The sequence below is a fragment of the Streptomyces vietnamensis genome, assembly GCF_000830005.1.
GTDB classification, from domain to species: domain Bacteria; phylum Actinomycetota; class Actinomycetes; order Streptomycetales; family Streptomycetaceae; genus Streptomyces; species Streptomyces vietnamensis.
This window is the reverse complement of the sequence record NZ_CP010407.1, coordinates 2362568-2419889: the sequence shown is the minus strand read 5'-3', so window position 1 is coordinate 2419889 and position 57322 is coordinate 2362568. Positions and strand designations below refer to the sequence as shown.

At 71.8% G+C, this 57322-nt stretch carries 48 protein-coding genes and 1 riboswitch (1 of these 49 only partly in view); of the genes, 26 read left to right on the top strand and 22 right to left on the bottom strand.

Annotated elements, in window-relative coordinates; translation table 11 throughout:
* Positions 1 to 51: 51 nt before the first annotated feature.
* Both SVTN_RS10635 and SVTN_RS10630 read right to left on the bottom strand, forming a co-directional pair.
* Positions 52 to 1014, bottom strand: coding sequence for a helix-turn-helix transcriptional regulator (locus SVTN_RS10635; protein ID WP_041128870.1), 963 nt, complete (start codon positions 1012 to 1014; stop codon positions 52 to 54).
* An 18-nt stretch (positions 1015 to 1032) separates the two neighbouring features.
* Positions 1033 to 2001, bottom strand: coding sequence for an Lrp/AsnC family transcriptional regulator (locus SVTN_RS10630; protein ID WP_041133761.1), 969 nt, complete (start codon positions 1999 to 2001; stop codon positions 1033 to 1035).
* 92 nt (positions 2002 to 2093) lie between these two features.
* Between SVTN_RS10630 and SVTN_RS10625 the strand changes: the two genes are divergently transcribed.
* The gene (locus SVTN_RS10625) at positions 2094 to 3503 is read left to right on the top strand and encodes an MFS transporter (protein ID WP_052499646.1); all 1410 of its coding nucleotides are present in this window, start codon (positions 2094 to 2096) and stop codon (positions 3501 to 3503) included.
* A 64-nt stretch (positions 3504 to 3567) separates the two neighbouring features.
* Here the strand turns inward: SVTN_RS10625 and aceE are convergent, their stop codons facing one another.
* The 5 genes from aceE to SVTN_RS10600 form a co-directional block, all read right to left on the bottom strand.
* Positions 3568 to 6273, bottom strand: a complete 2706-nt coding sequence (gene aceE, locus SVTN_RS10620) for a pyruvate dehydrogenase (acetyl-transferring), homodimeric type (protein WP_041128869.1) — start codon at positions 6271 to 6273, stop codon at positions 3568 to 3570.
* Between the two features lie 302 nt (positions 6274 to 6575).
* Complete coding sequence (locus SVTN_RS10615) at positions 6576 to 7199, bottom strand: GntR family transcriptional regulator (protein ID WP_041128868.1); 624 nt, start codon at positions 7197 to 7199, stop codon at positions 6576 to 6578.
* A 131-nt stretch (positions 7200 to 7330) separates the two neighbouring features.
* On the bottom strand, positions 7331 to 9136 hold the full coding sequence (sucB, locus tag SVTN_RS10610; protein ID WP_041128867.1) for a 2-oxoglutarate dehydrogenase, E2 component, dihydrolipoamide succinyltransferase: 1806 nt from the start codon (positions 9134 to 9136) through the stop codon (positions 7331 to 7333).
* Between the two features lie 62 nt (positions 9137 to 9198).
* Entirely contained in the window at positions 9199 to 10587 is a 1389-nt protein-coding gene (gene lpdA / locus SVTN_RS10605) for a dihydrolipoyl dehydrogenase (protein ID WP_041128866.1), read from the bottom strand.
* A gap of 279 nt (positions 10588 to 10866) precedes the next feature.
* Positions 10867 to 12372 carry a leucyl aminopeptidase gene (locus tag SVTN_RS10600; protein ID WP_041128865.1) on the bottom strand — a complete coding sequence of 502 codons (1506 nt, stop codon included), beginning with the start codon at positions 12370 to 12372 and terminating at the stop codon, positions 10867 to 10869.
* 304 nt (positions 12373 to 12676) lie between these two features.
* On the opposite strand from SVTN_RS10600, the gene SVTN_RS10595 reads away from it, so the two are divergent.
* Genes SVTN_RS10595 through SVTN_RS10575 form a run of 5 tightly spaced genes read left to right on the top strand, consistent with a single transcriptional unit; the run spans position 12677 to position 19519 of the window.
* Positions 12677 to 14803 carry a hypothetical protein gene (locus SVTN_RS10595; RefSeq protein ID WP_078908283.1) on the top strand — a complete coding sequence of 709 codons (2127 nt, stop codon included), beginning with the start codon at positions 12677 to 12679 and terminating at the stop codon, positions 14801 to 14803.
* Positions 14804 to 14844: 41 nt separating this feature from the next.
* Positions 14845 to 16377: a GT4 family glycosyltransferase PelF gene (gene pelF, locus SVTN_RS10590; protein ID WP_041128864.1), complete on the top strand. Its 1533-nt coding sequence runs from the start codon at positions 14845 to 14847 to the stop codon at positions 16375 to 16377.
* On the top strand, positions 16374 to 18104 hold the full coding sequence (locus SVTN_RS10585; RefSeq protein ID WP_245727489.1) for a hypothetical protein: 1731 nt from the start codon (positions 16374 to 16376) through the stop codon (positions 18102 to 18104). Before pelF ends, SVTN_RS10585 begins: the two co-directional genes overlap by 4 nt.
* Positions 18105 to 18110: 6 nt before the next feature.
* Positions 18111 to 18731 carry a spherulation-specific family 4 protein gene (locus SVTN_RS10580; protein WP_041128863.1) on the top strand — a complete coding sequence of 207 codons (621 nt, stop codon included), beginning with the start codon at positions 18111 to 18113 and terminating at the stop codon, positions 18729 to 18731.
* Entirely contained in the window at positions 18728 to 19519 is a 792-nt protein-coding gene (locus SVTN_RS10575) for an endo alpha-1,4 polygalactosaminidase (RefSeq protein WP_041128862.1), read from the top strand. Before SVTN_RS10580 ends, SVTN_RS10575 begins: the two co-directional genes overlap by 4 nt.
* Before the next feature lie 6 nt (positions 19520 to 19525).
* Here the strand turns inward: SVTN_RS10575 and cobS are convergent, their stop codons facing one another.
* On the bottom strand, positions 19526 to 20290 hold the full coding sequence (gene cobS / locus SVTN_RS10570; protein WP_245727488.1) for an adenosylcobinamide-GDP ribazoletransferase: 765 nt from the start codon (positions 20288 to 20290) through the stop codon (positions 19526 to 19528).
* Between the two features lie 67 nt (positions 20291 to 20357).
* On the opposite strand from cobS, the gene SVTN_RS10565 reads away from it, so the two are divergent.
* Positions 20358 to 21122: a hypothetical protein gene (locus tag SVTN_RS10565; RefSeq protein ID WP_041128860.1), complete on the top strand. Its 765-nt coding sequence runs from the start codon at positions 20358 to 20360 to the stop codon at positions 21120 to 21122.
* Here the strand turns inward: SVTN_RS10565 and SVTN_RS44970 are convergent.
* The 4 genes from SVTN_RS44970 to SVTN_RS10545 all read right to left on the bottom strand — a co-directional run bounded on the left by SVTN_RS44970 (position 21062) and on the right by SVTN_RS10545 (position 25972).
* On the bottom strand, positions 21062 to 21772 hold the full coding sequence (locus SVTN_RS44970) for a hypothetical protein (protein WP_041128859.1): 711 nt from the start codon (positions 21770 to 21772) through the stop codon (positions 21062 to 21064). The genes SVTN_RS10565 and SVTN_RS44970 overlap by 61 nt on opposite strands.
* Positions 21769 to 23547, bottom strand: coding sequence for a phosphatidylglycerol lysyltransferase domain-containing protein (locus tag SVTN_RS10555; RefSeq protein ID WP_041128858.1), 1779 nt, complete (start codon positions 23545 to 23547; stop codon positions 21769 to 21771). The genes SVTN_RS44970 and SVTN_RS10555 overlap by 4 nt, the downstream gene beginning before the upstream one ends.
* A 107-nt stretch (positions 23548 to 23654) precedes the next feature.
* Positions 23655 to 24731 carry a nicotinate-nucleotide--dimethylbenzimidazole phosphoribosyltransferase gene (gene cobT, locus SVTN_RS10550; protein ID WP_041128857.1) on the bottom strand — a complete coding sequence of 359 codons (1077 nt, stop codon included), beginning with the start codon at positions 24729 to 24731 and terminating at the stop codon, positions 23655 to 23657.
* Positions 24732 to 24769: 38 nt separating this feature from the next.
* Complete coding sequence (locus tag SVTN_RS10545) at positions 24770 to 25972, bottom strand: bifunctional adenosylcobinamide kinase/adenosylcobinamide-phosphate guanylyltransferase (protein ID WP_041128856.1); 1203 nt, start codon at positions 25970 to 25972, stop codon at positions 24770 to 24772.
* Positions 25973 to 26046: 74 nt separating this feature from the next.
* Here SVTN_RS10545 and SVTN_RS10540 point away from each other — a divergent pair, with 74 nt between their 5' ends.
* Positions 26047 to 26253 (top strand): hypothetical protein, encoded by a 207-nt coding sequence (locus SVTN_RS10540; RefSeq protein WP_041128855.1) that lies wholly within the window; start codon positions 26047 to 26049, stop codon positions 26251 to 26253.
* Between the two features lie 414 nt (positions 26254 to 26667).
* On the opposite strand, the gene SVTN_RS10535 is transcribed toward SVTN_RS10540, so the two are convergent.
* The 3 genes from SVTN_RS10535 to SVTN_RS10525 all read right to left on the bottom strand — a co-directional run bounded on the left by SVTN_RS10535 (position 26668) and on the right by SVTN_RS10525 (position 29232).
* Positions 26668 to 27717, bottom strand: a complete 1050-nt coding sequence (locus SVTN_RS10535) for a S1C family serine protease (protein ID WP_041128854.1) — start codon at positions 27715 to 27717, stop codon at positions 26668 to 26670.
* 67 nt (positions 27718 to 27784) lie between these two features.
* Entirely contained in the window at positions 27785 to 28561 is a 777-nt protein-coding gene (locus SVTN_RS10530; RefSeq protein WP_245727487.1) for a class I SAM-dependent methyltransferase, read from the bottom strand.
* Positions 28562 to 28626: 65 nt separating this feature from the next.
* Positions 28627 to 29232 (bottom strand): DUF3043 domain-containing protein, encoded by a 606-nt coding sequence (locus tag SVTN_RS10525; RefSeq protein WP_041128853.1) that lies wholly within the window; start codon positions 29230 to 29232, stop codon positions 28627 to 28629.
* A 272-nt stretch (positions 29233 to 29504) separates the two neighbouring features.
* On the opposite strand from SVTN_RS10525, the gene SVTN_RS10520 reads away from it, so the two are divergent.
* From SVTN_RS10520 to SVTN_RS10500, 5 genes are all read left to right on the top strand, one after another.
* Positions 29505 to 30299, top strand: a complete 795-nt coding sequence (locus SVTN_RS10520; RefSeq protein ID WP_041128852.1) for a PspA/IM30 family protein — start codon at positions 29505 to 29507, stop codon at positions 30297 to 30299.
* Between the two features lie 36 nt (positions 30300 to 30335).
* A complete protein-coding gene (pspAA, locus tag SVTN_RS10515) occupies positions 30336 to 30614 on the top strand; it encodes a PspA-associated protein PspAA (RefSeq protein ID WP_041128851.1) in 279 nt (92 codons plus the stop codon).
* 599 nt (positions 30615 to 31213) lie between these two features.
* Positions 31214 to 32470 (top strand): sensor histidine kinase, encoded by a 1257-nt coding sequence (locus SVTN_RS10510; RefSeq protein ID WP_041128850.1) that lies wholly within the window; start codon positions 31214 to 31216, stop codon positions 32468 to 32470.
* Complete coding sequence (locus SVTN_RS10505) at positions 32467 to 33159, top strand: response regulator (protein ID WP_041128849.1); 693 nt, start codon at positions 32467 to 32469, stop codon at positions 33157 to 33159. The genes SVTN_RS10510 and SVTN_RS10505 overlap by 4 nt, the downstream gene beginning before the upstream one ends.
* Positions 33160 to 33336: 177 nt before the next feature.
* Entirely contained in the window at positions 33337 to 36459 is a 3123-nt protein-coding gene (locus SVTN_RS10500; protein ID WP_041128848.1) for an efflux RND transporter permease subunit, read from the top strand.
* Between the two features lie 85 nt (positions 36460 to 36544).
* Here the strand turns inward: SVTN_RS10500 and nadA are convergent, their stop codons facing one another.
* The gene (nadA, locus tag SVTN_RS10495) at positions 36545 to 37723 is read right to left on the bottom strand and encodes a quinolinate synthase NadA (protein ID WP_041128847.1); all 1179 of its coding nucleotides are present in this window, start codon (positions 37721 to 37723) and stop codon (positions 36545 to 36547) included.
* Between the two features lie 247 nt (positions 37724 to 37970).
* Between nadA and SVTN_RS10490 the strand changes: the two genes are divergently transcribed.
* On the top strand, positions 37971 to 38327 hold the full coding sequence (locus SVTN_RS10490) for a HesB/IscA family protein (RefSeq protein ID WP_015033024.1): 357 nt from the start codon (positions 37971 to 37973) through the stop codon (positions 38325 to 38327).
* Between the two features lie 75 nt (positions 38328 to 38402).
* On the opposite strand, the gene SVTN_RS10485 is transcribed toward SVTN_RS10490, so the two are convergent.
* Together SVTN_RS10485 and SVTN_RS10480 are read right to left on the bottom strand one after the other, a co-directional pair.
* Entirely contained in the window at positions 38403 to 39917 is a 1515-nt protein-coding gene (locus tag SVTN_RS10485) for a hypothetical protein (RefSeq protein ID WP_041128846.1), read from the bottom strand.
* Between the two features lie 66 nt (positions 39918 to 39983).
* Positions 39984 to 40190 (bottom strand): hypothetical protein, encoded by a 207-nt coding sequence (locus SVTN_RS10480; protein ID WP_041128845.1) that lies wholly within the window; start codon positions 40188 to 40190, stop codon positions 39984 to 39986.
* A gap of 130 nt (positions 40191 to 40320) precedes the next feature.
* Between SVTN_RS10480 and SVTN_RS10475 the strand changes: the two genes are divergently transcribed.
* Positions 40321 to 41295 carry a carbohydrate kinase family protein gene (locus SVTN_RS10475; protein ID WP_041128844.1) on the top strand — a complete coding sequence of 325 codons (975 nt, stop codon included), beginning with the start codon at positions 40321 to 40323 and terminating at the stop codon, positions 41293 to 41295.
* Between the two features lie 490 nt (positions 41296 to 41785).
* Here the strand turns inward: SVTN_RS10475 and SVTN_RS10470 are convergent, their stop codons facing one another.
* Positions 41786 to 43171, bottom strand: a complete 1386-nt coding sequence (locus SVTN_RS10470) for a cysteine desulfurase/sulfurtransferase TusA family protein (protein ID WP_041128843.1) — start codon at positions 43169 to 43171, stop codon at positions 41786 to 41788.
* 482 nt (positions 43172 to 43653) lie between these two features.
* Here SVTN_RS10470 and ctaC point away from each other — a divergent pair, with 482 nt between their 5' ends.
* The 4 genes from ctaC to SVTN_RS10450 all read left to right on the top strand — a co-directional run bounded on the left by ctaC (position 43654) and on the right by SVTN_RS10450 (position 48123).
* Complete coding sequence (ctaC, locus tag SVTN_RS10465; protein ID WP_041128842.1) at positions 43654 to 44619, top strand: aa3-type cytochrome oxidase subunit II; 966 nt, start codon at positions 43654 to 43656, stop codon at positions 44617 to 44619.
* Positions 44616 to 46352 carry an aa3-type cytochrome oxidase subunit I gene (gene ctaD, locus SVTN_RS10460; RefSeq protein WP_041128841.1) on the top strand — a complete coding sequence of 579 codons (1737 nt, stop codon included), beginning with the start codon at positions 44616 to 44618 and terminating at the stop codon, positions 46350 to 46352. The genes ctaC and ctaD overlap by 4 nt, the downstream gene beginning before the upstream one ends.
* Positions 46349 to 46747 (top strand): cytochrome c oxidase subunit 4, encoded by a 399-nt coding sequence (locus SVTN_RS10455; protein ID WP_041128840.1) that lies wholly within the window; start codon positions 46349 to 46351, stop codon positions 46745 to 46747. The genes ctaD and SVTN_RS10455 overlap by 4 nt, the downstream gene beginning before the upstream one ends.
* A 122-nt stretch (positions 46748 to 46869) precedes the next feature.
* Positions 46870 to 48123 carry a L,D-transpeptidase gene (locus tag SVTN_RS10450; RefSeq protein ID WP_041128839.1) on the top strand — a complete coding sequence of 418 codons (1254 nt, stop codon included), beginning with the start codon at positions 46870 to 46872 and terminating at the stop codon, positions 48121 to 48123.
* A gap of 23 nt (positions 48124 to 48146) precedes the next feature.
* Here the strand turns inward: SVTN_RS10450 and SVTN_RS10445 are convergent, their stop codons facing one another.
* A complete protein-coding gene (locus SVTN_RS10445; protein ID WP_041128838.1) occupies positions 48147 to 48548 on the bottom strand; it encodes a DNA-binding transcriptional response regulator in 402 nt (133 codons plus the stop codon).
* Between the two features lie 202 nt (positions 48549 to 48750).
* Between SVTN_RS10445 and ctaE the strand changes: the two genes are divergently transcribed.
* The 6 genes from ctaE (at position 48751) to SVTN_RS10415 (ending at position 55930) form a co-directional block, all read left to right on the top strand.
* The gene (ctaE, locus tag SVTN_RS10440; protein ID WP_041128837.1) at positions 48751 to 49371 is read left to right on the top strand and encodes an aa3-type cytochrome oxidase subunit III; all 621 of its coding nucleotides are present in this window, start codon (positions 48751 to 48753) and stop codon (positions 49369 to 49371) included.
* 74 nt (positions 49372 to 49445) lie between these two features.
* Positions 49446 to 50255, top strand: coding sequence for a cytochrome bc1 complex diheme cytochrome c subunit (gene qcrC, locus SVTN_RS10435; RefSeq protein WP_041128836.1), 810 nt, complete (start codon positions 49446 to 49448; stop codon positions 50253 to 50255).
* The gene (gene qcrA / locus SVTN_RS10430; protein WP_041128835.1) at positions 50252 to 51304 is read left to right on the top strand and encodes a cytochrome bc1 complex Rieske iron-sulfur subunit; all 1053 of its coding nucleotides are present in this window, start codon (positions 50252 to 50254) and stop codon (positions 51302 to 51304) included. Before qcrC ends, qcrA begins: the two co-directional genes overlap by 4 nt.
* Positions 51301 to 52926 carry a cytochrome bc1 complex cytochrome b subunit gene (gene qcrB / locus SVTN_RS10425; protein ID WP_041128834.1) on the top strand — a complete coding sequence of 542 codons (1626 nt, stop codon included), beginning with the start codon at positions 51301 to 51303 and terminating at the stop codon, positions 52924 to 52926. Before qcrA ends, qcrB begins: the two co-directional genes overlap by 4 nt.
* A 135-nt stretch (positions 52927 to 53061) precedes the next feature.
* A complete protein-coding gene (gene trpD / locus SVTN_RS10420; RefSeq protein WP_041128833.1) occupies positions 53062 to 54126 on the top strand; it encodes an anthranilate phosphoribosyltransferase in 1065 nt (354 codons plus the stop codon).
* 87 nt (positions 54127 to 54213) lie between these two features.
* A riboswitch (SAM riboswitch) is annotated at positions 54214 to 54330 on the top strand.
* A 187-nt stretch (positions 54331 to 54517) separates the two neighbouring features.
* A complete protein-coding gene (locus SVTN_RS10415) occupies positions 54518 to 55930 on the top strand; it encodes an aminotransferase class V-fold PLP-dependent enzyme (protein WP_041128832.1) in 1413 nt (470 codons plus the stop codon).
* Positions 55931 to 56017: 87 nt separating this feature from the next.
* On the opposite strand, the gene SVTN_RS10410 is transcribed toward SVTN_RS10415, so the two are convergent.
* Entirely contained in the window at positions 56018 to 56299 is a 282-nt protein-coding gene (locus SVTN_RS10410; RefSeq protein ID WP_017238849.1) for an Lrp/AsnC family transcriptional regulator, read from the bottom strand.
* Entirely contained in the window at positions 56296 to 57030 is a 735-nt protein-coding gene (locus SVTN_RS10405; protein WP_041128831.1) for a rhomboid family intramembrane serine protease, read from the bottom strand. The genes SVTN_RS10410 and SVTN_RS10405 overlap by 4 nt, the downstream gene beginning before the upstream one ends.
* A gap of 158 nt (positions 57031 to 57188) precedes the next feature.
* Here SVTN_RS10405 and SVTN_RS10400 point away from each other — a divergent pair, with 158 nt between their 5' ends.
* Positions 57189 to 57322, top strand: partial view of a hypothetical protein gene (locus SVTN_RS10400; protein WP_041128830.1) — the 5' portion only. Its footprint extends 109 nt past the window's final position; 134 of the gene's 243 nt are visible here — the first part of the coding sequence; its start codon is at positions 57189 to 57191; its stop codon lies beyond the right edge, outside the window.

The window sequence follows — 57322 nt, the reverse complement described above, 5'->3', positions numbered from 1 at the left end:
CTTACCGGTAGGACCCCACCGCAGCCCTACCAACAGAACCCCACCGGAGCCCTACCGGTAGAGCTCCGCCATGCCCCGGGCCGCCTCCGCGAACCGCTCCCGGAGCGCGGCCGGGGCGAGGACCTCCACCTCCGGGCCGAGACCGAGCAGCTGGCCGAAGGCGACCTCCTCGCTCTCCACCCGGAGCGTCACGGTCACCCGCCCCCCTTCGGCGTCCCCCGCCGCGAGCGCCTCCTCGGCCGCGGCACGGTCCGTCACGTACGGCAGCCTGCGCGCCCCCGCCTCCGTCAGCCGTACGACGACCTCGGCGCGCAGGATCGACCGGGCGAACTCCGCCGCCCGCTCCTCCCAGAAGACGGGCAGGTCGAAGTCCGGGTCCCGCTCGAACCGTTCCTCGCCCACGGCCACCGCCGTGAACCGGTCCACCCGGTACGTACGGAAGGAGGAACCCGAGCGCGCGCACACGTACCAGACGCCCGCCTTCAGGACGAGGCCGTACGGTTCGAGCTCCCGCTCCACCTCCTCGCCGTCCCCGCGCCGGTAGCGCGCCGACACCCACCGGTCGTCCCACACCGCCTCCGCCACCGGCGCGAGCAACTCCGGGGTCTCCGGCTCCTGGTACCAGCCCGGGGCGTCCAGGTGGAAGCGCCGCGCCGCCGAGACGGGGGCGTCGCGCAGCGAGGGCAGCAGGGCCGCGCTGACCTTCAGCCGGGCCGAGGAGGCCGCGTCCGCGAGCCCCATGTCCCGCAGCGCGCCCGGCAGTCCCGACAGGAACAGCGCCTCCGCCTCGCCGCGCTCCAGGCCCGTGAGCCGCGTGCGGTACCCGCCGACGAGCCGGTAGCCGCCGGCCCTGCCCCGGTCCGCGTACACCGGGACCCCCGCCTCGGAGAGGGCGAGGGCGTCACGGGTGACGGTCCGCTCCGACACCTCCAGCTCGGCGGCGAGTTCGGCGGCGGTCATGGACGGCCGGTTCTGGAGGAGCAGGACCATCTTGATGAGGCGGGCGGCACGCATGGATCCATCATGGAGGCCTCAACCACGCAGGGTGGCGGCGGCCTTGTACGTCCGCAGGACGGGTGCGGTCTCGATGCGCGTGATGGCGTCCAGGGCGATCCGCCGGGTCAGGTAGTGGTGCAGGGCCTCGGCGTCGGTGCACAGGGCGTGCGCCACCAGGTTGGTGGGGCCGGTGGTGGCGGCCACGAGGGCGAGTTCGTCATGATCGGCGAGGGCGGTGGCGACCTCGTCGAGGCGGCTCGGCGCGACCTGCATCCAGAGGAGCGCGGAGACGGTGACGCCGAGCACGGCCGGTTCGATGTCGATGTCGAAGAACAGCGCGCCGCGCGCCCGCAGCGCGGTCAGCCGGCGGGCCACGGTGGCGGGCGTGGACCCGGTCGCGGCCGCCAGGTCCGCGTAGCCGGCCCGGGCGTCCGTGCGCAGTGCGGCGAGCAGGCGGCGGTCGGCGTCGGTGAGGGCGTACGGAGCGGTGTCTGGGGCAGGGGCGGCCTCGGCGCGCAGCCGGGCCTCCTGCTCGGGTGAGAGGGCGCCGAGCCGGCCGCGCCAGGGGGTGGGCCCGCCGAGGTAGGTGTGCAGCAGATAGTGCGCGGAGACGCCGGTGACACCGGCGGTGCGCGGGATGTCGCGCAGCAGCAGGGAGTGGGCGTCCGGGCCGCCGGGCGCGGCATGGACGATCGCGACGATCTCGGTGCCGCCGGAGGTCAGCCGCACCCACGAGGTGTCGGGCCGGCGCGCCAGCGCGGCCGCCAGGTCGTGGGCGGTACGGGTGGCGGCGGTCAGCCGCAGGAACCACTGGTCCGTGTGCGCACTGCGCGGGTTCGGCAGCGCGACCACCCTCAGCCCGGCCTCGGCGTGCAGGCGGCGGTAGCGGCGCGCGACGGTCTGGGTGGAGGACCCGAGCACATCGGCGACGAGGGTGAACGGGGCGCGGGCGTCGACGTGGAGGGCGTGGATGAGAGCGCGGTCGAGCTCGTCGAGGATGAGCATGTTCGGCACGCTAGCGGGTCCGGATGGAAGAGATCGGCGATCTGCGCGCTGAACATGGAACCGGATGAGTGTCGGCCGCCACGGTGGTCCCCATGACACACCAGCCCACGACCCTCGCCCCGGCCCCGGCCCCGTACCGCTCTCGGTGGATCGCCCTGGTCGCGCTCCTCGTCGCGGAGGCCATGAATCTGCTCGACGCCACGATCGTCCAGGTCGCCGGGCCCGTCATCCATGACGATCTCGGCGGGGCCGTCGCCGCGATTCCCTGGTTCAGCGCTGCCTACACCCTCGCCTTCGCCCTCGGGCTGCTCGTCGCCGCCCGGCTCGGGGACATCGCGGGGCGCCGCCGGGTCTTCCGGATCGGCGTCGCGGCCTTCGCGGTCACCTCGCTGGCCTGCGCGCTCGCTCCGGGCACCGGCGTTCTCATCGGGATGCGCGCGGCGCAGGGGCTGGCCGCCGCGCTGATCATCCCGCAGACCCTCGGGCTCATCCGGGCCATGTTCGACGGCGACGAACTGTCCAAGGCGCTGGGCGCCATCGGGCCGGTCATGGGCCTGTCCGCCGTCCTCGGGCCGGTCCTGGGCGGCGTCCTCACGCACGCCGACGTCCTCGGCAGCTCGTGGCGCGCGGTGTTCCTGGTGAACCTGCCGCTCGCCGCCGTTGTGCTGGCCCTCGTCCCGCGGCTGCGCGAGGACCGCGCCCCCGTACGACCGCGTCTCGACCTCCTCGGCACTGCTTTGGCCATGGCCGGCACCGCGCTGCTCGTGGTCCCGCTCGCGGCGGGCACGGGGGTGCCGGGGGCGGGGGCCTGGGCCGCTGCCGGGCTCGGCGCGCTCGTTCTGGCCGGGTTCGTCGCCCACCAGCGCCGGGCGGCCGCCGCCGGCCGCACTCCGCTCGTCGAGCCCTCGCTGCTGCGGGGCCGGGCGTTCCCCTCCGCGCTGGCCACCTCGACGCTGTTCTTCGCCGTCATGAACGGCGTCATGATCACCGTGGTGCTCCAGCTGGAACTCGGCCTCGGCAGGGGCCCGCTCACCGCCGGCCTCACCCTGCTGCCCTGGTCCGCGGGCCTGGCCGTCGGTTCCGGGGCAGCAGGCAGCCGGCTCGTTCCCCGGTACGGCGGGGCCCGTGTCCTGGTCGCAGGCCTCGTCGTCCTCGCGGCAGGACTGGCCGCCGCCGCGCTCGCCCACCGGGCCGTCCCGGCCGGCGATTACCCCCTCGGCCTGCCCTTCGCGCTCGCTCTCGCCGGCCTCGGCGTCGGCCTGTTCACCGCGCCCTTCTTCACCCTGGCCCTGCGCCCCGTCTCCGACCAGGAAGCCGGCTCGGCCGCCGGTCTGCTCAACGCCGTCCAGCAGCTCGGCGGCACCCTCGGCGTCGCCGTCGTCGGCGGCGTCTACCTGACCGCCGCCGACGCCCTTCCGGCCCTGGGCACGGCCGCCGCCCTGCTCGCGGCGACCGCACCCGCCGCCTGGGCGATGCTGGCCCGGCCCCGTACCCGGAACTGAAACGACCGAGGGGCCGCCTCCGTATGTGCGTACGGATGCGACCCCTCGGACGGATGGGAGGCCCTTACAGGCCGTAGCGCTCGCGCGCCTCCTTCACGGCCGAGGCCGGGACCTCGCCGCGGCGGGCCAGCTGGGCCAGGGCCGCGACGACGATCGACTGGGCGTCGACGCCGAAGTGGCGGCGGGCCGCCTCGCGGGTGTCCGAGAGGCCGAAGCCGTCGGCGCCCAGCGAGCTGTAGTCCTGCTCGACCCACTGCGCGATCTGGTCGGGGACCTGGCGCATGTAGTCGGAGACCGCGAGGACCGGGGAGTCGATGCCCTCGAGTGCCTTGCGGATGTACGGCACCTGCTCCTCGCCGCGCAGGAGGGCCGCGTCGGCCTCCAGCGCGTCGCGGCGCAGCTCGGTCCAGGAGGTCGCGGACCACACGTCGGCGGCCACGCCCCACTCGGCGGCGAGCAGCTTCTGCGCCTCCAGGGCCCAGTGGATGGCCGTGCCGGAGGAGAGGAGCTGGATGCGCGAGGCGTTCGCGGGCAGCTCCAGGCCGGCCGACTCGGCCGTGTTGAAGCGGTAGAGGCCCTTGATGATGCCCTCGTCGATGCCGGACGGCTTGGCCGGCTGCGGCATCGGCTCGTTGTAGACGGTGAGGTAGTAGAAGACGTTCTGGTCCTCGCCCTCGGCGGCCTCGCCGTACATCCGGCGCAGACCCTCCTTGACGATGGCCGCGACCTCGTAGGCGAACGCCGGGTCGTAGGTCAGCGCCGCCGGGTTCGTGGCCGCGATGACGGGGGAGTGGCCGTCGGCGTGCTGGAGGCCCTCACCGGTCAGGGTCGTACGACCGGCGGTCGCGCCGACGAGGAAGCCGCGGCCGAGCTGGTCGCCGAGCTGCCACATCTGGTCGGCGGTCCGCTGCCAGCCGAACATCGAGTAGAAGATGTAGAACGGGATCATCGCCTCGCCGTGCGTGGAGTACGCGGTGGAAGCGGCGATGAAGTCGGCCATCGAACCGGCCTCGGTGATCCCCTCGTTGAGGATCTGGCCGTTCTTGGCCTCCTTGTAGTACATCAGCTGGTCGCGGTCGACCGGCTCGTACGTCTGGCCCTTCGGCGAGTAGATGCCGAGGGAGGGGAAGAGGCTCTCCATGCCGAAGGTACGGGCCTCGTCCGGGACGATCGGGACCCAGCGCTTGCCGGTCTCCTTGTCGCGGATCAGGTCCTTGATCAGTCGCACGAACGCCATCGTCGTGGCCATCGACTGCGAGCCGGAGCCCTTGTCGAAGGCGGCGAACGCCTTGTCGGCCGGGGCCGGCAGCGGGGCGAGCGCGTGGGTGCGGCGGGCCGGGGCCGGGCCGCCGAGGGCCGCGCGGCGCTCCTGGAGGTAGCGCACCTCGGGGGAGTCGGCGCCCGGGTGGCCGTAGGGGACCACGCCGTCGACGAACTGGGCGTCCGAGATCGGCAGCTCAAGAAGGTCACGCATGTTCTTGAACTCGTCCGTCGTCAGCTTCTTCATCTGGTGGTTCGCGTTCTTCGACGCGAAGCCCTCACCCAGGGTGAAGCCCTTGACGGTCTGCGCGAGGATGACCGTCGGCGCGCCCTTGAACTCCAGGGCGGCCTTGTACGCGGCGTACACCTTGCGCGGCTCGTGGCCACCGCGGGAGAGGTGGAAGCACTCGAGGATCTTGTCGTCGGACAGCAGCTGCGCCATCGCGACGAGCGCCGGGTCCTTGCCGAAGAAGTCCTGGCGGATGTAGGCGGCGTCGCGGGTCTGGTACGTCTGGACCTGCGCGTCCGGGACCTCGCGGAGGCGGCGGACGAGCGCACCGGTGGTGTCGAGCGCGAACAGCTCGTCCCAGGCGTTGCCCCACAGCGACTTCACGACGTTCCAGCCGGCGCCGCGGAACTGGGCCTCCAGCTCCTGCACGATCTTGAAGTTGGCACGGACCGGGCCGTCGAGGCGCTGCAGGTTGCAGTTGATGACGAAGGTCAGGTTGTCCAGACCCTCGCGGGCCGCCAGGGCGAGGGCCGCGGTCGACTCGGGCTCGTCCATCTCGCCGTCACCGAGGAACGCCCACACGTGCGAGGCGGAGACGTCCTTGATGGAGCGGTTGGTCAGGTAGCGGTTGAAGCGCGCCTGGTAGATCGCGGAGAGCGGGCCCAGACCCATGGAGACGGTGGGGAACTCCCACAGCCAGGGGAGGCGGCGCGGGTGCGGGTAGGAGGGCAGGCCGTTGCCGCCGGACTCCTGCCGGAAGTTGTCGAGGTGGGCCTCGTTCAGGCGCCCGTCGAGGAAGGCGCGGGCGTAGATGCCGGGGGAGGCGTGGCCCTGGATGTAGAGCTGGTCGCCGGAACCGTCGGCTTCCTTGCCCTTGAAGAAGTGGTTGAAGCCGGTCTCGTAGAGCCAGGCCGCGGAGGCGAAGGTGGCGATGTGGCCGCCGACGCCGTGCTTGGAGCCGCGGGTGACCATCGCGGCCGCGTTCCAGCGGTTCCACGCGGTGATCTTCCGCTCCATCTCCTCGTCGCCGCCGAACTCGGTGATCGAGGGCTCGGCGGAGGTGGGGATGGTGTTGACGTAGTCCGTCTCCAGGAGCTTGGGCAGGGCCAGGCCCGCGCCCTCGGCGTGCTGGAGGGTACGACGCATCAGGTAGGCGGCCCGGTGGGGGCCGGCGGCCTTGGTGACGGCGTCCAGGGAGGCCGCCCACTCGGCGGTCTCCTCGGTGTCACGGTCCGGGAGCTGGTCGAGCTCGCTCGGAATCTTGCCTACGGGATCGGTCATGATCGCCGCCTTCCGGACAGATGAGGGTGGAGATAAGGGGGCCTTGTCTGGCAGGACAGGGCGATGGGCCGGGTGGCGGCCCGCCGAAGACTGTAAACCGGCGATCGATGATCGATCAAAGGGTTGAAGGCGAAAACCTCTTCGGATCGAGAAAGTCGGCACAGGGTGCCAAGGAAAAGGGCACCCGGTGCCTTGTTTTCTGTCCTGTTTTCGCAGGTGGGGCTGGTTGTATGAGGGTGCGCGCGCACGAATGAGCGGGCCCGTCGGAGGACGGACCCGCTCACTGTGCGTACATCCGTGGCTCAGGCTCGCGGGGCGCAGCCCAGGACGTGCGCCTTCACCAGGGCACCGATGTTCGGGTCGCCCCGCCGGAAGGCCTCCACGAGCTCCTGGTGCTCCTCCGCGTACGACTTCTGGACCGTGCCGAGCCAGCGGATCGACAGGGCCGTGAAGACCTCGATGCCGAGCGTCTCCCAGGTGTGCAGCAGGACGCCGTTCCCGGCCGCCTTCACCAGCTCCCGGTGGAAGGCCACCGTGTGCCGCACCTGCGCCGTCCCGTCCATGGCCGCGTCCGCCTCGTACAGGGCCGCCACGTGCGGCTCCAGGGCCGAGCAGTCCGCCGCGAGCCGCCCGGCCGCCAGCTCGGCCGCGATCTGCTCCAGACCGGCGCGTACGGGGTAGCTCTCCTCCAGGTCGGCCGCGGTCAGGTTGCGGACCCGGACGCCCTTGTTGGGCGCGGACTCGATCAGCCGCAGCGACTCCAGCTCGCGCAGCGCCTCGCGGACCGGGGTCTGGGAGACCTCCAGCTCGGTCGCGATCCGGCGCTCCACGATGCGCTCGCCCGGCTTCCAGCGCCCGCTGACGATCCCCTCCACGATGTGCTCGCGGATCTGCTCGCGCAGCGAGTGGACGACGGGGACGGTCATGAAGCGGCTCCTCGGGGAGTGTTGACCCTTAGACAATACGGCGGCGCCCCCGTCCGGAAACACTTCCGGGCGGGGGCGCCGCAGGTGAGGCTCGTTACGTTGCCTTATCGGCAGCGTGCCTCATCCGTGCCTTACAGACCGAGGTCGACCTCGAACTCGCCGGCCTCCAGGATCGCCTTGACGGCCGTCAGGTAGCGGGCGGCGTCGGCGCCGTCCACCAGACGGTGGTCGTAGGAGAGCGTCAGGTAGGTCATGTCGCGGACGCCGATGACGGTGCCCTCGGCGGTCTCGATGACGGCCGGACGCTTGACCGTGGCACCGATGCCCAGGATGGCGACCTGGTTCGGCGGCACGATGATCGTGTCGAACAGCGCACCGCGCGAGCCGGTGTTGCTGATGGTGAAGGTCGCACCGGACAGCTCGTCCGGCGTGATCTTGCTGGCGCGGACCTTGCCGGCCAGCTCGGCCGTGGCCTTGGAGATGCCGGCGATGTTCAGGTCGCCCGCACCCTTGATGACCGGCGTCATCAGACCCTTCTCGGAGTCGACGGCGATGCCGATGTTCTCCGAGTCGAAGTACGTGATGGTGCCCTCGTCCTCGTTGATCCGGGCGTTGATGACCGGGTGGGCCTTCAGCGCCTGGGCCGCCGCCTTCACGAAGAACGGCATCGGGGAGAGCTTGACGCCCTCACGGGCGGCGAACGCGTCCTTGGCGCGGGCGCGCAGCTTCATCAGCTTGGTGATGTCGACCTCGACGACCGAGGACAGCTGGGCCTGGCCGTGCAGCGCCTTCATCATGTTGTCGCCGATGACCTTGCGCATGCGGGTCATCTTGACCGTCTGGCCACGCAGCGGGGAGACCTCCAGGGCGGGGGCCTTCGCGGCGGCGGCCGGAGCGGCGGCGACGGGAGCGGCAGCGGCGGCCTTCTTGGCCTCGGCGGCCGCGAGGACGTCCTGCTTGCGGATGCGGCCGCCGACGCCGGAGCCCTTGACGGACGCCAGGTCGACGCCGTTCTCGGTGGCGAGCTTGCGGACCAGCGGGGTCACGTACGCGCCGTCCTCGGCCGGGGCGGCCGCGGGGGTCGCCGGGACCGGGGTCACGACGGCCGGAGCGATGGACGGGGCGGCGGCGACCGGAGCGGCCGGAGCCGGGGCCGGGGCGGCCGGGGCGACCGGCGCGGGGGCCGGAGCCGGAGCGGCCGGGGCGGCCGGAGCCGGAGCAGCGGCAGCCGGAGCGGCGGCGGGGGCCGGAGCAGCGGCGGGGGCCGGAGCGGCGGCCGGGGCCGGGGCGGCGGCGGCCGGAGCGGCACCCGCGGCACCGATGACGGCCAGCTTGGCGCCGACCTCGGCGGTCTCGTCCTCGCCGACGACGATCTCCAGGAGAACGCCGGAGGCGGGGGCGGGGATCTCGGTGTCGACCTTGTCCGTGGAGACCTCGAGCAGCGGCTCGTCGGCCTCGACGGTCTCGCCGACCGACTTCAGCCAGCGGGTGACGGTGCCCTCGGTGACGGACTCGCCGAGCGCCGGCAGGACGACGTCGGTGCCCTGGGCGGCACCGGCGGGGGCGGCGGCCGGAGCCTCGGCGGCGGGCGCCGGGGCGGCGGGGGCCTCGGCCACGGGGGCCGGAGCGGCCGGGGCCTCGGCGGCGGGCGCCGGGGCGGCCTCGGCGGCCGGGGCCGGAGCGGCGGCCGGAGCGCCGGAGCCGTCGTCGATGATGGCCAGCTCGGCGCCGACCTCGACCGTCTCGTCCTCGGCGACCTTGATGGAGGCCAGGATGCCCGAGGCGGGGGCGGGGATCTCGGTGTCGACCTTGTCGGTCGAGACCTCGAGCAGCGGCTCGTCGGCCTCGACGCGCTCGCCCTCGGCCTTGAGCCAGCGGGTGACGGTGCCCTCGGTGACGCTCTCGCCGAGCGCCGGCAGGGTTACGGAAACCGACATGGTTTCAGTTGCTCCTAACGAATTGCGGAAAGTGGTCGTCGCGCCCTGTGATGACGTGAGCGTCAGTCGTGGGAGTGCAGAGGCTTGCCGGCCAGGGCCAGGTGGGCCTCGCCGAGCGCCTCGTTCTGCGTCGGGTGGGCGTGGATGAGCTGCGCGACCTCGGCCGGCAGCGCCTCCCAGTTGTAGATCAGCTGCGCTTCGCCGACCTGCTCGCCCATGCGGTCACCGACCATGTGGACGCCGACCACGGCACCGTCCTTGACCTGGACGAGCTTGATCTCGCCCGCGGTCTTGAGGATCTTGCTCTTGCCGTTGCCCGCGAGGTTGTACTTCAGGGCGACGACCTTGTCCGCGCCGTAGATCTCCTTGGCCTTGGCCTCGGTGATGCCGACGGAGGCGACCTCGGGGTGGCAGTACGTCACCCGGGGCACACCGTCGTAGTCGATCGGGACGGTCTTCAGACCGGCCAGGCGCTCCGCGACGAGGATGCCCTCGGCGAAGCCGACGTGCGCGAGCTGGAGCGTCGGGACGAGGTCGCCCACGGCCGAGATCGTCGGCACGTTGGTGCGCATGTACTCGTCGACCAGGACGTAGCCGCGGTCCATCGCGACGCCCTGCTCCTCGTAACCGAGACCGGCGGAGACCGGGCCGCGGCCGATGGCGACCAGGAGGACCTCGGCCTCGAAGGTCTTGCCGTCGGCCAGGGTGACCTTGACGCCGCTGTCGGTGTACTCGGCGGACTGGAAGAAGGTGCCGAGGTTGAACTTGATGCCGCGCTTGCGGAACGCGCGCTCAAGAAGCTTCGAGCTGTTCTCGTCCTCGACCGGGACGAGGTGCTTCAGGCCCTCGATGACGGTGACGTCGGTGCCGAAGGACTTCCACGCGGAGGCGAACTCGACGCCGATGACGCCGCCGCCGAGGATGATCGCGGACTCCGGGACCCGGTCCAGGGTCAGCGCGTGGTCCGAGGAGATGATCCGGTTGCCGTCGATCTCCAGACCCGGCAGGGACTTCGGCACGGAACCCGTGGCCAGGAGAACGTGACGACCCTCGACGCGACGGCCGTCCACGTCGACGGAGGTCGGGGAGGACAGGTGGCCGGTGCCCTCGATGTAGGTCACCTTGCGGGAGGCGACGAGACCCTGCAGACCCTTGTACAGGCCCGAGATCACGTCGTCCTTGTACTTGTGCACGGCCTTGATGTCGATGCCCTCGAAGGAGGCCTTGACACCGAACTGCTCCGCCTCGCGCGCCTGGTCGGCGACCTCGCCGGCGTGGAGCAGGGCCTTCGTCGGGATGCAGCCGTTGTGCAGGCAGGTGCCGCCGAGCTTGTTCTTCTCGATCAGTGCGACGTCCAGGCCCAGCTGCGCTCCGCGCAGCGCCGCGGCGTAACCGCCGCTACCGCCGCCGAGGATCACTAGGTCGAAAACGGTGCTGGCGTCGTTCGCCACGTCACGTCCTCCATGCATGTGCGCTCGTCGCCGGTCGTCGACGACCGGGCGGCGGCTGGTGTCCGGCCGCTTTATTTCGGCCCTGTGGTGGGGGCCCTGTCCTGCCGAGAACCCATCTTCGCACTTGTTGACGGGCGACGGGACGCGGGGCCGGGCTCTGAGACGGCCGATCGTCCGTACGGCGGGCTCACGAGCACGGACGAACCTACGGATTTCGTCGTCGGCGAACAGGTACGGCCCCGGGCTCGGAGCCCGGGGCCGTACCTGTCACGGGTGCGATCAGAGCTCGCCGGCCGCCGTGCGCTCGGCCAGCTTCACCAGGGTGCGGACCGAGGAGCCGGTGCCGCCCTTCGGGGTGTAGCCGTACGGGGCGCCCTCGTGGAAGGCCGGGCCCGCGATGTCCAGGTGGGCCCAGGTGATGCCCTCGCCCACGAACTCCTGCAGGAAGAGACCGGCGACCAGGCCGCCGCCCATCCGGACGCCCATGTTCGCCATGTCGGCGGTGGGGGAGTCCATGGTCTTGCGCAGGTCCGCGGGGAGCGGCATCGGCCAGGACTGCTCGCCGACCTCCTCGGCGATCTCGTGGATCGCGGTCCGGTAGTCGTCGTCGTTGGCCATGATGCCGAAGGTGCGGTCGCCCAGGGCCAGGACCATGGCGCCGGTCAGGGTCGCCACGTCGACGATCGCGTCCGGGTGCTCCTCGGAGGCCTTGGTGATCGCGTCGGCGAGGACGAGCCGGCCCTCGGCGTCGGTGTTCAGGACCTCGACGGTCTTGCCGCTGTACATGCGAAGGACGTCACCCGGGCGGGTGGCGGAGCCGGACGGCATGTTCTCCGCGAGGGCGAGCCAGCCCGTGACGTTGACCTCGAGGCCGAGGCGGGACGCGGCGACGACGGCGGAGAACACGGCGGCGGCGCCGCTCATGTCGCACTTCATCGTCTCGTTGTGGCCGGCCGGCTTCAGGGAGATGCCGCCCGAGTCGTAGGTGATGCCCTTGCCGACCAGGGCGAGGGTCTTCTCCGCCTTCGGGTGGGTGTAGGCGATGCGGACCAGGCGCGGCGGGTTCACGGAGCCGTTGCCGACGCCGAGGATGCCGCCGAAGCCGCCCTTGGTGAGCGCCTTCTCGTCGAGGACCTGGACCTTGAGGCCGTGCTCCTTGCCGGCGGCCTGGGCGACGGCGGCGAAGGCGGCCGGGGTCAGGTCGTTCGGCGGCTGGTTGATCAGGTCGCGGGCGCGGTTGATCTCCTCGGCGATCGCCTGGGAGCGCTCGGCGGCGGCCTTGTGGGCCTTGTCGCGCGGCTTGGCACCGAGCAGGGCCACCTCGGCGAGGGGCTTCTTCGCGTCCTTGCCGTCCTGGTACGCGGTGTAGGCGTACGCGCCGAGCAGGGCGCCCTCCGCGATGGCGCCGGCGTCCTCGGCGGTGGCGATCGGCAGCGCGAACGCGGCCTTCTTCGAGCCGGTCAGGGTACGGGCGGCGGTGCCGGCGGCGCGGCGCAGGGTCTCCGCGCCGAAGGACTCGCCGTCCTCGGGGGCCGCGCCGAGGCCGACGGCCAGGACGACGGGGGCCTTGAGACCGGCGGGGGCGGGCAGCTTCGTCGCCTCACCTTCGGCACCCGAGGCGCCCAGGGTCTCCAGGACGGCGGCGAGCCGGCCGTCGAAGGCCTTGTCGACGGCCTCGGCGCCCGGGGCGACGACGAGCGTCTTCCCGGACTTCGCGACGCCGACGACGAGGGCGTCGGCGCGCAGCGTCGCCGCGCCGGCAGTGCTGAGAGTGAGAGCAGTCACGGTGGTGAAATCTCGCTTCCATTGAGTTCTGTGGCGGTCGAGGGATGGGCCGACCGTGCCCGCCGCATCGTATTTCGGCCCGAGGAGCGCCGAGAACGAGCCTACGCTCGCTCACCCGGTTCGCTCACGGCGGCGGGGATTCACTCATCCGTGGTGTCTCTTTCATGTTTACCCTTCCGGCCTCTGTCTCCCGGTCACACTCGCCTCATTCACGCAAGGACGACACACCGTCCTTCGCCTCATCTGCGACATCTCCACGCGTTCCGCCGGTTCGGGCGGGGCCCGTCGAGGGGGGACACCAGTCATGGACTCCGGCCGAATCCGTACGCCCAGAACCGCGCCCCGCACCGCCGCCGGCGCCCGTACCGGGGCCCGTACCCGCCCTCGTACCGGCCCCCGCACCGGTCCTCGTACGGGCAGGATCGCGGCCCTCGCCGCCGCCGCGCTGCTCGCCACCGTCGTCCCCTCCGCGCAGGCGGTCGCCGCGACGGCGCCCCGCGTGGACCTCACCGTCCTCGTCGTCGACGACGGCGGCAGCGCGGTCGGGGCGATCACCGCCGAGCTGCAGGGCTCCGGCGTCCCGTACCGCAGGATCGACCTCGACGACCCGAACCGGCCCGTCCTCGACACGGCTTTCCTCAGCGACAGCGTCGACGGGCGGCCCCGCGCCAAGTACCAGGGCATCGTCCTGCCCCACGAGAGCGCCTTCGGCCCCGACTCCGCCGAGGCCACCGCCCTCCAGGCGTACGAGCGGACCTTCGGGATCCCGCAGGTCGACGCCTACACCTGGGCGCACCCCGGCGTCGGCCTCGACTACACCGACCAGGGCGGCTGGTCCGGCGTCCTCGACGGCCACCGGGCCGACGTCACCACCGCCGGACAGGCGGGCCCCTTCCGTTACCTCGCCGGGGCGCTGACCTTCGAGGACAACGACCCCTCGATCTCCGAGAGCTACGGCTACGCGGGGCGTCCCCGCGCCGGCTACACCAGCTACCTCGACGTCCCCGTCGACGGCGGCGGCCGGGCCAGCCTCGTCGGCGAGTACGCCGCCGACGGGCGCCGCGAACTCGTCGTCACCTTCGCCTACAACCAGTACCAGCGGCAGTTCCGGGCCCTGGCCCGCGGCATCGTCGACTGGCTCACCCAGGGCGTCCACCTCGGCCAGAGCCGCAACTACCTCTCCGTCCACGTCGACGACGTCTTCGCCCCCGACGCCCGCTGGGACCCCGCCCTCAACTGCACCCCCGGCGACTTCGACTGCGTCGGTGGCGGCGACGACGCCGTCAACCCGATCCGCATGACGGCCGCCGACGCCGAGTACGCCGCCGCCTGGCAGAAGTCCTCCGGCTTCACCCTCGACATGGTCTACAACGGCGGCCAGGGCGAGCAGTGGAAGACCGAGCACGGCGGCGCCGACGCGCTCACCGACCGGCTCGTCGCCGACCGCGCCCAGTACCGGTGGATCAACCACACCTACACCCACCCCTTCCTCGGCTGCCTCCAGGACAACGCCGTCGTCCCCTGGCAGTGCGCCAAGGACACCGCGGGCAACACCCTGTGGGTCAGCCGCTCCGAGATCTCCGGCCAGATCCGCGACAACCACAACTGGGCCGTCGGCAAGGGCATCTCCGTCGACCGCTCCGAACTCGTCACCGGCGAGCACTCCGGCCTCAAGACCCTGCCCCAGCAGCCCGTCGACAATCCCAACCTCGCCGGCGCCCTCGCCGACAACGGCGTGAAATGGACCGGGAGCGACAACTCCCGCGAGCCCCAGCAGCGGTCCGTGGGCACCGGCACCGTGAAGACCGTGCCCCGCCACCCCATGAACGTGTACTACAACGTGGGCACCGCCGCCGAGATGACCGATGAGTACAACTGGATCTACACCTCCCGCGCCGACGGCGGCAGCGGCATCTGCGAGTCCAACCCGGCCTCCACCTGCCTGCCCGCCCCGCTCCCCACGGCCACCGGCTACGCCGACCACATCGTGCCGCAGGAGGCCCGCACCGCCCTCTCCCACGTCCTGGGCAACGACCCCAGGCCGCACTACGTCCACCAGTCCAACCTCGCCGAGGAACGGCTCCTCTACCCCGTCCTCGACCGCGTACTCGCCGACTACCGGGCCCTGTTCGCGGCGAACGCGCCCCTGGTCAACCCGGCCCAGAAGGACGTCGGCACCGAACTGAACCGCCGCGCCGCCTGGGAGCAGGCCGTCGCCGCCGGAAAGGTCACCGCCTACCGCATCGGCACCACGGTCACCGTCAAGGCGCCCTCCGGCGTCACCGTGCCCGTCACCGCCCCCGAGGGCACCCGCAAGAAGCTCCTCCTCGGCAGCACCGCCTTCGGGACGGCCTACGCGGGCACCCGCTCCGCCTGGACCACGCCCGAACTGCTCCAGACCGCCGTCACCCTCACGCTCCCGACCGCCTGACCGGCACGTCCCGAACAGCACGTCCTGGGGGGAAACCGCACATGCCGAGCAGTGGCCGTCACGTCACCATGCTCACCGAAGGCACCTACCCGCACGTCCACGGCGGCGTCAGCACCTGGTGCGACCAGCTCGTCCGCGGCATGCCCGAGGTCGACTTCGAGATCCTCGCCCTCACCGGCAGCGGCCGCGAACCCGTCACCTGGGAGCTGCCGCCCAACGTCACCCGGCACACCGCCCACCCCCTCTGGGGACCCCCGCAGGGTCCGGCCGTGCGCCGGCCCCTGCGGGGGCGCGAACGCCGCCGCTTCCTCTCCGCGTACGAGAGCCTCCTGCTCGCCCTCCTCGACCCCGAGGCGGGCTGCGACTTCGGCACCGGCCTGTACGAACTCGCCGAACTCGCCCGGCAGGGCCGGCTGACCGCCGCCCTCCGCTCCGAGCCCGCCCTGCGCTCCCTCATGTGGATCTGGACCATGCCGCACCTGCCCACGCTCGCGGCCCGGCCCACCGTCCACGACGCGCTCACCGCCACCGACCTGCTCGAACACGCCCTGCGCCCGCTCGCCGCCCGGATAGCCGACGGCAGCGTGGCCCACGCCGTCTCCAGCGGCCTCGCCACGCTGCCCGCGCTCGCCGCGCAGCACTTCGAAGGGGTGCCCTTCCTGCTCACCGAACACGGCATCTACCTCCGCGAGCGCTACCTCGGCTACCGCACCGAAGCGCAACGCTGGCCCGTCAAGGCCCTCATGCTCGGCTTCTACCGCGAGCTCAACACCCTCGGCTACCGCAAGGCCGACCTCATCACCCCCTGCAACCAGTACAACCGGCGCTGGGAGGAGCGCGGCGGAGCCCCCGCCGACCGCATCCGCACCGTCTACAACGGCGTCGACCCCGCCCTCTTCCCCGAGGCCGGACCCGAACCCGCGACCCCCACCCTCAGCTGGTGCGGCCGCGTCGACCCCATCAAGGACCTGGAGACCCTGATCCGGGCGTACGCGATCTGCCGCGCCGAACTCCCCGAGCTGCGGCTCCGCTTGTTCGGCCCGGTCCCCGCCGGGAACGAGGACTACCTGACCCGCCTGGAGAAACTCGCCGCCGAACTGGGCGTCGCCGACGGGGTGACCTTCGAGGGCCGGATCAGCGACGTCCCCTCGGCCTACGCGGCCGGCAGCGTCGTCATGCTCTCCTCCATCAGCGAAGGCTTCCCCTTCTCCCTCATCGAGGCCATGTCCTGCGGCCGCGCCACCGTGTCCACGGACGTCGGAGGCGTACGGGAGGCCGTCGGCGACACCGGGATCGTCGTCCCGCCCCGCGAACCGGCCGTCATGGCCGCCGCCGTCTCCGCACTCCTCGTGGACGGTGCCCGCCGCGCCGAACTCGGCCGCCGCGCCCGGCAACGGGTCATCGACGAGTTCACCCTGCACCGCTCCGTGGACGGCTTCCGCCGGATCTACCGCGAACTGGCGGGCGCCCGCCCGGCGCGCCCGGTCCCGCTGCCCCAGGAACCCCTGCGCCTCAGGATCCCCGCCCCCCGCCGCACCACCGCGGCCCTCGTGACAGGAGGCACCCGGGCATGAGCGGCTCCCTCTGGCTGAAGCGCCCGGCGACGGGGGCGACCCCTCTGCCGGCGATCCCCCGCCCCCGACGGGAGGCCCCCGCGGGACGCACGACCGCCCCGGGCGGGCCGCCGCCCCGGGCCGCCGCCGGCCACCCGGCCGGACAACCCGCCGCGCAGGCCGTCCCGACCTCCGGCACCCGCCCGACCGGCTCCCCCGGGCAACGGGCCCAGCCGGGCCCCGCCGGGCGACCGGCCCCGCACGACGCCGCCGGGCGACCGGCCCCGCACGACGCCGCCGGGCGACCGGCCCCGACCGGCTCCGCCGGGCAACGGGCCCAGCCGGGCCTCCCCGGGCAACCGGCTCCGCACGGCGCCGCCGGGCGACCCGCCGAGCCCACCCCGCCCCCCGCCGCAGGGGAGCTCGCGAGCGATCCGCTCGACGAACTCGCCGGACGGCTCGACGGGTTCGTCGCCGCCGCCGTGCACCCGGACGAGATCGCCGCGATCCTCGAGTCCGACGGCATGACCGACGAGCACATCCGGCTCACCTACGGCCGCGCCGACTCCTTCTCCCTCGCCGAGGACCTCTACGCGCGCGTGGAGCGGCGCCACCCCGAGCCCGAGGCGCCGCCCGGCGGCGCCTGGTACGGCGAGCTCGCGGGCTGTCTGCTGCGCGGGCTCGTCTTCGCCCTCCCCGGCCTCGCGTACGTCCTCGCCGCACCGCTGCTCGCCGGCGCACACGGCCGGTTCGGGCTCCCCGCCGGAACCGTCCCGCTGCTCGCCGGGGCCGTCACCGGCTGGGTGTGGAACCAGGCCCTCTCCCACCGCGCCTACACCTGGCTCGGGCTCGGCGACCGGCCCGCCGCCGCCCGCGCCCTGCTCACCGGCGCCCCGGCCGGCGCGCTCGCCGGGACGGCCGTCGCCCTCGCGACCGCCGCGCCCGGCGAGACCCCGGCCGCCGTCTTCGCCGCCGGGCAGTCGCTCTACCTCGCCGCCGCGACCGTGCTCCTGGTCCTCGGCCGCGAACGGGCCCTGCTCTGCGCCCTGCTGCCGCTCACCGGCGCCTTCCCCGCCTTCCGCTGGGACCTGCCGGACGCGCTGCGCACCGGACTGCTCCTCGCCTCGCTCACCGCCTCCGTCGCCTTCGCCTCGCTCGTGCTCCGCCCGGGCGTGCGCCGGGGCGCGGGCGGCCGCGGCGGGCCCCCGCGCGCCGCCTCCCTCCCGTACGGCTTCTTCGGCCTCGGCAGCGGCCTGCTCGTGCTCCACGCGGGCGTGGGCGACACGCTGGTGAGCGGGGCGGGGGCGGTCATCGCGCTCACCCTCTCCATGGGGCCCGCCGAATGGCTCCTCCACCGCTTCCGGGGCGAGAGCCTGGCCCGGCTGCGGACCCTCAGCACCGCCCGCGAGTTCCGTCGGGCGGTCACCGGCACCCTCGTGCTCTGCCTCGGCGGCTACCTGACCGTCCTCCTCGCCCTCACCCTCACCGCGACCCTGGCCTGGCCGGGGGCGCCCTGGCCGACGCTCCCGCGCCTGGTCACGCTGCTCCTGATCGGGACGGTGCTCTGGCTCGGGCTGCTGCTCCAGGCCTTCGGCGCGGTGCTCAGCGCCGCCACCGTCTGCCTGCTCGCGGCGGCGGCGCAGACCGTGGAACCGGTGGCGGGCCCGCTGGCCACCGGGGGAGCGGCCGCGGTGCTCGCCGCCCTGACCTGCGCCCTCCTGGTACGACCGACCGCCCACCGCGCCTAGGAAGCCATGACGAACCCCTCCCTCCTGGTGCCGTACTACGAGCACCCGGCCGAACGCCCCGAGGCCTGGTCGGCCCTCGTCGACGCGGCGCCGTCCCTGTACGGCGTCGTCCTCAACCCGGCGAGCGGGGCCGGCGAGGCGCCCGACCCGGCGTTCGCCGAGACCGCCGGGCGGCTGCGGGCCGCCGGCGTCCGGGTCCTCGGCTACGTGGACACCGCCTACGGGCGCCGCCCGCACGCCGAGGTCGTCGCCGAACTGCTCCGCCACCGTGACTGGTACGGCGCCGACGGCGCCTTCCTGGACCAGGTGGCGACCGCGCCCGCCGCCCTCGCCCACTACCGCCGGATCGCGGTCGCCGCCCGGGCCGCCGGGGCCGCGACCCTCGTCTTCAACCACGGCGCCCACCCCGACCCCGGCTACGAGGCCCAGGCCGACCTCCTCGTCACCTTCGAGGGCCCCTGGGACACCTACCGGACCCTGGACCTGCCGGTCGCCGCCCACTACTGCCACCTCGTCTACGCGGCCCCCGCCGGCTTCCGCCCGGCCACCCCGGTGCACTGCGCCGTCCCGGGCACCGGCGCGCACCCCTGGGGCACCCTTCCGCACCTCCTGGAGCCCGCCCGATGAGACGACCGCTGCCCCTGCTCGCGGGGCTGCTGCTGCTCGCCACGGCCTGCACCGGCGTCCCCGGCCCCGACCCGAAGACCACCGAGGAGGGACGGTGGCGGCCCGCCCCCGGCCTCGGCTGGCAGTGGCAGCTCAGCGGCAGGCTCGACCCGACGGTCGATGTCCCGGTGTACGACATCGACGGCTTCGACCACCCGGCGTCGACCGTCGCCGACCTCCACCGCCGCGGCCGCAAGGTGATCTGCTACCTGTCCACCGGCGCCTGGGAGGACTTCCGCCCCGACGCCGACGACTTCCCGAAGACCCTCCTCGGCAAGGGCAACGGCTGGGAGGGCGAGCGCTGGCTCGACATCCGCCGCACCGACCTCCTCGGACCGCTCATGGCGAAGCGCCTCGACATGTGCCGGGACAAGGGCTTCGACGCCGTCGAGCCCGACAACATGGACGGCTACCGGAACCGCACCGGCTTCCCGCTCACCGCCGCCGACCAGCTCCGCTACAACCGCCTCCTCGCGAGCATGGCCCACGACCGGGGCCTCGCGGTCGGCCTCAAGAACGACCTGGACCAGATCCCGAAGCTGCTCCCGGACTTCGACTTCGCGGTCAACGAGCAGTGCGCGGAGTACGACGAGTGCGGCCGCCTCGCCCCGTTCACGGCGGCGGGCAAGGCCGTCTTCCACGTCGAGTACGAACTGACGACGGACCAGTTCTGCCCGCAGGCGAGGAAGCTGGGCCTCGGCTCGATGCGGAAGCGGTACGAGCTCGACGCCTGGCGCGAGCCCTGCTAGCCGGGCTCAGCCCAGCGTCAGCGCGACCAGCGCCGCCGTCGCCGCCGTCTCCTCCACCGCGCCGAACACATCGCCCGTCACCCCGCCGAAGCGCCGCACGCACCGGCGGAGCAGCAGCGCCGCCGCGCAGAGGCCCGCGCCGGCCGCCAGGACGGAGCGGACGGCGTCGTACGGGGAGAGGAGGAGGCCCGCCGAGGCGCAGAGGACCAGGACCAGGGCGGTCGTGAGGGTCGCGGAGCGGGCCGGGACCGTCTCGGCGACGATCGCGCCGAGGCCCTCCGGGCGGGCCGCGGGGACGCCCTGCCGGGAGGCGTGGGTGAGGGCGAGGCGGGCGACGGTGGCGGCGAGGGCGGCGGCGATCGTGCCGTGCGCCCAGTCCTCCCCGTACAGCTCGTACAGCGCGGCGACCTGGGCGAGCAGGACGAGGACCAGGGCGATGACGCCGAACGGGCCGATGTCCGACTGCTTCATGATGCGCAGCGCGTCCTCGGCCGGCTTGGCGCTGCCGAGGCCGTCGGCGGTGTCCGCGAGGCCGTCGAGGTGCAGGCCCCGGGTGAGCAGGGCGGGGACGGCGGTGGCGGCGACGGCCGCGAGCAGCGGGCCCGAGCCGAGCAGCAGGAGGAGACCGCCGGCCGCGGCGGAGCAGAGCCCGACGACGAGACCCGCGAGCGGGGCCGAGAGCATGCCGGCGCGCGCCGCGTCCCGGTCCCAGCGGGTGATGCGGGCGGGGAACACGGTGAGGGTCCCGAAGGCGAAACGCAGGCCGTCCATCCGGGCAGGGTAATCGCCACTCCTGAACGGTAGATTGCGCATACCGCTCAAATCGGATCGGGGTGGCATGGGTCACTGGTTCTCCCGCAACATCGTCGAGCCGGGCAAGCTCCCGATGCTGCTCGCTCTGACCTCCTTCGTCCTGACATTCCTGGTCACCCGCACCGTCACCCGGCTCATCCGGGCGGGGAAGGGCCCCTTCCGGAACGTCTCCTCGGGGGGAGTCCACATCCATCACGTCGTGCCGGGGGTCGTCCTCACCGTCCTCGGCGGCTTCGGCGCGGTGGGCAGCGACCGGCACGGCATCGGCGGGGCCGTCTTCGCGGTCGTCTTCGGGATCGGCGTGGGGCTCGTCCTGGACGAGTTCGCGCTCATCCTCCACCTCGACGACGTGTACTGGTCGGAGGACGGCCGCAAGAGCGTCGAGGTGGTCGTGCTCACCACGGCCCTCGTGGGGCTCGCGCTCAGCGGCTTCTCACCGCTCGGCGTCAACGACATGACGGTGGAGGAGCGCCAGGACCGGGCCGCCTTCATCCTGAGCCTCGCGCTGAACTTCCTCCTCGTCCTGGTCACCCTGGTGAAGGGGAAGCTCCGGATGGCCGTGTTCGGGACCCTGGTCCCGTTCGTGGCGATCGTCGGCGCCGTCCGCCTGGCCCGCCCCGGCTCCTGGTGGTCCAAGCGCTTCTACCGGCGCCGCCATCGGGCCAGGGCCCGCTCCCGGATCCGTACGTACCGCCACGACAGGCGCTGGACCAAGGTGCGGCGGCGTTTTCAGGACTTGATCGGCGGCTTCCAGGAGCGCGTGCCCGGGCGGGGCTCGACACCGTCGTGACGCCGGCCGCGCCAGGCCTGGACCGCGATGAGGACGAGGACGGCGGCGATCGCCGCGATGTGCTCCTTGCCCGCCAGGTTCGCCTTGATCGCCACCTCGATCACCATGGACAGGACGACGAGCGCGCCCGTCCACCGCGCCCCGTACCGCCAGCAGACGTAGACCGCGAGGCCCACCACGGCCGCCGAGGGCCCGGTGTCGACGACCTGCGCGTCGGAGGCGGGCATTCCGATGGGGCTGTCGGGGCCGAGGGCGATGGCCAGGCGCGCGTATAACGTGCCGGCCAGCGTCGCCAGATAGGCGCCGGCGAGCGTCCGCCACCGCCCGAGGCAGATCTCGGCGATCCCGAACACCAGCAGGACCTGCGCGAGGGCGCCCCAGACGGGCAGGTCGAGCGCGGGCACGAACAGCGAGAGCGGGGTCCGCAGCAGCGCGAGCCACAAGGGGTCCTCGGCCCGTACGGAACCGATGTCCTGGACCGGCTGATAGCCCCAGTCCTGGTTCTGCACGATCTGGAACAGGCCGGTGAGACAGACGGCGGCCAGCGTCATCGGGACCGCTCTCCACCTCTTCGTGACGAGCGCCGTCCGTACGGTGGTGAACAGCGGCCCCCACTCGCGCCGGGCGAACTCCCGGACGGCGCGGCTCAACGGCCGCTCTCCAGATGCCTGCGGTGCAGCCACTTCGGCAGCCCGGGGGCCTCCAGGAAGCCCTCGGCGCGCCCTGCGGCGAGGCCGATGCGCAGCAGGTCCGCACTTTTCTCGAAGAGCATGAATCGGGGCTCCCAGATCGGTCGGTACTTGGCGTTGGCGCGGTACAGCGACTCGATCTGCCACCAGCGGGAGAAGAAGCTGAGCAGCGAACGCCACATGCGCAGCACGGGTCCCGCCCCGAGCTTCGAGCCACGTTCGAAGACGGAGCGGAACATCGCGAAGTTGAGCGAGACCTGAGTGATCCCGATCTCCTTGGCGCGCTGCAGGAGTTCGATGACCATGAACTCCATCAGGCCGTTCTCGGAGTCCCGGTCACGGCGCATCAGATCGAGCGAGAGCCCCTTCGGACCCCAGGGGACGAAGGACAGCAGCGCCCGCAACTCACCCGTCTCGTCGGTGCACTCCAGCATCACGCACTTGCCGTCCCGGGGGTCGCCGAGCCGGCCGAGCGCCATCGAGAACCCGCGCTCGGTGGCCCCGTCCCGCCAGTCGTCCGCCTTGCGGAGCAGCTCGGCCATCTCGTCCGCGGGGATGTCCTCGTGGCGCCGGATCCGGACCTCGTACCCGGCCCGCTTCACCCGGTTGAAGGCCTGCCGGACGGTCCGCATGGCCCGGCCGTCCAGGGTGAACTCGTCGGTCTCCACGATCGCCTCGTCGCCCAGCTCCAGGGCGTCGAGACCGTGCCGGCCGTAGATGACCCCGGCCTCCTCGCTCGCGCCCATCACCGCCGGGATCCAGCCGTGCTCGCGCGCCTCGGCGAGCCAGGGCTCGATGGCGCCGGGCCAGGCCTCGGGGTCGCCGATCGGGTCGCCGGAGGCGAGCGAGACCCCGCCGACCACCCGGTAGGCGATGGCGGCCTTCTCGCTCGGCGACCAGACGACGCTCTTCTCGCGGCGCAGCGCGAAGTAGCCGAGGGAGTCGCGGTCGCCCTGCTTGTCGAGCAGGGTCCGCAGCCGCTCCTCGTCCTCCTCGGTCAGCGGGTCGACGGCCCGCCGGGAGCGGAAGGCGGCGAAGAGCACCGCGAAGAGCAGCAGCGTGGACATGACGTTGATGGTGACGTCGACCCAGCCGGGGGGGTGGATCCCGGTGAAGCCGGCGTCGTCGGAGGCCAGCGTGACGAGCCGCAGCAGGCCGTACTTCCAGCGGTCCATGAAGGTGGAGTAGCCGGTGGACTGGTTGGTGACGGTCACCAGGACGGCGGCGAGCAGCGAGGTGACGAGCAGTCCGCCGACCGCCACCCCCGCCGCGAGCTTCGGGTTGGAGCGGTCGCCCTTCGCGTAGAACTCCTTGCGGCCGAGGAGCAGCGCGAGCACGAACGCGGCGGTGAGGACCAGCGAGATCCAGTTCTGGGCGTGCTGCCGGATCTCGGGGAAGAACATCACGAGGGCGAAGAGCAGCAGGAAGAGGCCGCTGAGCACGATGTTGAGGATCCACGCGGCCCGCTTGCGGCGCCGCATGGTGATCGCCAGGAAGAGGGTGAAGACCCCCGAGGCGAAGCCCGCGGTGAGCAGGTACGGGGTGAAGTAGTTGTCCTCGTTGTGGCGGCGCAGGTCCTGCCCGAAGGAGACCCAGACGGCGCCCAGGAAATTGATGAACGTGACGACGCGCAGGTACCAGACGGCGAACGCCGCGCTCCGACGCGAACGGGGGGTGCTGCCCCGGGGGCTGGTGCTCCGGGGTGCTGCTTCGGCAGACAAGCGGACTTCTCCCATGAAAAGCGATCATATGGGGCAGTGTGTGCCGTACGGAGACGCCGAAGGCGGCCACGCGCGCGTCGCACGTGCCCGCCCCGGAGTCGGCCGTTCCCTTCCGCCCGCGCTCAGGCCTCCGCAGCGTCCCCGGCGTCCGGAGTGGTCGGATCCGGACGCTCGGGCAGCTCCGCGGCGAACGCCGCCGCGGCCTGGACGAGGGGAAGTGCGAGCAATGCCCCGGTTCCCTCACCCACATGGACGCCGTGATCGAGCAGCGGGTTGAGCGCCATCCGGTCCAAAGCCTTCGCCTGCGCCGGCTCCCCGCTCACCTGACCCGCCAGCCACCAGTCCGGCGCCCGGAACGCCGCCCGCTGCGCCACCAGCGCACAGGCCGCGCCCACCACACCGTCCAGGATCACCGGCATCCGCCGCACCGAGGCCTGCAGCAGGAACCCGGTCATCGCCGCCAGGTCCGCCCCGCCGACCGCCGCGAGCAGCTCCAGCTGGTCGCCCAGGACCGGCCGGGCCCGCCGCAGCGCGTCCCGGATCGCCGCACACTTGCGCATCCACGCCAGATCGTCGATCCCGGCACCGCCCCGGCCGGTCACCACCGAGGCGTCCGTCCCGCACAGCGCCGCGATCAGCGTCGACGCCGGGGTCGTCCCACCCACGCTCAGATCCCCGAGCACCACCAGATCGGTGCCCGAGTCCGCCTCCTCGTCGGCGAGCGCGACACCGAGCCGGACCGCCGCCTCGGTCTCCTCGACCGTCAGCGCGTCCTCCACGTCGATCCGGCCGCTGCCCCGCCGCACCCGGTGCCGTACCACCTCGGCGGGCAGCAGCTCCGGATCGCAGTCCAGACCGGCGTCCACGACCCGCACCGGCACGTTCATCGAGCGGGCGAGCACCGCCACCGGGCTCGCCCCGTCGAGCACCGCGCGCACCAGCTCGTACGCCGTCCCCGCCGTACGGCCCGACACGTCGAGGGAGGCCACCCCGTGGTCGCCCGCGAACAGCACGACCTTCGGCTGCTCGATCGCCCGCACCTTGACCGAGGCCTGCGCCGCGGACAGCCACTCGCCCAGCTCGTCGAGCCGGCCCAGCGCCCCCGGCGGCACGGCCAGCCGCTCCCGGCGCTCCTCGGCATCACGCCGTATCCCGCCGTCGGGGCGCTCGATCAGATCGGAGAAGTCGTCGAGGTTCAAGGGTTCCGCCTAGTGACAGGTAATTCGGTGATCGCACCCTACCCGCGCAGCACCAGGGCCTGACCCGCGACCACGAGGACGACCTCCTCGCACTCGTCCGCGAAGGCCGCGTTCAGCCGGCCCAGCTCGTCCCGGAAGCGGCGCCCCGCCGCCGTGGCCGGCACCACCCCCGAACCCACCTCGTTCGTCACCGTCACGACCGTGCGGCGCGTCGCCCGCACCGCCGCCACCAGCTCCGCCGTCCGCTCCCGCAGCGCCGCCTGCCCGCCGTCCCGCCACCGCTCGTCGTCCCAGGCGCCCACCCGGTCCATGGCGTCCGTCAGCCACAGCGACAGACAGTCGATCAGCAGCGCCGGACCGTCCTCCGCGAGCAGCGGTACGAGCTCGCAGGTCTCGGCCGTACGCCACGAACCCGGCCGCCGCTCCCGGTGCAGCCCCACCCGCTCCGCCCACTCCGGATCGCCCTCCCGGGTCCCGCTCGTCGCCACGTACAGCACCTCGGGGAAGGTCTCCAGACGCCGCTCGGCCTCCACCGACTTCCCCGACCGGGCCCCGCCCGTCACCAGGGTCCGCCGGGGCACCTCCGGCACCTCGCGGTAGTCGCCGATGTACAGCGTCGTCCCGTCCGGCACCGCCCGCGCCCCCGCCGCCGCGAGCCGCCGGTCCAGCTCGGCCCCCGCCGGTGCGTCGTGGTCCAGATGCACCGCGATCACCTCGGTGGCCGGACCGACGGCCCCCGTCGCCCGCAGCCGCGCAAGCCCGTCCGGCCGCCCGGTGACATCGGCGACGATCATGTCGTACGGCCCGCGGTGATCGTCCGCGATCCCCGCGGGCGCGCCCCCCGGCGGCAGGTACAGCAACCGCTCGCCCTCGGCCGAGGTCACCTCGTACCCCGTCCCGGGGGAGTCCATCGACACGGCCCGCACCCGGTGCCCGCTGATCAGCGTCAACTCGCGTCCGTCCGGCACCCGCCCGGCGTCGGGCAGGCCCGCGGGCACCTCCACGGCCGGCCCGTCATGGGGATGCGTGAGCAGCACCTGCCGCACCCCCACCAACGAATGCCCCGACCGGGCGGCGGCGAGGGCGGCCCCGGGGGTCAGATCGAGCAGCAGGGCCCCGTCCACGAGCAGCGAGGTCGCGGCCCTCGCCCGCTCCCCACGGGACAGCGCGCACACGGCGCAGGGGCAGTCGGGGCGGGGAAGTCCGAGGGGGGCACCGGTGCCGAGCAGAGTCAGTTCCACCCTCAGATCCTCCCGCGCCACCGCAAGCCGTGCGCGCCCGGCTACGCTGCGGGCAGGAAACCGAGGAGGCTTGCATGGCATGGACGTGGCGGTTCGAGAAGTCCGACGGCACCGAGGTCGAGCCGGTGGTGACCCCCGAGGAGTTCACCACCCAGGGCGACGCGGAGAGCTGGCTCGGAGAGAACTGGCGTGACCTCCTGGGCGGAGGCGCGGACCAGGTGACGCTGTCGGAGGACGGGGCGAAGGTCTACGGCCCGATGCCCCTGAACGCGGAGGGCTAGAGCGCCCGGCGGCCCAGACAGGGGTGCAGGACCGAGCCCCCTGCACCCCATCCACCCTCGGGGCGGCGGGCGGTGCCCCCGCCCCACCCCTTGTGGGCCCGCGGCCCCCTCGCCCCCGTTGTGGGCAATCGTTCCGCTGGGGCGGAACGGGTGGGCACAACGGACCCGCGCCCTGCTGGCGCCCGAGGCTCCCGCGCCCGAACCCGCACGTGCGGTGCGGCGCGCTGGTGGTGCGGGTCCAGGCACAGGGGGCGGGGGCGCGGCCAGGCGCGCCGTCCCGTGTGCCCACCCGTCCCGCCCCAGCGGGACGATTGCCCACACGGAGGGCGGCGAAGGCACCGCCCAGCAAGGTGCGGGCCCACACGGGCGCGGGGCGACGCCCAGCCAGGCGCGGGCACCACGCGGGCGTGGGGGCTACAGCTCGCCCAAGGTGACTTCCGTCTTCCGGGTCGTCGTGCCCCGCACGTACGTCACCGTCACCTTGTCCCCCGGCTGCATCGCCGCCAACGCCTCCGACAACGACGTGATCGTCGTGATCTCCGTGTCGCCGAGCCGCGTGATCACATCGCCCGGCTTCAGCCCCGCCTTCCCCGCCGCCCCGTCCGCCGGCGCCTCGACCACCGCCACGCCCGCCGGCTCGTAGTTGTCGTCGAGGACCGTACGGCCGGTGATGTTGAGGGCCGCCCGGCCCGAGTCCGTCACCTTGCCGTTCTTGACGATCTGGCCCGCGACCGTCCGCACCATCGACGCGGGGATCGCGAAGCCGATGCCGGGTGCCGAGCCGCCGCCCAGCTCGGGGTCGGTCGCGGCGAGCGTCGGGATGCCGATGACCTCGCTGTCGAGGTTGACCAGGGCGCCCCCGCTGTTGCCGGGGTTGATCGCCGCCGACGTCTGGACCATGTTCGCGATGGTCGCGCCCGTGCCGCCGCCGTCCCGTCCCTCGCTGACCGTGCGGCCGGTCGCCGAGACGATGCCCTGGGTGACGCTGCCGGACAGGCCCAGCGGGGAGCCCATCGCGAGCACGATCTGCCCCATGTCGACCTCGGCGGAGTCGCCGAACTTCGCGGCCTTCAGCCCCTGCGGCACGCTGTCCAGCTTGAGGACGGCGAGGTCCTGCTCGGGATACGAGGAGACGAGCCGCGCCGTGACGGACTGCCCGCCGGTGGCCGCCGTGACCTTGAAGCTCTTCTCCTGGCCGACCACGTGCGCGTTGGTGACGATGTGCCCCTTGCCGTCGTAGACGACCCCGGAGCCGAGGCTGTTCGACGCCTCGATCTGGACGACCGACGGCAGGACGTTCTTGATCACCCGCTGGTAGTCGTCCTGGAGCTCGTTGGAGACGAGCGGCGCCGCCGCCTGGGTGGAGCGCTCCGGTGCGGACGCGTCCCCGGCGGAGGAACAGCCGCCGACCAGTGCGACGGCGACGAGGGGAAGGAGAACACGACGGGCACGGGATACGTCCATGTCCGGAGTATCCGATTCCGCCCCGCCAGGGGCCCGGCGAGCGCACCCGATCAGGGGTGCGCGACCGTCAGCCCCGTACCCCGCACAGGTGCAGGAGCGCCGCGACCCGCCGGTACGGATCCGTGCGCCCCGCCCGGTCCTCGGCGGCGAGCAGCCGCTCCAGCTCCTCGGCGGCGGGCAGGCCCGCGTCGGCGGGGACGTCGTCGGTGAAGACCCGTACCCCGTACCAGGCGTGCAGCGGCGCCGCGATCCCCGCGAGCGTCGCCGTGAGCGCGTCGAGCCGGTCGGCCCGCACCTTCACGCCGTTGTCGTCCGTGTAGACGTCCGAGTCGAAGGCGGCGAGCGCCCCCGACCAGTCCCCGGCGAGGCCCGGTCGCATGGACAGGGCCTCCGCGTTCCGTACCACCAGGGACAGCAGGCCGCCGGGGGCCAGCATCCGGGCCAGGCCCGCGAGCAGCGCGTCCGGCTCGTCCGCGTACATGAGCACGCCGTGGCAGAGCACCACGTCGAAGCTGCCGGGCAGGAAGTGCACCCCGGTCTCGCGTCCGTCGCCCTCGATCATCCGGACCCGCTCGCGGATCCCGGCGGGCTCCGTCGCCAGCGACTCACGGGCCGTCTTCAGGAGGTCCGGGTCGGCCTCCAGACCGGTCACGGTGTGCCCGGCACGGGCCAGCCGCAGGGCCTGGGTGCCCTGCCCCATGCCCGCGTCGAGGATCCGCAGCCGCTGCCCCACCGGGTAGCGACTGGTTATCTGCTCGTCGAGCTGACGGGCGATGATCTCCTGCCGGATGGTGTCGCGCAGCCCGCCGGGACCGGCGGGCCAGTGGGCGACGACGGGCAGCACCGGGCCGCCCGACTCCGACGTGGCCTCGCCGAACGCGCGCCCGTCGAACTCGGAGCTGTCGGCGCTCAGGGCCGCTCTCCGCGCTTGACCTGCGGCTTCGGCAGACGCAGCCGGCGCATCTGGAGCGTGCGCATCAGGCCGTAGGCGATGGCGCCGCGCTTCGGCTCGTTCGGGAAGCGCTCGTTGAGCTGCTTCCGCAGACGGATCCAGATGCCGATCGAGTCGATGACGATCAGGATGATCACACCGAGCCAGAGCAGCAGGGAGATGTTCTGCAGCGACCGGTTGGCGTTGCCGAACAGCGACAGCACGAGGATCACCACGGCCATCGGCAGGAAGAACTCGGCGATCGCGAACCGGGAGTCGACGAAGTCGCGCACGAAGCGGCGGACCGGACCCTTGTCGCGGGCGGGCAGGTAGCGCTCGTCGCCGCTGGCCAGCGCCTCGCGCTGCCGGGCCAGGTCCGAGCGGCGTGCCTCGCGCTGGCGCTTGGCGGCCTCCTTGCGGTCGGTCGGCACCGTCGCGGCGCGCCGGCGCTGGGTCTGCGCCTCGCTCCGCTTCGGGGTCGGGCGGCCCTTGGGGGCCTCGGGGTCGCGGGGCTGCTTGGTGGAGAGGTCCGCCGTCACCTTGCCGGTGGGGGCCTTCTCGTCCTTCGAACGGCTACGGAACACAAAACCCAAGGGTACGGGGTAGTGGGCATGAACCCCATGCCGGGCGGGAACGATCCGCTAACGGACTGCGTCTTGGGCCGTACGTACGAAGGACGGCGCGGGATCTCCCCGAGATCCGTCTACTCCCTGCGCGGGAGGGGACACCGCGCGCAGTCGTCCTTGGGGAGGAGCGCATCCCGCTCCGAACAGTGCGGTAATGGAGACAGGGCCCGTACTGTGGACCTTGTTGAAGAGCTGGAGCCGAGTCCGTCAGAAGGGGGCGCGCGAAGCCCATGAGCGGTGTCATGAAGCGTATGGGGATGATCTTCCGCGCGAAGGCGAACAAGGCCCTTGACCGGGCCGAGGATCCGCGCGAGACGCTCGATTACTCCTACCAGAAGCAACTGGAGCTGCTGCAGAAGGTGCGGCGGGGCGTCGCCGACGTCGCCACCTCCCGCAAGCGGCTCGAACTCCAGCTGAACCAGCTGCAGGGCCAGTCCGCCAAGCTGGAGGACCAGGGCCGCAAGGCCCTCGCCCTCGGCCGCGAGGACCTGGCGCGCGAGGCGCTGTCCCGGCGGGCCGCGCTCCAGCAGCAGGTCAGCGACCTGGAGGTGCAGCACCAGACGCTGCAGGGCGAGGAGGAGAAGCTCACCCTCGCCGCCCAGCGGCTGCAGGCCAAGGTGGACGCCTTCCGCACCAAGAAGGAGACCATCAAGGCGACCTACACGGCGGCCCAGGCGCAGACCCGGATCGCCGAGTCCTTCTCCGGCATCTCGGAGGAGATGAGCGACGTCGGTCTGGCGATCCAGCGGGCCGAGGACAAGACCGCCCAGCTCCAGGCGCGCGCCGGCGCGATCGACGAGCTGCTCGCCTCGGGCGCGCTCGACGACCAGTCGGGCCTGGCCAAGGACGACATCCAGGCGGAGCTCGACCGGCTGTCCGGCGGTACGGACGTGGAGCTGGAGCTCCAGCGGATGAAGGCCGAGCTGGCCGGGGGTCCCTCGGCGCAGCAGCAGGCCATCGAGGGCGGCTCCGGGACGAACCAGAACCAGGGCCAGCAGCAGTCCCACCCGCGCTTCGAGAAGTAGCTCCGAGAAGCGGCTTCGCGACAGACAGGACGCGTCATGATCGTACGGATCATGGGGGAGGGCCAGCTGGAGCTGGCCGACAGCCACTTCGTCGAGCTGAACCGTCTGGACGACGAGCTGCTCGAGGAGATGGAAGCGGGGGACGAGTACGGCTTCCGGCGCACGCTGGGAGCCCTCCTCGACGCGGTCCGGCGCCTCGGGGCACCGCTCCCGGACGACGCGCTGGAGCCCTCGGAGCTGATCCTCCCGTCGCCGGACGCGACCCTGGACGAAGTCCGAGAGATGCTCTCCGACGACGGCCTGATCCCAGGCTGACGCCCCCGCACCCACCGCGACGTCGCCCCGCCCCGTACGGGCCCGCGCCTGGCTGGGCGGTGCCCCACCGCCGTGCGGGCCCGCGCCGCGCCGGGCGGTGGCCGCCCCCGTGGCGGGCCCGCGCCTGGGCTGGGCGGTGCCCTCCGCCGCCCGCCGTGCGGCCCCGCGCCCGTGCCTGGGCGGCGCCCCGCTGCCGTGTGGGCCCGCGCCCGGCTGGGCGTCGCCCCGCTGCCGTGTGGGCAATCGTCCCGCTGGGGCGGGACGGGTGGGCACACGGGACGGCGCGCCTGGCCGCGCCTCCGCCCCCTGTGCCTGGACCCGCACCACCGCCGCGGCGCACACGGGGTGCGGGTTCGGGCGCGGGAGCCTCTGGCGCCGGCAGGGCGCGGGTCCGTTGTGCCCACCCGTTCCGCCCCAGCGGAACGACTGCCCACAACGGGGCGGGCGCCGCCCACAACGGGGGCGGCGGGGGCACCGCCCCGGTGGAGCGGCTGCCCACAACGGGGGCGGCACGAGGCGCCCACAACGGGCGGGGTGCCGGCCACAACGGCGGGGCGTAGGCCCCATACGGGCGGGGCGCGGCCCGTACCGTTGGGCCCGTGACCCCATCCGGCCCCGCCACCGGCACCCCCCGCGCCCGCCTCCGCGACTGGTTCCACGCGCACCCCCTCGCGTTCGACGCGACGATCGCCGCCGGCGCGCTCGTCGCCATGATCGCCGGGTCCTTCACCGATCCGCACGGCAGCCCGGACGGGCCGACGTTCGGGGACCACGCGCCCGACGCGTGGAGCGTGCTGATCATGATCGCCGGGGCGGCGGCCCTGGTGATGCGCAGGCGCAGCCCCTTCGCCGTGCTCGCCTTCACCGTCACGATCAGCCTCTTCGAGCTGGTCAACGACAACCGCCCCGCCCCGATCGCGATGAGCGCCGTCGTCGCGCTCTACACGGTCGCCTCCCGCACCGACCGGCCCACCACCTGGCGGGTCGGTCTCGTCACGATGGCGGTGCTCACCGCCGCGGCCATGGTCTTCGGGCCGACCCACTGGTACGCGCAGGAGAACCTCGGCGTCTTCGCCTGGACCGGGATGGCGGCGGCCGCCGGGGACGCCGTCCGCAGTCGCCGGGCCTTCGTCGACGCGATCCGGGAGCGGGCCGAGCGGGCCGAGCGGACCCGCGAGGAGGAGGCGGGGCGGCGGGTCGCCGAGGAGCGGCTGCGGATCGCCCGCGACCTCCACGACGTCGTCGCGCACCACATCGCCCTGGTGAACGTGCAGGCCGGGGTCGCCGCCCACGTCATGGACAAGCGCCCCGACCAGGCCAAGGAGGCCCTCGCGCACGTCCGCGAGGCCAGCCGCTCCGCCCTGGACGAGCTGCGCGCCACCGTCGGCCTGCTCCGCCAGTCCGGCGACCCGGAGGCCCCCACCGAGCCGGCCCCGGGCCTCGCCGTCCTCGACGGGCTGCTCGACAGCTTCCGCAAGGCCGGGCTGCCCGTCGCCCTGGCCCGCGCCGACGAGGGCCTGACGCTGCCCGCGACCGTCGACCTCGCCGCGTACCGGATCGTGCAGGAGGCCCTGACCAACGTCCGCAAGCACGCGGGACCGGACGCCGAGGCCGAGGTGAGCGTCGTCCGGGTGGGCCGTACGGTCGAGATCACCGTCCTCGACAACGGCACGCCCCCGGAAGCACCGCCCCGGCCGGCCGAGCAGCCCCCGGTGGGCGGGCACGGACTGCTCGGCATGCGCGAGCGGGTCGGCGCGCTCGGCGGCACCCTCACCGCCGCCCCCCGCTACGGCGGCGGCTTCCGCGTCCAGGCGATACTGCCGGTGACGTCCCGCACGGGGGAGGACCGCGCATGACCATTCGCGTACTGCTCGCCGACGACCAGGCCCTGCTCCGCAGCGCCTTCAAGGTCCTGGTGAACTCCGAGCCGGACATGGAGGTGGTCGGGGAGGCGCCCGACGGCGCCGAGGCGGTCGCGCTGGCCCGCGCCACGCGGCCCGACGTCGTCCTGATGGACATCCGCATGCCGGGCACGGACGGCCTCGCCGCGACCCGGATGATCACCGCCGATCCCGAGCTCGCCGACGTACGGATCGTCATGCTGACCACCTTCGAGGTCGACGAGTACGTCGTGCAGTCGCTGCGCGCCGGCGCCTCCGGCTTCCTCGGCAAGGGGGCCGAGCCGGAGGAGCTCCTCGGCGCGATCCGGATCGCGCACGCCGGCGAGGCGCTGCTCTCCCCGGCCGCCACGAAGGGCCTGATCGCCAGCTTCCTCGCCCAGGGCGGCCAGGGCGCGGACACCGCGGACGCGGGCGTCGGCGCCCGCTCCGAGCGGCTCGCCGCGCTCACCGCCCGCGAGCGCGAAGTGCTCGTCCTCGTCGCGGGCGGTCTCTCCAACGACGAGATCGCCGAGCGGCTCGACGTCAGCCCGCTGACCGTGAAGACACACGTCAACCGGGCCATGGCCAAGCTCGGCGCCCGCGACCGGGCCCAGCTGGTGGTCACGGCGTACGAGTCCGGCCTCGTACGCCCCCGGGTGGAGTGAGCGCGTACTCCAGACGCGGTATGCGCGGCGTAAAGAAGTGGACCCGGGGGCCGAGGACTTCCGGCCGCGGATGGCAGATCGTATAGGCGGGGGGCATCTCCGGCGGACCCAGCGGGTCCGGGCCGGGGTCTTGGCTGCTCCCGCATGTCGACGAGTACGCCACAGAAGAGAGACCCCATGTCCTGGCTGTCCAGATTCAGCCTCGCGCAACGGGCCCTGATCGGGCTGATGTCCATCGTCGCGATCGTGTTCGGAGCGATCGCGATCCCGCAGCTGAAGCAGCAGTTGTTCCCCTCGATCGAACTGCCGATGGTCTCGATCCTCGCCCCGTACCAGGGCGCCTCTCCCGATGTGGTCGAGAAGCAGGTCGTCCAGCCGCTGGAGAACAGCCTCAAGGCCGTCGACGGCATCAAGGGCATCACGTCCACCGCCTCCGAGGGCAGCGCCGTCATCATGGCCAGCTTCGACTACGGGGACGAGGGCACCAAGCAGCTCGTCGCCGACGTCCAGCAGGCCGTCAACCGGGCCCGCGCCCAGCTGCCGGACGCGGTCGACCCGCAGGTGGTGGCCGGCTCCACCGACGACATCCCGACCGTCGTGCTCGCCGTCACCTCGGACAAGGACCAGCAGGCGCTCGCCGACCAGCTGGACAGGACCGTCGTCCCCGCCCTCGAGGACATCGACGGCGTCGCCCAGGTCACCGTCGACGGCGTCCGCGACCTCCAGGTCTCCGTCACCCCGGACGACCGCAAGCTCGCCGCGGCCGGCCTGAGCCCGATGAAGCTCGCCGAGGCCATCCGGAACGGCGGCGGCACCATGCCCGCCGGCGCCTTCTCCGAGGCCGGCAAGAGCCGCACCGTCCAGGTCGGCGGCGGCTACACCTCGCTGCAGCAGATCCAGGACCTGCGGATCAAGCCCGAGAAGGGCAGGGCGGTCCGCCTCGGTGACGTCGCCGCCGTGAAGCAGGAGGAGGCCACCCCGGTCTCCCTGACCCGTACCAACGGCAAGCCCAGCCTCGCCGTCCTGGCCACCATGGACAAGGACGGCAGCGCCGTCGCCATCTCCGACGCGGTCAAGGACAAGCTGCCGGGGCTGCGCAAGGACCTCGGCGCGGGCGCCGAGCTGACCGTGGTCTCCGACCAGGGCCCGGCCGTCGCCAAGTCGATCTCCGGCCTCACCACCGAGGGCGCGCTCGGCCTCGTCATGGCCGTCCTCGTCATCCTGGTCTTCCTGGCCTCGCTGCGCTCCACGCTGGTCACCGCGGTCTCCATCCCGCTCTCGGTCGTCCTCGCCCTGATCGTGCTGTGGACCCGTGACCTGTCCCTGAACGTGCTGACGCTCGGCGCGCTCACCATCGCCATCGGCCGGGTCGTCGACGACTCGATCGTGGTCCTGGAGAACATCAAGCGACACCTCGGATACGGCGAGGAGCGGCAGGCCGCGATCATCACCGCGGTCAAGGAGGTCGCCGGCGCGGTCACCTCCTCGACCCTCACCACCGTCGCCGTCTTCCTGCCGATCGGCCTGGTCGGCGGCATGATCGGCGAGCTGTTCGGCTCCTTCAGCCTCACCGTCACGGCCGCGCTGCTCGCCTCGCTGCTCGTCTCGCTCACGGTCGTCCCGGTCCTGTCGTACTGGTTCCTGCGCGCCCCCAAGGGCACCTCCGCGGACCCGGAGGAGGCCCGCCGACTGGCCGAGGAGAAGGAGACGAAGAGCCGCCTCCAGCGCGCGTACGTGCCGGTGCTGCGGTTCGCCACCCGGCGCCGCTTCACCAGCGTCGTCCTCGCCCTCGTGGTCCTCTTCGGCACCTTCGGCATGGCGCCGCTCCTGAAGACCAACTTCTTCGACCAGGGCGAGCAGAAGGTCCTGACGGTCAAGCAGAAGCTGGCCCCGGGCACCAGCCTCGCCGCCTCCGACGAGGCCGCGAAGAAGGTCGAGAAGGTCCTCGCCGACACGAAGGGCGTCAAGGACTACCAGGTCACCGTCGGCTCCTCCGGCTTCATGGCGGCCTTCGGCGGCGGCACCGGCTCCAACCAGGCGTCGTACCAGGTGACCCTGGAGGACTCCGCCTCGTACGAGAAGACCCGGGACGCCCTGCACGAGGCGCTCGGCAGGCTCGACGGCATCGGCGACACGACCGTCGCCGCCGGTGACGGCTTCGGCAACCAGGACCTCAGCGTGGTCGTCAAGGCCGCCGACCCGGCGACCCTGAAGAAGGCGGCCGAGCAGGTCACGCAGTCCGTCGCCGAGTTGAAGAACGTCTCCGACGTGCAGAGCGACCTGTCCCAGTCGGTGCCGCGGATCTCGGTCCGGGCCAACGAGAAGGCGGCCGACGCCGGCTTCGACGACGCCGGCCTCGGCATGATCGTGGCTCAGGCGGTGCACGGCACCCCGGCCGCCAAGGCGATCCTCGACGACACCGAGCGGGACGTCCTGATCACCTCGGCCCACCCGGCCACCACGCTGGCCGCGCTGAAGGCGCTGCCGCTCGGCCCGGTGAAGCTCGGCGACATCGCGCACGTCGAGCTGGTGCCCGGCCCGGTCTCCATGACCCGGATCGACGGCGCCCGCGCGGCCACGATCACGGCCAAGCCGACCACGGACAACACCGGTGCGGTGAGCGCCGAGCTCCAGACGAAGATCAACGCGCTGGACCTGCCCGAGGGAGCCACCGCGTCCATCGGCGGCGTCTCCCAGGACCAGTCCGAGGCCACCGGCAAGATGGCCCTGGCGATGCTCGCCGCCGTGGCGATCGTCTTCATGCTGCTCGTCGCGACCTTCCGCTCGCTGATCCAGCCGCTGATCCTGCTGGTCTCGATCCCGTTCGCGGCGACCGGCGCGATCGGTCTGCTCGTGGCCACCGGCACGGCGATGGGCGTCCCGGCGATGATCGGCATGCTGATGCTCATCGGCATCGTCGTCACCAACGCGATCGTCCTGATCGACCTGATCAACCAGTACCGGGCGCAGGGCCTGGGCGTCGTCGAAGCGGTGATCGAGGGCGGCCGGCACCGGCTCCGCCCGATCCTGATGACCGCCCTGGCGACGATCTTCGCCCTGCTGCCGATGGCCCTCGGCGTCACCGGCGAGGGCGGCTTCATCGCCCAGCCGCTGGCCGTGGTGGTGATCGGCGGTCTGATCACCTCGACGCTGCTGACCCTGCTCCTCGTCCCGACGCTCTACGCGATGGTGGAGCTCCGCAAGGAGCGCCGTGCGAAGAAGAAGGCGGCGAAGCGGGAGAAGAAGGCGGGCGGCGACGCCCCGGTTCCGCCGCAGGCCAAGGAGCCGGCCGCGGTCTGATCCGCAAGGCCGGCGGCACAACAGACCCGAAGGGGCGCCCCGCAGCGTGCGGGGCGCCCCTTCCGTGTGTCCGTACGAGGAACCGTTACGGCAGCGCCAGCATCCGCTCGAGCGCGAGCTTGGCGAAGCTCTCCGTCTCCTTGTCGACCTGGATCTGGTTGACGAGGTTGCCCTCGGCCAGGGACTCCAGGGTCCACACCAGGTGCGGGAGGTCGATGCGGTTCATCGTCGAGCAGAAGCAGACCGTCTTGTCGAGGAAGACGATCTCCTTGCCCTGGTCGGCGAATCGATTCGCCAGGCGCCGGACCAGGTTCAGCTCCGTGCCGATCGCCCACTTGGAACCGGCCGGGGCCGCCTCCAGGGTGTTGATGATGTACTCGGTCGAGCCCACGTAGTCCGCGGCGGCGACGACCTCGTGGCGGCACTCGGGGTGGACGAGCACGTTCACGCCCGGGATGCGCTCGCGCACGTCGTTCACCGAGTCCAGCGAGAAGCGGCCGTGCACCGAGCAGTGGCCCCGCCAGAGGATCATCTTGGCGGCGCGCAGCTCCTCGACGGTGAGCCCGCCGTTCGGCTTGTGCGGGTTGTAGAGCACGCAGTCGTCCAGGGACATGCCCATGTCGCGGACGGCGGTGTTGCGGCCCAGGTGCTGGTCCGGCAGGAAGAGCACCTTCTCGCCCTGCTCGAAGGCCCAGTTCAGGGCCCGCTCGGCGTTGGACGAGGTGCAGATCGTGCCCCCGTGCTTGCCGGTGAAGGCCTTGATGTCGGCCGAGGAGTTCATGTACGAGACGGGCACGACCTGCTCGGCGATGCCGGCCTCGGTCAGCACGTCCCAGCACTCGGCGACCTGCTCGGCGGTGGCCATGTCGGCCATCGAGCAGCCGGCCGCGAGGTCGGGCAGGACGACCTTCTGGTCGTCGCCGGTGAGGATGTCGGCAGACTCGGCCATGAAGTGGACGCCGCAGAAGACGATGTACTCGGCCTCGGGCTTGGCGGCGGCGTCGCGCGCGAGCTTGAAGGAGTCACCGGTCACGTCGGCGAACTGGATGACCTCGTCGCGCTGGTAGTGGTGGCCGAGCACGAAGACCTTGTCCCCGAGCTTCTCCTTCGCTGCGCGGGCGCGCTCCACGAGGTCCGGGTCGGAGGGCGACGGCAGATCGCCGGGACACTCCACTCCGCGCTCGCTCTTCGGGTCGGCTTCGCGACCGAGCAGGAGCAGGGCGAGCGGCGTCGGCTGCACATCCAGGGGCTGGGCGGTGGTCACGTCACGCACCCTTTCTTCGGGGTCTTCGGGGAACGCTTTTCGTCGAAATGACGCTATCTATCATAACCGGTTCACGTCAGAATGACGATGGCCATAGTGTCGATGTGACGAATTCGCCGTCCGCGCTCCTGGACATGGTGTGCGAGCATGAAAGAGGGAAGACCCCACTCGGCCCGGAATGAATCCGGGGCACCGGCGGTTGCAACCGTCGGCAAGCAGTCTCCGTACACCACCGGGAGAGAAGCAGATGTCCGTATCGGACGAGAAGACCACTGTCAGCGACGGCATCCTCCTGTCCGACGCCGCCGCGGCCAAGGTCAAGGCCCTCCTCGACCAGGAAGGCCGCGAGGACCTGGCCCTGCGCGTCGCCGTTCAGCCCGGCGGCTGCTCCGGCCTGCGTTACCAGCTGTTCTTCGACGAGCGCTCGCTCGACGGTGACGTCGTGAAGGACTTCGACGGCGTCAAGGTCGTCACCGACCGCATGAGCGCCCCGTACCTGGGCGGCGCGTCGATCGACTTCGTCGACACGATCGAGAAGCAGGGCTTCACCATCGACAACCCGAACGCCACGGGCTCCTGCGCCTGCGGCGACTCGTTCAGCTAAGCCTGTACGTACGTGAGGGCGGCGGCCCCCGGGGATCCTCCCGGGGCCGCCGCCCTCACGCGTACCCGGACGCGCTCAGCGCCGCGGCACGGCCTGCCCGCTCGCCGCGTCCACCACGGGCCGGTCGCCCAGCGGGCCCTGCAGCGTCACGGTCAGCGTGATCTCCTTGGCGATCGCGATGCACGCCCGCCCGGGGTCGGACTTCTCGTCGATCCGCACGGTCACCTTCTCCGGGGTCTCCACGGCCTTCGCGGTGTACGTGCTGCACACCCCGCCCCAGAAGGTGACCGACAGCTTCCGGCCGTCGTCCGCCGTCCGGTACGACTCGACCCGCCGGACCGGCGCCGTGCCCTCGTCCGGCGGCGAGGGCTTCGCGGGCGGCGCCAGGTACTCCGGGGCCACCGCCGTCTCCACCACCGTGTAGGGCGCCGCGTCCACCGGGTCGGCGGTGAACAGCCACGCCGGCACGAGCAGCCGCTCGCCCGCCACGTCCTTGGCGGCCAGGCCGAACACCGCGGCCGTCACGGGGACCTCGGCCGGCGGCACCGTACCGGCGACGGACCGGCAGGGCACGTCGGGGCCGGGCTCGGTGCCGGCCTTGCCGTTCCCGTCGACGCCGGTCGGCTCGTCCTTGCCATTCCCGCCGACGCCGTTCCCGTCGACTCCGGCCGGCGGGTCGGTCGCGCAGCCACCGATGCCGATGGGACCGGTGCCCTTCGAGGCCTCGTTCAGTACGGCGAGGGCCTTCTCCGCCCCGAGCACCGGATACGTGGCGCCCTTCACCGGCTCCTTGAGCATCCCGCTCCCGGCGACCGGCCGGCCGTCCGGACCGATGTGCAACCCCGTCGACCAGCCGTAGGTCGGCAGCCCGCCCACCACCGGATCGGCGTTGACCACCCGCACCGAACCATCCATCACCTGGTTCGCGGTCACCTTCGCGTCGTCCTGGCCGAGCGCCTTCAGGACGGGGACGGCCGCCGCCTTCGCCGCGGCCTCGCTCACCGGCGTACGGCCCGCGGTCGGGGGCTTCACCTCACCCGGGGGCGGGCACGCCGGGCCCTTGAGGCAGGAGTCGCCGGCCGGACCGCCGTCGTACCAGGAGTACGTCCAGCTGCCGGGAGCCTTCCGGGCCACGTCGAGCCGCGGTCCCCGGCCGTCCTTCTCGGGCCCGATCGTCCAGACGTCCCCGACGAGGGAGGGCCGGCCCTCGATCCCGAGTGCTTCGGCCAGCCTGGTCACCTCCGCCGAGGTGACCAGGCCCCCGGGCCGGTGGACCGCGGCCGAGGAGGGCCCTTGGGGGAGGGGGCCCTTGGCTTTGTAGACCGTCCCGTTCGGGTTGCCGCCCGGGTCCGGTTCACCGGGCGCGATCCCGGGACCGCCTCCCGCATCACCCCCGCTGCCGCCTTCGAGGCGCAGGGGCGGCGGCGACCCGGCCGCGTCCCCGGCGGACACCCCGGCGGGCGTCGCCTCGCCGTCCGCCGTCGCCGCGACGGCGAGATAGACGCCACCGCCCCCGGCGAGCAGCACACCCGCCGCCACCGAGGCGGCGATGACGTTCCGTCGCCTCCGTACGTTCTCCGTACCGCTCACCGCAACGCTCCCTCGTCTCGACCGGACGCCGATGGGACGGAGCGGGCGGGCGGGCGGTTCCGTCCGTCAGCCGCCGTACTCGACGGTGGCGTCGATCAGCCGGGCCGAGGCCGCCGGCACGACGACCCCGTGGATCGACGCGGGGGAGACGCGTACGGGCTCGGGGGAGACCGGAGTGACCCAGTGGGGGGCCATCCGAGCACCGTCCCCGCGCAGCTGGGCGAGGCTCAACTCGGACTCGTGTCGCTCCCGGGGAGCGGGGTACAAGGTCATGGGCGCACCGTATGCACCGCAGCGCTCCGGGGAAAAGCCCTACTCTGGGGTAGTTTCCACTGTTCGGCAGGGAGCGCCCCACCCGGTAGCGTGAACTGTCATTACCACCTTCCCGCAGGAGCGCCCCGCCGTGCGTATCGCAGTCACCGGCTCCATCGCCACCGACCACCTCATGACCTTCCCCGGCCGGTTCGCCGACCAGCTCGTGGCCGACCAGCTCCACACGGTGTCCCTCTCCTTCCTCGTCGACAACCTGGACGTCCGCCGGGGCGGCGTCGGCCCGAACATCTGCTTCGGCATGGGCCAGCTCGGCGGCAACCCGATCCTGGTCGGCGCGGCCGGCTACGACTTCGACGAGTACCGCGCCTGGCTCGACCGGCACGGCGTCGACACCGGCTCGGTGCGCATCTCCGAGGTCCTGCACACCGCCCGCTTCGTCTGCACCACCGACAAGGACCACAACCAGATCGGCTCCTTCTACACCGGCGCCATGAGCGAGGCCCGGCTGATCGAGCTCAAGGCCGTCGCCGACCGCGTGGGCGGCCTCGACCTCGTCCTCATCGGCGCCGACGACCCCGAGGCGATGCTCCGCCACACGGAGGAGTGCAAGACCCGGCAGATCCCCTTCGCCGCCGACTTCTCGCAGCAGATCGCGCGCATGGACGGCGAGGAGATCCGCACGCTCCTCGACGGCGCGACCTACCTCTTCTCGAACGAGTACGAGAAGGGCCTCATCGAGTCCAAGACCGGCTGGACCGAGGCGGAGATCCTCTCCCGCGTCGGCCACCGCGTCACCACGCTCGGCTCGCGCGGCGTGCGCATCGAGCGGGTCGGCGAGACGCCCATCGAGGTCGGCTGCCCCGAGGAGACCGCGAAGGTCGACCCGACGGGCGTCGGCGACGCCTTCCGCGCGGGCTTCCTGACGGGGCTGTCGTGGGGCGTGGGGCTCGAGCGGGCGGCGCAGGTGGGCTGCATGCTGGCGACGCTGGTCATCGAGACGTTGGGCACGCAGGAGTACACGCTGCGGCGGGCGAACTTCATGGAGCGCTTCACGAAGGCGTACGGCGAGGAGGCGGCGACGGAGGTCCAGTCCCACCTCCTCTGACCCGCCCGCACCCGACTGGGCGCCGCCCATCCGGGCCTGCCGCCCCCGCGGGTGCCCGCGCCCGGCCGGACGTCGCCCTGCCCCCGCGGGTGCCCGCGCTCGGCTGGACGTCGCCTCGCCCCGTGCGGGCCCGCGCCTGTGCTGGGCAGTGCCCTTCGCCGCCCCCCGTGTGGGCAATCGTCCCGCTGGGGCAAGGGGGTCCCCCCTGCTCGAGCGAAGCCGAGAGCTTGGGGGAGGGTGGGCACACGGGACGGCGCGCCTGGCCGCGCCCCCGCCCCCTGTGCCTGGACCCGCACCCCAGCGGCGCCGCACGACGTGGTGCGGGTTCGGGCGCGGGAGCCTCGGGCGCCGGCAGGGCGCGGGTCCGTTGTGCCCACCCGTTCCGCCCCAGCGGAACGATTGCCCACAACGGGGGCGGCACGAGGCGCCCACAACGGGGGCGGCGGGGGCGCACCGCCCCGGACGGGCGCCGCCCGCAACGGGGTGCGGGTTACGACAGTCGGCGGACCACGTACGCCACGCCACCCCCCGGCGACGGCGACTCCCCCACGTACTCCTGCCCCCGCATCTCGCACCACGCCGGAATGTCCAGCCGCGCCGCCGCGTCGTCCGACAGGACCGTCACCGTCCCGCCCACCGGCACCTCCCCGATCACCTTCGCCAGTTCGATCACCGGGATCGGGCAGCGCTTGCCGAGGGAGTCCACGACGAGCGAGCCCGAGGGCGCGGGGACGGACGGCATGGCTTCGGGGGCGCCGAGCCGTTCCCGTACCTCCGCCACCACCCCCGGGAGGACGGCGAGGAAGCGGTCCACGTCTTCCTCCGACGTTCCCGTCGGCAGGGACACCCGGACGTTCCCCTCGCTCAGCACCCCCATCGCGCGCAGCACATGGCTGGGCGTCAGCGTCGAACTCGTGCACGACGAACCGGACGAAACGGAGAAACCCTCCCGGTCCAGCTCGTGAAGGAGCGTCTCGCCGTCGACGTACAGGCAGGAGAAGGTGACGAGGTGGGGGAGCCGGCGCACCGGGTCGCCCACCACCTCCACGTCCGGCACCAGCTCCGGCACCCGGGCCCGGATCCGGTCCACCAGGGCCCGCAGCCGGGCCCCCTCGGCCGCCGCCTCCGCCCGGACCGCCCGCAGCGAGGCCGCCGCCGCCACGATCGCCGGCAGGTTCTCGAAGCCCGGCGCCCGGCCCGACTCCCGCTCGTCCGACGGGCCTTGCGGGGCGAACCGGACGCCCTTGCGCACCGCGAGGAGGCCGACGCCCGCCGGCCCGCCCCACTTGTGCGCGCTCGCCGCGAGCAGTGACCAGCCCTCCGGCACCGGCCCCCAGCCGAGTGACTGGGCCGCGTCCACCAGGAGCGGCACTCCCGCCGCCCGGCAGGCCTCGGCGACCTCGGCCACCGGCTGCTCGGTGCCCACCTCGTGGTTGGCCGACTGGAGGCACGCCAGGGCCGTATCTGCACCCAGCGCCGCCGCGAAGGCGGCCGCGTCCACCGCCCCCGACCGGTCCACCGGCACCTCGGTCACCGTCCCGCCCGCCGCCGCGTGCGTCTCGCCGGCGTGCAGGACGGAGGAGTGTTCGACCGCGGAGACCACCAGCCGGTTTCCGACACGCCGACGTCCCGCGAGCGCGCCGGAGATTCCGGCGTGAACCGCGCGCGTCCCCGAAGGAGTGAACACGAGCTCGTCCGGGCGGCACCCCACGGCCTCCGCGGCGGCCTCCCTGGCGGCGTCGAGCAGCAGCCGGGCCCGCCGCCCCTCCCGGTAGAGGCGGGCCGGGTCGGCCCAGCCCTCGTCCAGGGCGGCGAGCAGCGCCTGGCGGGCGACGGGGTGCAGAGGAGCGGCGGACGCGGCGTCGAAGTACGGCATCCCTCCACCGTAGAGCGCGGGGGTCCACCGCCCGTGGAGCGGGGAGATCCACGACCGCGGGCCCGGGGGTCCACCGCTCGTGGAGCGGGGAGGCCCACCACCGCAGGCCCGGGGGTCCACCGCTCGTGGAGCGGGGAGACCCACCACCGCGGACCCCGGGATCCACCACCTCCGGCCCGGGATCCACCACCTCCGGCCCGAGGACCCGGACACGTGATGAGCCCTCGTCAGATGCCCGCCCCCGCGCGCCGCCAGACCGCCGAACGGGCGTCCCCCACCCCCTTCCGGAACCCCTGGGTCCACCCCTTCGGGGACTCGGACGGCGCGTTGGGCACCCTCCCCGCGCGACCCCAAATAGCGTCCAGTAGGGTTTGGTCCGCATAAACATCCAAACCCCTGCCCGCGGCCGGGGCGGCGACCGACCAGCGAGACGGACGGCCGTGGCCGACCACTGCGGGCCGAGACTCTCGGGAAGGCGCTACGTGAGTCCCAACGGCTCCGACCGCTCGTCGCGGCGCCCGATGCGGCGGAAGCTGCCGCAGGTGCTGACTGCGGGCCTGATCCTGGCGACAGCCACGGGCTGCTCGTACAACTGGGAAGACTTCCCCCGCCTTGGCATGCCCACCCCCGTCACGGAAGAGGCGCCTCGGATCCTCTCCCTGTGGCAGGGCTCCTGGGCCGCGGCCCTGATCACGGGCATCCTGGTGTGGGGCCTGATCCTCTGGGCCACCATCTTCCACCGGCGCAGCCGGACCAAGGTCGAGGTACCTCCGCAGACCCGTTACAACATGCCCATCGAGGCGCTGTACACGGTCACTCCGCTCATCATCGTCTCGGTGCTCTTCTACTTCACCGCGCGCGACGAGTCGAAGCTCCTCGAGCTCACCCCGAAGCCGGCTCACACGGTCAACGTGGTCGGCTACCAGTGGAGCTGGGGCTTCAACTACGTCGAGAACGTGCCCGGTGTGAAGGGTGACGCCAAGACGGACAAGAACCTCGCCTCGCTCCCGGACAAGTACCTCGCGGACTTCCCGGAGAACGCGGGCGGTGTCTACGACGCCGGCATCCCCGGCGACCGGAACCCGCAGACCGGCAACCCGGGCCCGACCCTGTGGCTGCCGAAGGGTGAGAAGGTCCGGTTCGTCCTGACCTCCCGTGACGTCATCCACTCCTTCTGGGTGGTCCCCTTCCTCATGAAGCAGGACGTCATCCCGGGTCACACCAACTCCTTCGAGGTGACTCCGACGCGGGAAGGCACCTTCCTCGGCAAGTGCGCCGAGCTGTGCGGTGTCGACCACTCCCGGATGCTCTTCAACGTCAAGGTGGTCTCCCCGGAGCGCTACCAGGCGCACCTGAAGGAGCTCGCCGCGAAGGGGCAGACCGGCTACATCCCGTCCGGCATCGAGCAGACGGACCCGGCTAGGAATGCGGAGAAGCACCAACTGTGAGCATCCACAACGAAACCCAGGGTGCCGCCGCAGCTGAGGACTCGTACGAGAACGAGCTGCCCGTACGGCGCAAGCAGCCCGGCAACGTGGTCATCAAGTGGCTCACCACCACGGACCACAAGACGATCGGTACGCTCTACCTCGTCACGTCGTTCGTCTTCTTCTGCATCGGCGGACTCATGGCGCTCTTCATGCGCGCCGAGCTGGCCCGTCCGGGTACGCAGATCATGTCGAACGAGCAGTTCAACCAGGCGTTCACGATGCACGGCACGATCATGCTGCTGATGTTCGCGACGCCGCTGTTCGCCGGTTTCGCGAACTGGATCATGCCGCTGCAGATCGGCGCGCCCGACGTGGCGTTCCCGCGGCTGAACATGTTCGCCTACTGGCTGTACCTCTTCGGCTCGATCATCGCGGTGGCCGGCTTCCTCACCCCGCAGGGTGCGGCCGACTTCGGCTGGTTCGCCTACTCCCCGCTGTCGGACGCCGTCCGCTCGCCGGGTGTCGGCGCCGACATGTGGATCATGGGTCTGGCCTTCTCCGGCTTCGGCACGATCCTCGGTTCGGTCAACTTCATCACCACGATCATCTGCATGCGCGCTCCGGGCATGACGATGTTCCGCATGCCGATCTTCACCTGGAACGTGCTGCTGACCGGTGTCCTGGTCCTGCTCGCCTTCCCGGTCCTGGCGGCCGCGCTGTTCGCCCTCGAGGCGGACCGCAAGTTCGGTGCCCACGTCTTCGACGCGGCCAACGGCGGAGCGCTGCTCTGGCAACACCTCTTCTGGTTCTTCGGACACCCAGAGGTGTACATCATCGCCTTGCCCTTCTTCGGCATCATCTCCGAGGTCATTCCGGTCTTCAGCCGCAAGCCGATGTTCGGCTACATCGGTCTGGTGGCCGCGACCATCGCGATCGCCGGTCTGTCCGTGACCGTGTGGGCGCACCACATGTACGTCACCGGTGGCGTGCTCCTCCCGTTCTTCTCCTTCATGACGTTCCTCATCGCCGTACCGACCGGCGTGAAGTTCTTCAACTGGATCGGAACGATGTGGAAGGGCTCGCTGTCCTTCGAGACCCCGATGCTCTGGGCCGTCGGCTTCCTGATCACCTTCACCTTCGGTGGTCTGACCGGCGTCATCCTGGCCTCGCCCCCGATGGACTTCCACGTCTCCGACTCGTACTTCGTCGTGGCGCACTTCCACTACGTCATCTTCGGCACCGTCGTCTTCGCGATGTTCTCCGGCTTCCACTTCTGGTGGCCGAAGTTCACCGGCAAGATGCTCGACGAGCGCCTCGGCAAGATCACGTTCTGGACGCTGTTCGTGGGCTTCCACGGCACGTTCCTGGTGCAGCACTGGCTCGGTGCCGAGGGCATGCCGCGTCGTTACGCGGACTACCTCGACGCCGACGGCTTCACCACGCTGAACACGATCTCGACGATCTCCTCGTTCCTGCTCGGCCTGTCGATCCTGCCGTTCTTCTACAACGTCTGGAAGACCGCCAAGTACGGCAAGAAGATCGAGGTCGACGACCCGTGGGGCTACGGCCGTTCGCTCGAGTGGGCGACGTCCTGCCCGCCGCCGCGGCACAACTTCCTCACCCTGCCGCGGATCCGTTCGGAATCCCCGGCGTTCGACCTGCACCACCCTGAGATCGCCGCTCTCGACCAGCTCGAGAACAAGCCGCACGAGGCCGCGGCCCTCACGGGCAGCAAGGAGGCCGGCAAGTGAAGATCCAGGGCAAGATGTTCATCTGGCTGAGCGTCTTCATCCTTGCCATGGCGATCCTGTACGGCGTCTGGTCCAAGGAGCCGGTCGGTACGACGGCGCTCTTCCTGGCCTTCGGCCTGGCCATCATGATCGGCTACTACCTGGCCTTCACGGCCAAGCGTGTCGACGCGATGGCGCAGGACGACAAGGAGGCCGACGTCGCGGACGAGGCCGGTGAGGTGGGCTTCTTCGCCCCGCACAGCTGGCAGCCGCTGTCGCTGGCCATCGGCGGTGCGCTCGCCTTCCTCGCCATCGCGATGGGCTGGTGGCTGCTGTACTTCTCCGCCCCGCTGATCCTCGTCGGCCTGTTCGGCTGGGTCTTCGAGTTCTACCGCGGCGAGAACCAGAACCAGTAGCGGTACCCCGCTCCGCACCGGAGCACACCGAGGGGCCCGGACACTTCGTCACCGAAGTGTCCGGGCCCCTCTTTTGCAGCACTCGGCGCGCCGGTCGTGAGAATCGTCCTTAGCGTGAAGTCATGAACGACACGCCGCGCATTCGGACTGTTCTGAGCTGCACTCTTCTGGCCGTCACCGTCACCGCGGGCGCCACCGCCTGCGCGGGCTCGGACAGCCACCCGCTGGCGGAGAAGGCCTACGACGCGGCGGACCAGCTCGCGGTCAACGCCCCCGCCGACGGGGCCAAGGCGGACCCCGAGAAGCCCCTGGAGATCACCACCAAGGACGACGACGGCCGGATCACCGACGTCACCGCCACCGACGCCTCGGGTCACCACCTGGCCGGCGAACTCACCGCGGACGGCCGGCGCTGGCGCTCCACGGCCTCCCTGGCGGCCGGCGCCCGCTACACCGTCCAGGTGGCCACCGAGGACGAGGACGGCGCGCCAGGAGCCCGTACGTTCACTTTCGAGACGGCTCCGGCCAAACGGGCCCTCACCGTGACCTTCGGGCCGGAGGCGGGCACGTACGGCGTCGGACAGCCGATCACGGCGGAGCTCAGCCTTCCGGTCAAGGACCGGTCCCAGCGCGCGATCGTCGAACGGGCCCTCAAGGTCCACTCCACGCCCTCCGTCGAGGGCTCCTGGTACTGGGTGGACGACAAGAAACTGCACTTCCGTCCGGAGGAGTACTGGCCGGCCGGGGCGCTCGTCACGGTCACCGGCAACCTGGACGGCCTCAAGGTCGGCGACAAGCTCTACGGCGGCGCCTCCAAGCCGCTGAAGCTGAAGATCGGCGACCGGATCGAGGCCGTCACGGACGCCGAGTCGCACCAGATGACCGTGAAGCGCAACGGAGAAGTGATCAACACCATTCCGGTGACCACCGGCAAGCCCGGCTTCTCCACCCGCAACGGCATCAAGGTGGTGCTCGGCAAGGAGTACTACGTCCGGATGCGGGGCACCAGCATCGGCATCGCGGAGGGCAGCTCCGACTCGTACGACCTGCCCGTGTACTACGCCACCCGGGTGACGTGGAGCGGCGAGTACGTGCACGCCGCGCCCTGGTCCGTCGGCTCACAGGGCGTCGAGAACGTCAGCCACGGCTGTGTCGGCATGTCGACGGAGAACGCGGCCTGGTTCTACGAGACCGTCCGCCCCGGAGACGTCGTCCGCGTCGTCAACAGCATCGGCGACACGATGGACACCTTCGGCAACGGCTTCGGCGACTGGAACATGGACTGGGCCAAGTGGCGCCAGGGCAGCGCCCTGGTGGAGGCCGCCGGAAGCCCGGTGACCCCCACCGAGAAGGCCAATCTGAGGCCCTCCATCTGACGGGCGCACGCGCCCGTGCCGCCTCAGGCGTCGAGCGACAGGCGTGAGCGCAGCAGGGACGCCAGGGACGCCGCGAACTCGACCGGTTCCACCGGAAGGGTGACCGCGGCGTCCGCACGGCTCCAGGTGGCCAGCCAGGCGTCCTGCGGGCGCCCGATGAGCAGCAGCACCGGCGGGCAGCGGAAGACCTCGTCCTTGATCTGCCGGCAGACCCCCATGCCTCCGGCGGGCACCGCCTCGCCGTCGAGCACGCACACGTCGATCCCGCCCTCGTCCAGGCGCTTCAGGACCGCCGGCAGCGTCGCGCACTCCACGAACTCGACCGGGGGAACGTCGGCCGCGGGCCTGCGTCCGGCCGCGAGCCGCACCTGCGCGCGGGTGTTCGCGTCGTCGCTGTAGACCAGGACCGTGGCACTCGACTGCATCGTTCCTCCGTGGGGAAGTCCGTGGGAAGGTCGTCGATCGATGCGCCGGATGCTACTCCGGTCCACACCCCGTCAACACCCGTTCAGCACCTGTTCGAACGGCGCCCCGGGGCCTCCGCACTGGGCCGTTCGGGCTGGACACGCCCCCCTGACACTCCGAACGGCACCCCCCGGAGTGAGGGCGGGATAAGCGACCGACATAATGTCGGTCGTGGCGACAGTAACGACAGTAGAAACAGGGCACGCGCACCCGTCGGTCAATCGACCGAACCTCACCAGCGTCGGAACCATCATCTGGTTGAGCTCCGAGCTGATGTTCTTCGCGGCCCTCTTCGCGATGTACTTCACCCTGCGATCGGTGACGGGTCCCGAGTTCTGGGCGGAAAAGGCCTCGGCCTTGAACTTCCCCTTCTCGGCGACCAACACCACGATCCTGGTGCTCTCCTCCCTCACCTGCCAGCTCGGCGTCTTCGCCGCCGAGCGGGGCGATGTGAAGAAGCTCCGGACGTGGTTCATCATCACGTTCGTGATGGGTGCGATCTTCATCGGCGGCCAGGTCTTCGAGTACACCGAGCTGGTCAAGAAGGACGGCCTCTCGCTGTCCTCCGACCCGTACGGCACGGTGTTCTACCTGACCACCGGCTTCCACGGCCTGCACGTGACGGGCGGTCTCATCGCCTTCCTGCTGGTCCTCGGCCGGACCTACGCCGCCAAGAGGTTCACCCACGAGCAGGCAACCGCCGCCATCGTCGTGTCCTACTACTGGCACTTCGTCGATGTCGTCTGGATCGGCCTCTTCGCCACGATCTACATGATCAAGTAATCGGCTCCGCCTCCACGGCGGACCGAGACATCCAGCAAGCATCGACGCAGAAGATCCTGACACCGGGGTAATCCGTGAAAAAGCTCTCCGCACGACGACGCCATCCGCTGGCGGCGGTCGTCGTCCTACTTCTCGCGCTGGCGGCCACTGGGGGGCTGTACGCCGCGTTCGCGCCCGCGGGCACGGCGAAGGCCGATGAAACCGCCCAGTCCCTCGCCATCGAGGAGGGCAAGAAGCTCTACTCCGTCGGCTGCGCCAGCTGCCACGGAACCGGCGGTCAGGGCACCTCTGACGGCCCGTCCCTCGTAGGCGTCGGTTCGGCCGCGGTCGACTTCCAGGTCGGCACGGGCCGTATGCCGGCCCAGCAGCCGGGCGCCCAGGTCCCGCGCAAGAAGGTCATCTACTCGCAGGCCCAGATCGACCAGCTCGCGGCGTACGTGGCCTCCCTCGGCGCCGGCCCGATCGCGCCGACCGAGGGCCAGTACAGCCCTGACGGTGCCGACATCGCCAAGGGTGGCGAGCTGTTCCGCACCAACTGTGCCCAGTGCCACAACTTCACCGGTGAAGGTGGCGCGCTGACCTACGGCAAGTACGCCCCCAGCCTCGAAGGCGTGGACCCGAAGCACCTCTACGAGGCCATGCAGACCGGCCCGCAGAACATGCCCTCCTTCCCCGACACCACGATGCCGGAGAAGGAGAAGAAGGACATCATCGCGTACGTCCAGGCCGTCAACAGCGACTCGTCCGAGAGCCCGGGTGGTCTCAAGCTCGGTGGCCTCGGCCCCGTCAGCGAGGGCCTGTTCGCCTGGATCTTCGGTCTGGGCGCGCTGATCGCAGTTGCCATCTGGGTCGCGGCCCACACCGCTAAGGCCAAGAAGTCATGAGTAGCCAAGAGATTCCAGAAGAGACCCTGCCGGCAGGGCAGGACACCGCGCACGGCGCGGTGACGGTCGCCGACGACCCGTTCGCCGACCCGGGCCTCCCGCCCCACAAGCCCCGCATCCAGGACATCGACGAGCGGGCCGCCCGCCGGTCCGAGCGTGCGGTCGCCTTCATGTTCACGCTGTCGATGCTGGCCACCATCGGCTTCATCGCCTCGTACGTGATCTTCCCGGTCGACAAGATCGTGTACATCTGGCCCTTCGGCCACGTGTCCGCGCTCAACTTCGCCCTGGGTCTGACCCTCGGTGCCGCCCTCTTCTTCATCGGCGCGGGCGCGGTCCACTGGGCCCGCACCCTGATGTCCGACGTCGAGGTCGCCGACGAGCGTCACCCGATGCAGGCGACGCCCGAGGTCAAGGCGAAGGTCATGGCGGACTTCGCGGCCGGTGCCGCCGAGTCCGGCTTCGGCCGCCGCAAGCTCATCCGCAACACGCTCTTCGGAGCGCTCGCGATGGTTCCGCTCTCCGGCATCGTCCTGCTGCGTGACATGGGCCCGCTGCCCGAGAAGAAGCTCCGCTCCACCATGTGGACCAAGGGGCTCCAGCTCATCAACATGAACACGCACGAGCCGCTGCGTCCCGAGGACGTCGCGGTCGGCTCGCTGACCTTCGCGATGCCCGAGGGCCTCTCGGAGCACGACGAGCACTTCCAGACCGAGATCGCCAAGGCCGCCCTGATGATCGTCCGGATCCAGCCGGAGGACATCAAGGACAAGCGTGAGCTCGAGTGGTCGCACGAGGGCATCGTCGCGTTCTCGAAGATCTGCACCCACGTGGGCTGCCCGATCTCCCTGTACGAGCAGCAGACGCACCACGTGCTCTGCCCCTGCCACCAGTCCACCTTCGACCTCTCCGACGGCGCCCGCGTCATCTTCGGCCCGGCCGGTCACCCCCTTCCGCAGCTGCGGATCGGCGTGAACGACAAGGGCTTCCTCGAGGCGCACGGCGACTTCGAAGAGCCCGTCGGTCCTGCCTTCTGGGAGCGCGGATGAGCACTGTGACCAACACGCAGAAGAAGGCGCCCGCCGGTGAGCGGGTCGCCGACTGGGCCGACGGTCGCCTGGGGATCTACACGCTGGCCAAGGCCAACATGCGGAAGATCTTCCCGGACCACTGGTCCTTCATGCTGGGCGAGGTCTGCCTCTACAGCTTCCTCATCATCATCCTGACGGGCGTCTACCTGACGATGTTCTTCCACCCGTCGATGAACGAGGTGGAGTACGTCGGACCGTACGTCCCGCTCCAGGGACAGCTGATGTCCGAGGCGTTCAACTCGACCATGCACATCTCGTTCGAGGTGCGCGGTGGTCTGCTCGTCCGGCAGATCCACCACTGGGCGGCGCTGATCTTCCTCGCCGGCATGTTCGTGCACATGATGCGCGTCTTCTTCACCGGCGCGTTCCGCAAGCCGCGTGAGATCAACTGGCTGTTCGGCTTCCTGCTGTTCTTCCTGGGCATGTTCACCGGCTTCACCGGTTACTCGCTCCCGGACGACCTGCTCTCCGGCACCGGTGTCCGCTTCATGCAGGGCGCGATCCTGTCCGTGCCGGTCCTCGGCACGTACCTGTCGATGTTCCTGTTCGGCGGCGAGTTCCCCGGCGGCGACTTCGTCGCCCGGTTCTACTCGGCGCACGTGCTGCTGCTCCCCGGCATCATGCTGGGCCTCGTGGTCGCCCACCTCATCCTGGTGTTCGTCCACAAGCACACGCACTTCGCCGGCCCCGGCCGGACGAACGAGAACGTCGTCGGCATGCCGCTGCTGCCCGTGTACATGGCGAAGGCCGGAGGCTTCTTCTTCCTGGTCTTCGGTGTCATCGCGGTCATCGCGGCGATCGCCTCGATCAACCCGATCTGGGCCATCGGCCCGTACCGCCCGGACCAGGTGTCCACCGGCGCCCAGCCCGACTGGTACATGGGCTTCGCCGAGGGTCTGATCCGTGTCATGCCGGGCTGGGAGATCAACCTGTGGGGCCACACGCTGGTCCTCGGCGTGATGATCCCGCTGGCGATCTTCCCGCTGGTCCTCGCGGCCATCGCGGTCTACCCGTTCATCGAGTCCTGGATCACGGGCGACAAGCGCGAGCACCACATCGCGCAGCGCCCGCGCAACGCTCCGACGCGCACCGCCTTCGGTGTCGCCTGGATCACCGCGTACATGATCATGCTCGTGGGTGGTGGAAACGACCTCTGGGCGACCCACTTCCACCTGTCGCTGAACTCGATCACCTGGTTCGTGCGGATCTTCTTCTTCGTCGGCCCGGTCCTCGCGTTCATCGCCACCAAGCGGATCTGCCTCGGCCTCCAGCGCCGCGACAAGGACAAGGTGCTGCACGGCCGCGAGTCGGGCATCATCAAGCGCCTGCCGCACGGTGAGTTCGTCGAGGTCCACACGCCGCTCAGCCAGGGCGAGCTGCACCGCCTCACGGCGCACGAGCAGTACGAGGCCGCGGAGCTTCCGCCGGCCGTCGACGAGAACGGCGTGGAGCGGAAGATCGGCCGCATGGAGAAGCTCCGCGTCAAGCTCAACAAGGGCTACTACGGCAACGACAGCCAGATCGCCAAGCCCACGGTCGAGGAGTACAAGGAGATCCAGAGCGGCCACGGCCACCACTGATCACCCTTGAACACCTGACCATGTAGGTGTCGCCACGGCGAGAGCCCCGTCCATTCGATGGACGGGGCTCTTTGCCGTCCCCGGAGGTCGATAGGGTGGAACCGTATCCGTCACGTGATCATCACAGGAGCTGCCATGAGCGCTGCGACCCCCGCTGGAGGACCTACGTCGGCGGGCCGCTCCTGGCCCGTCCTGCTGAACGGTCTGCTGGACGGAAACGACCTCACCGCCGACGACACGGCCTGGGCGATGGACCTGATCATGAGCGGCGAGGCGACCGACGCCCAGATCGCCGGGTTCATGGTGGCCCTGCGCGCCAAGGGCGAGACCGTGCAGGAGATCAGCGGCCTCGTACGGACCATGTACGCGCACGCCAACGTCATCGAGGTGCCCGGGCGGACCGTCGACATCGTCGGCACCGGCGGCGACGGCGCCAAGACCGTGAACATCTCCACGATGGCGTCGATCGTGGTCGCCGGGACCGGCGCCAAGGTCGTCAAGCACGGCAACCGTGCCGCCTCCTCCGCCTCCGGCTCCTCCGACGTCCTGGAGAAGCTCGGCGTCAATCTGAACCTGACCCCGCGGCGGGTCGCCGAGGTCGCCGACGAGGCGGGCATCACCCTCTGCTTCGCGATCAAGTTCCACCCCTCGCTGCGGCACGTCGCCGCGGCCCGCGGCCAGCTGGGCATCCGGACCACCTTCAACGTCCTCGGCCCGCTGACCAACCCGGCGAAGGTACGGTCCCAGGCCGTCGGCGTCGCCGACCCGCGCATGGCGCCGGTCGTCGCCGGGGTCTTCGCCGAGCGCGGCAACTCCGCCCTCGTCTTCCGCGGCGACGACGGCCTGGACGAGCTGACCACCACCTCCACCTCCCGGGTGTGGGTGGTCCGGGACGGCGGCGTCACCGAGGAGCGCTTCGATCCGCGGGACGTCGGCATCGACCTCGTCCCCCTGGAGGCCCTGCGCGGCGAGGACGCCTCGTACAACGCCGACGTGGCCCGCCGGCTGCTCGCGGGGGAGACCGGGCCCGTACGGGACGCGGTGCTGCTCAACGCGGCGGCGGCGCTCACCGCCCTGGACCCCGGCACGGGCACCCTGGCGGAGCAACTGGCCGCGGGCATCGCGAAGGCGGCCGAGTCGATCGACTCGGGCGCGGCCCAGCGGTCCCTGGAGCGGTGGATCGCCGCCAGCAACGCCTGAGGGCATGTGAACGCACGATTGCAGCCCCGTCCCGGATGCCGGGACGGGGTTGCGGCGTCGTGATCGTCTGGCATAGGTTTTTCGACAGGTCATGAGTGACAGCTGCAAGGCCCCGGCCGGCTGTCCGGCAACCCTCCGTCCGTGGCGGGGTGCCCCGGGTGAAGACCAGGCCGCACGAGCAGAAGCCTGCGGCAAGCGCGGACCCCTGCGCGCAACCCTGGGGTCCTTGGTCCTCTAGGGAGCGTTGTCTCGTGAGCAAGCGAATGCGTTAGGGCCTCTCGGCCCCTCTTCGACATCACCACCCGTCCGCGGCACCCCCTTCTCTTGCGCGCTGCCGTCGCACGGGCCTCGTACGCCTTTTCGCACCCTTTTTATGCCGGGAGATACCGCCATGTCCGCATACCCGAACGCCGCCGCCACCACCGCCGACACCGCCGCCGAGTCCGCCGACCCCTGCTGCGCCGCCCCGCTGCCGGTCCTCGGCCGGGACGTCACCGTCCCGCTCGTCACCGGCGGCGAGGTGACCTACGCGGCGCTCGACTACGCGGCCAGCGCGCCGGCCCTCCAGCGGGTCTGGGACGACGTCGCCGCGTACGCCCCGTACTACGGCAGCGTCCACCGCGGCGCCGGCTACCTCTCCCAGCTCTCCACCGACCTCTTCGAGAACAGCCGCGCCACCGTCGCCGAGTTCCTCGACTGCCGCCCCGGCGACCAGGTCGTCTTCACCCGCTCCACCACCGACTCGCTCAACCTGCTCGCCGCCACGATCCCGGCGGACTGCGAGGTCTTCGTCTTCGAGACCGAGCACCACGCCTCGCTGCTGCCCTGGCGGGACGCCCGGGTCACCTACCTCAACGCGCCGCGCACCCCGGAGCAGGCCGTCGCGACCCTGGAGCGCGCCCTCGCCGACCGCACTGTGACGATTGAAGGGGGCCACGGCCCGGCCCTCGTCTGCGTCACCGGCGCCTCCAACGTCACCGGTGAGCTGTGGCCGGTGAGGGAACTGGCCGCCGCGGCGCACGCGCACGGCGCCCGGATCGTGCTCGACGCCGCCCAGCTCGCGCCCCACCACCCCGTCTCCGTACGGGAGTTGGACGTGGACTGGGTCGCCTTCTCCGGGCACAAGCTGTACGCGCCCTTCGGCTCCGGCGTCCTCGCCGGGCGAGCCGACTGGCTGCAGGATTCCGAGCCCTACCTCGCGGGCGGTGGAGCGTCCCGCAAGGTAGCCCGTCGGGCCGACGGTGGTGTGGACGTGGAGTGGCACACCACCGCGGCCCGACATGAAGCCGGTTCGCCGAACGTCATCGGCGTCTACTCGATCGCCTCCGCCTGCAAGGCGCTCACCGAGGCCGGCTTCGACTCCCTCGTCGCCCGCGAGCAGCACCTGATCGCGAAGGTCCGCGAGGGCCTGGCCGAGGTGCCCGAGGTGCGCGTGCTGTCGCTCTTCGGCGACGACGCGCCCCGCGTGGGCGTCATCTCCTTCGTCGTGGAGGGCTGGAACAGCTCCCACTTCGCCGCCGCGCTCTCCGCCGAGTACGGCATCGGCGTCCGCGACGGCCTGTTCTGCGCCCACCCGCTGGTCCGCACCCTGCTCGGCAGCGACCCGCAGGACCCGGGGGAGTGCGGCGCCCCCGAGGCCGCGCCCGGCGAGCGGTCACTCAACGCCATCCGGGTGAGCTTCGGCGCCGGTACGCCGGACGAGCACGTGGACCGGTTCGTCGGCGCCGTGAAGGAGCTCGTCCGGGACGGCGCGCAGTGGAAGTACCGCACCGAGGACGGCCGCTGCGTCCCGGATCGCGGCTGATCAGTCACTCGTACGGGTGAAGGGGGCCTCCCGCTCGGGAGGCCCCCTTCAGCCATGCCGCGTGCGCGGCGTCAGGACTCGGGACGGTCAGGACTCCAGACCGATGGCGAAGGCCGCCTCCAGGTCGTGCTGGGAGTACGTGCGGAAGGCGACGTGCGTGTCCGTGGCCTCGACGCCCGGGATCTTGCTGATCCGGCCGGGGATCACGTCCGCCAGGTCGTCGTGGCGCGGCACCCGGACCATGGCGATCAGGTCGTACGTACCGGTGACCGAGAAGACCTCGCTGACGCTGTCGAGCGCGGCGATCGACTCGGCGATCTCGGGGATGCGGTCCACGCTGGTCTTGATGAGCACGATCGCGGTGATCACGGCTGGCTTTCTCCCTCGGTCGCCGCGGCTGGGGCTTTCACTCTATCCCCACCGCGGAAGCGCCCCCAGGCGTAGAGGAAGCCGACGCAGAAGCCCACGACATGGGCCAGATAGGCGACGCCGGGTCCCGCGCCCGCCGCCCGCGCGGCCAGCCACTGGAGGGTGAACCAGAAGATCAGCACGATCCAGGCGGGGAAGCGCAGCGGCAGGAAGAACAGGAAGGGGAAGAGGCTGGTGACCCGGGAGCGCGGGAAGAGGAAGAGGAAGGCCCCGAGCACCGCGGAGATCGCCCCGGAGGCCCCGACCAGGGTCTGCTCGCTGTCCGCGTGCGCCACCGCGTACCCGAGCAGGGCGACGTAGCCGGTCCCCAGGTAGAAGAGGGCGAACTCGACCGGCCCCATGCGTTCCTCGGCCATCGCGCCGAAGACGTACAGGAAGAGCATGTTGCCGAGCAGATGGAGCCAGCTGCCGTGGACGAAGAGTGCGGTCAGCGGGGTGAGCAGCGCGCGCGGATCGCCGCTCGTCAGCTCGGCGGGGACGACGCCCCAGCGGCGGAAGTAGGCGCCCTGGGCGGCCAGGAGCTCGTCGCCCGTGCCGTACGCCGGGCCGATTCCGGAGACCGGGCTGATCACGAAGAGCAGGCAGCAGGCGGCGATCAGTCCGTACGTCACCGTGGGCCCGTTGCGGGTGCCCCGCCAGGCACCGAGGGTCGCGCCTCGCCAGTCGATCATGGACAGATCATGGCGTACCGGGGCCGAAGTGGACAGAGCGCCTCGCCGTGCTCCGGCCTCCCCGCGAGGCCGTAGGGTTACGGGCATCACCACCGCAGTTCGACGGCGCACCGCGGCACCCGCACCTGGCACAGGAAACAGGAAGAAGGACGGCACCGATGACGACGGTTCCCCTGCCGACCGACAAGACCCGCTGGCGCTGCACGCTCTGCGGCAACCTGACCCGCTTCGACGTGACCCGCTCCTCCAAGGTCGTGGAGTACGTCCATCTGGACCTCGCCGGAGAGCCGAC

What these genes read in the sequence shown, in the direction of transcription:
- SVTN_RS10635 (WP_041128870.1), bottom strand. Translation starts at nt 1,014, where the DNA reads ATGCGTGCCGCCCGCCTCATCAAGATGGTCCTGCTCCTCCAGAACCGG.
- SVTN_RS10630 (WP_041133761.1), bottom strand. Translation starts at nt 2,001, where the DNA reads ATGCTCATCCTCGACGAGCTCGACCGCGCTCTCATCCACGCCCTCCAC.
- SVTN_RS10625 (WP_052499646.1), top strand. Translation starts at nt 2,094, where the DNA reads ATGACACACCAGCCCACGACCCTCGCCCCGGCCCCGGCCCCGTACCGC.
- aceE (WP_041128869.1), bottom strand. Translation starts at nt 6,273, where the DNA reads ATGACCGATCCCGTAGGCAAGATTCCGAGCGAGCTCGACCAGCTCCCG.
- SVTN_RS10615 (WP_041128868.1), bottom strand. Translation starts at nt 7,199, where the DNA reads ATGACCGTCCCCGTCGTCCACTCGCTGCGCGAGCAGATCCGCGAGCAC.
- sucB (WP_041128867.1), bottom strand. Translation starts at nt 9,136, where the DNA reads ATGTCGGTTTCCGTAACCCTGCCGGCGCTCGGCGAGAGCGTCACCGAG.
- SVTN_RS10595 (WP_078908283.1), top strand. Translation starts at nt 12,677, where the DNA reads ATGGACTCCGGCCGAATCCGTACGCCCAGAACCGCGCCCCGCACCGCC.
- pelF (WP_041128864.1), top strand. Translation starts at nt 14,845, where the DNA reads ATGCCGAGCAGTGGCCGTCACGTCACCATGCTCACCGAAGGCACCTAC.
- SVTN_RS10585 (WP_245727489.1), top strand. Translation starts at nt 16,374, where the DNA reads ATGAGCGGCTCCCTCTGGCTGAAGCGCCCGGCGACGGGGGCGACCCCT.
- SVTN_RS10580 (WP_041128863.1), top strand. Translation starts at nt 18,111, where the DNA reads ATGACGAACCCCTCCCTCCTGGTGCCGTACTACGAGCACCCGGCCGAA.
- SVTN_RS10575 (WP_041128862.1), top strand. Translation starts at nt 18,728, where the DNA reads ATGAGACGACCGCTGCCCCTGCTCGCGGGGCTGCTGCTGCTCGCCACG.
- cobS (WP_245727488.1), bottom strand. Translation starts at nt 20,290, where the DNA reads ATGGACGGCCTGCGTTTCGCCTTCGGGACCCTCACCGTGTTCCCCGCC.
- SVTN_RS10565 (WP_041128860.1), top strand. Translation starts at nt 20,358, where the DNA reads ATGGGTCACTGGTTCTCCCGCAACATCGTCGAGCCGGGCAAGCTCCCG.
- SVTN_RS10555 (WP_041128858.1), bottom strand. Translation starts at nt 23,547, where the DNA reads ATGGGAGAAGTCCGCTTGTCTGCCGAAGCAGCACCCCGGAGCACCAGC.
- SVTN_RS10540 (WP_041128855.1), top strand. Translation starts at nt 26,047, where the DNA reads ATGGCATGGACGTGGCGGTTCGAGAAGTCCGACGGCACCGAGGTCGAG.
- SVTN_RS10535 (WP_041128854.1), bottom strand. Translation starts at nt 27,717, where the DNA reads ATGGACGTATCCCGTGCCCGTCGTGTTCTCCTTCCCCTCGTCGCCGTC.
- SVTN_RS10520 (WP_041128852.1), top strand. Translation starts at nt 29,505, where the DNA reads ATGAGCGGTGTCATGAAGCGTATGGGGATGATCTTCCGCGCGAAGGCG.
- pspAA (WP_041128851.1), top strand. Translation starts at nt 30,336, where the DNA reads ATGATCGTACGGATCATGGGGGAGGGCCAGCTGGAGCTGGCCGACAGC.
- SVTN_RS10505 (WP_041128849.1), top strand. Translation starts at nt 32,467, where the DNA reads ATGACCATTCGCGTACTGCTCGCCGACGACCAGGCCCTGCTCCGCAGC.
- SVTN_RS10500 (WP_041128848.1), top strand. Translation starts at nt 33,337, where the DNA reads ATGTCCTGGCTGTCCAGATTCAGCCTCGCGCAACGGGCCCTGATCGGG.
- SVTN_RS10490 (WP_015033024.1), top strand. Translation starts at nt 37,971, where the DNA reads ATGTCCGTATCGGACGAGAAGACCACTGTCAGCGACGGCATCCTCCTG.
- SVTN_RS10480 (WP_041128845.1), bottom strand. Translation starts at nt 40,190, where the DNA reads ATGACCTTGTACCCCGCTCCCCGGGAGCGACACGAGTCCGAGTTGAGC.
- SVTN_RS10470 (WP_041128843.1), bottom strand. Translation starts at nt 43,171, where the DNA reads ATGCCGTACTTCGACGCCGCGTCCGCCGCTCCTCTGCACCCCGTCGCC.
- SVTN_RS10450 (WP_041128839.1), top strand. Translation starts at nt 46,870, where the DNA reads ATGAACGACACGCCGCGCATTCGGACTGTTCTGAGCTGCACTCTTCTG.
- SVTN_RS10445 (WP_041128838.1), bottom strand. Translation starts at nt 48,548, where the DNA reads ATGCAGTCGAGTGCCACGGTCCTGGTCTACAGCGACGACGCGAACACC.
- ctaE (WP_041128837.1), top strand. Translation starts at nt 48,751, where the DNA reads ATGTCGGTCGTGGCGACAGTAACGACAGTAGAAACAGGGCACGCGCAC.
- qcrA (WP_041128835.1), top strand. Translation starts at nt 50,252, where the DNA reads ATGAGTAGCCAAGAGATTCCAGAAGAGACCCTGCCGGCAGGGCAGGAC.
- qcrB (WP_041128834.1), top strand. Translation starts at nt 51,301, where the DNA reads ATGAGCACTGTGACCAACACGCAGAAGAAGGCGCCCGCCGGTGAGCGG.
- trpD (WP_041128833.1), top strand. Translation starts at nt 53,062, where the DNA reads ATGAGCGCTGCGACCCCCGCTGGAGGACCTACGTCGGCGGGCCGCTCC.
- SVTN_RS10415 (WP_041128832.1), top strand. Translation starts at nt 54,518, where the DNA reads ATGTCCGCATACCCGAACGCCGCCGCCACCACCGCCGACACCGCCGCC.
- SVTN_RS10405 (WP_041128831.1), bottom strand. Translation starts at nt 57,030, where the DNA reads ATGATCGACTGGCGAGGCGCGACCCTCGGTGCCTGGCGGGGCACCCGC.